Source organism: Tardiphaga robiniae (genome assembly GCF_001618955.1).
Taxonomy (GTDB): Bacteria; Pseudomonadota; Alphaproteobacteria; order Rhizobiales; family Xanthobacteraceae; genus Tardiphaga; species Tardiphaga robiniae_A.
Genome location: NZ_LVYV01000045.1, coordinates 284,442 through 337,644 on the forward strand (window position 1 = coordinate 284,442; position 53,203 = coordinate 337,644).

Annotated in this window: 57 protein-coding genes and 1 pseudogene (1 of these 58 running past the window's edge); 25 read left to right on the top strand and 33 right to left on the bottom strand. The window is 62.5% G+C overall.

The window, feature by feature from the left end; all coding sequences use genetic code 11:
* Window positions 1-1,220: the 3' portion of an L-lactate permease gene (locus A4A58_RS23790; RefSeq protein WP_068736769.1), read on the top strand. Its footprint begins 244 nt before the window's first position; only the last 1,220 of its 1,464 coding nucleotides appear in the window; its start codon lies off the left edge, out of view; its stop codon occupies window positions 1,218-1,220.
* 75 nt (window positions 1,221-1,295) lie between these two features.
* Window positions 1,296-1,523, top strand: a complete 228-nt coding sequence (locus A4A58_RS23795) for a hypothetical protein (protein ID WP_068736771.1) — start codon at window positions 1,296-1,298, stop codon at window positions 1,521-1,523.
* A 111-nt stretch (window positions 1,524-1,634) separates the two neighbouring features.
* Here A4A58_RS23795 and A4A58_RS23800 read toward each other — a convergent pair whose 3' ends face one another.
* The 5 genes from A4A58_RS23800 to A4A58_RS23820 all read right to left on the bottom strand — a co-directional run bounded on the left by A4A58_RS23800 (window position 1,635) and on the right by A4A58_RS23820 (window position 6,004).
* Window positions 1,635-3,107, bottom strand: a complete 1,473-nt coding sequence (locus A4A58_RS23800) for an amidase (RefSeq protein WP_068736773.1) — start codon at window positions 3,105-3,107, stop codon at window positions 1,635-1,637.
* Window positions 3,108-3,356: 249 nt separating this feature from the next.
* The gene (locus tag A4A58_RS23805; protein ID WP_068736937.1) at window positions 3,357-3,713 is read right to left on the bottom strand and encodes a hypothetical protein; all 357 of its coding nucleotides are present in this window, start codon (window positions 3,711-3,713) and stop codon (window positions 3,357-3,359) included.
* Window positions 3,714-3,938: 225 nt separating this feature from the next.
* On the bottom strand, window positions 3,939-4,439 hold the full coding sequence (locus A4A58_RS23810; RefSeq protein WP_244499844.1) for a hypothetical protein: 501 nt from the start codon (window positions 4,437-4,439) through the stop codon (window positions 3,939-3,941).
* Window positions 4,440-4,493: 54 nt separating this feature from the next.
* On the bottom strand, window positions 4,494-5,705 hold the full coding sequence (locus tag A4A58_RS23815) for a patatin-like phospholipase family protein (RefSeq protein ID WP_068736778.1): 1,212 nt from the start codon (window positions 5,703-5,705) through the stop codon (window positions 4,494-4,496).
* 23 nt (window positions 5,706-5,728) lie between these two features.
* The gene (locus A4A58_RS23820; RefSeq protein ID WP_244499845.1) at window positions 5,729-6,004 is read right to left on the bottom strand and encodes a hypothetical protein; all 276 of its coding nucleotides are present in this window, start codon (window positions 6,002-6,004) and stop codon (window positions 5,729-5,731) included.
* Between the two features lie 239 nt (window positions 6,005-6,243).
* On the opposite strand from A4A58_RS23820, the gene A4A58_RS23825 reads away from it, so the two are divergent.
* The gene (locus A4A58_RS23825) at window positions 6,244-6,870 is read left to right on the top strand and encodes a TetR/AcrR family transcriptional regulator (RefSeq protein WP_068736781.1); all 627 of its coding nucleotides are present in this window, start codon (window positions 6,244-6,246) and stop codon (window positions 6,868-6,870) included.
* A gap of 21 nt (window positions 6,871-6,891) precedes the next feature.
* On the opposite strand, the gene A4A58_RS23830 is transcribed toward A4A58_RS23825, so the two are convergent.
* Window positions 6,892-7,440: a cupin domain-containing protein gene (locus A4A58_RS23830; protein WP_068736939.1), complete on the bottom strand. Its 549-nt coding sequence runs from the start codon at window positions 7,438-7,440 to the stop codon at window positions 6,892-6,894.
* A 147-nt stretch (window positions 7,441-7,587) separates the two neighbouring features.
* Here A4A58_RS23830 and A4A58_RS23835 point away from each other — a divergent pair, with 147 nt between their 5' ends.
* Window positions 7,588-8,919: an aspartate aminotransferase family protein gene (locus tag A4A58_RS23835; protein ID WP_068736783.1), complete on the top strand. Its 1,332-nt coding sequence runs from the start codon at window positions 7,588-7,590 to the stop codon at window positions 8,917-8,919.
* Window positions 8,920-9,003: 84 nt separating this feature from the next.
* Here A4A58_RS23835 and A4A58_RS23840 read toward each other — a convergent pair whose 3' ends face one another.
* Entirely contained in the window at window positions 9,004-9,294 is a 291-nt protein-coding gene (locus tag A4A58_RS23840) for a hypothetical protein (RefSeq protein WP_068736785.1), read from the bottom strand.
* Window positions 9,295-9,491: 197 nt separating this feature from the next.
* On the bottom strand, window positions 9,492-10,445 hold the full coding sequence (locus tag A4A58_RS23845; RefSeq protein ID WP_068736787.1) for a DMT family transporter: 954 nt from the start codon (window positions 10,443-10,445) through the stop codon (window positions 9,492-9,494).
* Between the two features lie 100 nt (window positions 10,446-10,545).
* Here A4A58_RS23845 and A4A58_RS23850 point away from each other — a divergent pair, with 100 nt between their 5' ends.
* Entirely contained in the window at window positions 10,546-11,031 is a 486-nt protein-coding gene (locus A4A58_RS23850) for an Lrp/AsnC family transcriptional regulator (RefSeq protein ID WP_068736789.1), read from the top strand.
* Window positions 11,032-11,088: 57 nt separating this feature from the next.
* On the opposite strand, the gene A4A58_RS23855 is transcribed toward A4A58_RS23850, so the two are convergent.
* On the bottom strand, window positions 11,089-11,481 hold the full coding sequence (locus A4A58_RS23855; RefSeq protein ID WP_068736791.1) for a MerR family transcriptional regulator: 393 nt from the start codon (window positions 11,479-11,481) through the stop codon (window positions 11,089-11,091).
* A 62-nt stretch (window positions 11,482-11,543) separates the two neighbouring features.
* Between A4A58_RS23855 and A4A58_RS23860 the strand changes: the two genes are divergently transcribed.
* Both A4A58_RS23860 and A4A58_RS23865 read left to right on the top strand, forming a co-directional pair.
* Window positions 11,544-12,293: a cation transporter gene (locus A4A58_RS23860; protein WP_068736793.1), complete on the top strand. Its 750-nt coding sequence runs from the start codon at window positions 11,544-11,546 to the stop codon at window positions 12,291-12,293.
* An 841-nt stretch (window positions 12,294-13,134) separates the two neighbouring features.
* On the top strand, window positions 13,135-14,115 hold the full coding sequence (locus A4A58_RS23865) for a Bug family tripartite tricarboxylate transporter substrate binding protein (protein WP_068736941.1): 981 nt from the start codon (window positions 13,135-13,137) through the stop codon (window positions 14,113-14,115).
* Between the two features lie 203 nt (window positions 14,116-14,318).
* On the opposite strand, the gene A4A58_RS23870 is transcribed toward A4A58_RS23865, so the two are convergent.
* On the bottom strand, window positions 14,319-15,302 hold the full coding sequence (locus A4A58_RS23870; protein ID WP_068736795.1) for a zinc-binding metallopeptidase family protein: 984 nt from the start codon (window positions 15,300-15,302) through the stop codon (window positions 14,319-14,321).
* 174 nt (window positions 15,303-15,476) lie between these two features.
* On the opposite strand from A4A58_RS23870, the gene blaBJP reads away from it, so the two are divergent.
* Window positions 15,477-16,364, top strand: coding sequence for a BJP family subclass B3 metallo-beta-lactamase (blaBJP, locus tag A4A58_RS23875; protein WP_068736797.1), 888 nt, complete (start codon window positions 15,477-15,479; stop codon window positions 16,362-16,364).
* 96 nt (window positions 16,365-16,460) lie between these two features.
* Complete coding sequence (locus A4A58_RS23880) at window positions 16,461-16,865, top strand: GFA family protein (protein ID WP_068736799.1); 405 nt, start codon at window positions 16,461-16,463, stop codon at window positions 16,863-16,865.
* A 21-nt stretch (window positions 16,866-16,886) separates the two neighbouring features.
* On the opposite strand, the gene A4A58_RS23885 is transcribed toward A4A58_RS23880, so the two are convergent.
* The gene (locus A4A58_RS23885) at window positions 16,887-18,134 is read right to left on the bottom strand and encodes an MFS transporter (protein ID WP_068736801.1); all 1,248 of its coding nucleotides are present in this window, start codon (window positions 18,132-18,134) and stop codon (window positions 16,887-16,889) included.
* Between the two features lie 197 nt (window positions 18,135-18,331).
* Between A4A58_RS23885 and yghU the strand changes: the two genes are divergently transcribed.
* Window positions 18,332-19,204 (top strand): glutathione-dependent disulfide-bond oxidoreductase, encoded by an 873-nt coding sequence (yghU, locus tag A4A58_RS23890; RefSeq protein WP_068736803.1) that lies wholly within the window; start codon window positions 18,332-18,334, stop codon window positions 19,202-19,204.
* 94 nt (window positions 19,205-19,298) lie between these two features.
* Here yghU and A4A58_RS23895 read toward each other — a convergent pair whose 3' ends face one another.
* The 8 genes from A4A58_RS23895 to A4A58_RS23930 all read right to left on the bottom strand — a co-directional run bounded on the left by A4A58_RS23895 (window position 19,299) and on the right by A4A58_RS23930 (window position 27,003).
* On the bottom strand, window positions 19,299-19,520 hold the full coding sequence (locus A4A58_RS23895; protein WP_068736804.1) for a hypothetical protein: 222 nt from the start codon (window positions 19,518-19,520) through the stop codon (window positions 19,299-19,301).
* 85 nt (window positions 19,521-19,605) lie between these two features.
* Window positions 19,606-20,028 carry a group III truncated hemoglobin gene (locus tag A4A58_RS23900; protein ID WP_068736806.1) on the bottom strand — a complete coding sequence of 141 codons (423 nt, stop codon included), beginning with the start codon at window positions 20,026-20,028 and terminating at the stop codon, window positions 19,606-19,608.
* Window positions 20,029-20,108: 80 nt separating this feature from the next.
* Window positions 20,109-20,903: a class II aldolase/adducin family protein gene (locus tag A4A58_RS23905; protein WP_068736808.1), complete on the bottom strand. Its 795-nt coding sequence runs from the start codon at window positions 20,901-20,903 to the stop codon at window positions 20,109-20,111.
* A gap of 30 nt (window positions 20,904-20,933) precedes the next feature.
* Window positions 20,934-21,917 carry a Bug family tripartite tricarboxylate transporter substrate binding protein gene (locus A4A58_RS23910; protein ID WP_204378203.1) on the bottom strand — a complete coding sequence of 328 codons (984 nt, stop codon included), beginning with the start codon at window positions 21,915-21,917 and terminating at the stop codon, window positions 20,934-20,936.
* Window positions 21,918-22,079: 162 nt separating this feature from the next.
* Window positions 22,080-22,409, bottom strand: a complete 330-nt coding sequence (locus tag A4A58_RS23915) for a DMT family transporter (RefSeq protein WP_068736812.1) — start codon at window positions 22,407-22,409, stop codon at window positions 22,080-22,082.
* The gene (locus A4A58_RS23920; RefSeq protein WP_068736814.1) at window positions 22,406-22,660 is read right to left on the bottom strand and encodes a hypothetical protein; all 255 of its coding nucleotides are present in this window, start codon (window positions 22,658-22,660) and stop codon (window positions 22,406-22,408) included. The genes A4A58_RS23915 and A4A58_RS23920 overlap by 4 nt, the downstream gene beginning before the upstream one ends.
* A gap of 9 nt (window positions 22,661-22,669) precedes the next feature.
* On the bottom strand, window positions 22,670-25,831 hold the full coding sequence (locus A4A58_RS23925) for an efflux RND transporter permease subunit (RefSeq protein ID WP_068736816.1): 3,162 nt from the start codon (window positions 25,829-25,831) through the stop codon (window positions 22,670-22,672).
* Window positions 25,832-25,842: 11 nt separating this feature from the next.
* Window positions 25,843-27,003, bottom strand: a complete 1,161-nt coding sequence (locus tag A4A58_RS23930; protein ID WP_081422034.1) for an efflux RND transporter periplasmic adaptor subunit — start codon at window positions 27,001-27,003, stop codon at window positions 25,843-25,845.
* A gap of 211 nt (window positions 27,004-27,214) precedes the next feature.
* Between A4A58_RS23930 and A4A58_RS23935 the strand changes: the two genes are divergently transcribed.
* A complete protein-coding gene (locus tag A4A58_RS23935) occupies window positions 27,215-27,769 on the top strand; it encodes a TetR/AcrR family transcriptional regulator (RefSeq protein ID WP_068736820.1) in 555 nt (184 codons plus the stop codon).
* Between the two features lie 35 nt (window positions 27,770-27,804).
* Here A4A58_RS23935 and A4A58_RS23940 read toward each other — a convergent pair whose 3' ends face one another.
* Window positions 27,805-28,323: a DUF1697 domain-containing protein gene (locus A4A58_RS23940; protein ID WP_068736822.1), complete on the bottom strand. Its 519-nt coding sequence runs from the start codon at window positions 28,321-28,323 to the stop codon at window positions 27,805-27,807.
* 166 nt (window positions 28,324-28,489) lie between these two features.
* On the opposite strand from A4A58_RS23940, the gene A4A58_RS23945 reads away from it, so the two are divergent.
* Window positions 28,490-28,960: an MEKHLA domain-containing protein gene (locus A4A58_RS23945; RefSeq protein WP_068736824.1), complete on the top strand. Its 471-nt coding sequence runs from the start codon at window positions 28,490-28,492 to the stop codon at window positions 28,958-28,960.
* A gap of 35 nt (window positions 28,961-28,995) precedes the next feature.
* Here A4A58_RS23945 and A4A58_RS23950 read toward each other — a convergent pair whose 3' ends face one another.
* Window positions 28,996-29,493, bottom strand: a complete 498-nt coding sequence (locus tag A4A58_RS23950) for an MOSC domain-containing protein (protein ID WP_244499846.1) — start codon at window positions 29,491-29,493, stop codon at window positions 28,996-28,998.
* A 100-nt stretch (window positions 29,494-29,593) separates the two neighbouring features.
* On the opposite strand from A4A58_RS23950, the gene A4A58_RS23955 reads away from it, so the two are divergent.
* Window positions 29,594-30,211 carry a CPBP family intramembrane glutamic endopeptidase gene (locus tag A4A58_RS23955; protein ID WP_068736826.1) on the top strand — a complete coding sequence of 206 codons (618 nt, stop codon included), beginning with the start codon at window positions 29,594-29,596 and terminating at the stop codon, window positions 30,209-30,211.
* A 17-nt stretch (window positions 30,212-30,228) separates the two neighbouring features.
* On the opposite strand, the gene A4A58_RS23960 is transcribed toward A4A58_RS23955, so the two are convergent.
* Window positions 30,229-30,510 (bottom strand): hypothetical protein, encoded by a 282-nt coding sequence (locus A4A58_RS23960; RefSeq protein ID WP_068736946.1) that lies wholly within the window; start codon window positions 30,508-30,510, stop codon window positions 30,229-30,231.
* Between the two features lie 136 nt (window positions 30,511-30,646).
* Here A4A58_RS23960 and A4A58_RS23965 point away from each other — a divergent pair, with 136 nt between their 5' ends.
* Both A4A58_RS23965 and A4A58_RS23970 read left to right on the top strand, forming a co-directional pair.
* A complete protein-coding gene (locus A4A58_RS23965; RefSeq protein WP_139069929.1) occupies window positions 30,647-30,892 on the top strand; it encodes a hypothetical protein in 246 nt (81 codons plus the stop codon).
* A 12-nt stretch (window positions 30,893-30,904) separates the two neighbouring features.
* Window positions 30,905-31,120 (top strand): annotated as a pseudogene (locus A4A58_RS23970) (ClpXP protease specificity-enhancing factor SspB); the annotation flags it as partial.
* A gap of 5 nt (window positions 31,121-31,125) precedes the next feature.
* Here A4A58_RS23970 and A4A58_RS23975 read toward each other — a convergent pair.
* The 5 genes from A4A58_RS23975 to A4A58_RS23995 all read right to left on the bottom strand — a co-directional run bounded on the left by A4A58_RS23975 (window position 31,126) and on the right by A4A58_RS23995 (window position 38,495).
* Window positions 31,126-31,977: a tetratricopeptide repeat protein gene (locus tag A4A58_RS23975; RefSeq protein WP_068736833.1), complete on the bottom strand. Its 852-nt coding sequence runs from the start codon at window positions 31,975-31,977 to the stop codon at window positions 31,126-31,128.
* Between the two features lie 81 nt (window positions 31,978-32,058).
* Complete coding sequence (locus A4A58_RS23980; RefSeq protein WP_086937138.1) at window positions 32,059-32,766, bottom strand: GrlR family regulatory protein; 708 nt, start codon at window positions 32,764-32,766, stop codon at window positions 32,059-32,061.
* 68 nt (window positions 32,767-32,834) lie between these two features.
* Complete coding sequence (locus A4A58_RS23985) at window positions 32,835-33,824, bottom strand: Bug family tripartite tricarboxylate transporter substrate binding protein (protein WP_068736835.1); 990 nt, start codon at window positions 33,822-33,824, stop codon at window positions 32,835-32,837.
* Window positions 33,825-33,923: 99 nt separating this feature from the next.
* Window positions 33,924-37,160, bottom strand: coding sequence for an efflux RND transporter permease subunit (locus A4A58_RS23990; protein WP_068736837.1), 3,237 nt, complete (start codon window positions 37,158-37,160; stop codon window positions 33,924-33,926).
* A gap of 126 nt (window positions 37,161-37,286) precedes the next feature.
* Entirely contained in the window at window positions 37,287-38,495 is a 1,209-nt protein-coding gene (locus A4A58_RS23995; protein ID WP_081422035.1) for an efflux RND transporter periplasmic adaptor subunit, read from the bottom strand.
* A 198-nt stretch (window positions 38,496-38,693) separates the two neighbouring features.
* On the opposite strand from A4A58_RS23995, the gene A4A58_RS24000 reads away from it, so the two are divergent.
* From A4A58_RS24000 to fabG, 4 genes are all read left to right on the top strand, one after another.
* The gene (locus A4A58_RS24000) at window positions 38,694-39,281 is read left to right on the top strand and encodes a TetR/AcrR family transcriptional regulator (protein WP_068736841.1); all 588 of its coding nucleotides are present in this window, start codon (window positions 38,694-38,696) and stop codon (window positions 39,279-39,281) included.
* A 224-nt stretch (window positions 39,282-39,505) separates the two neighbouring features.
* Window positions 39,506-40,654: an MFS transporter gene (locus A4A58_RS24005; protein WP_283804906.1), complete on the top strand. Its 1,149-nt coding sequence runs from the start codon at window positions 39,506-39,508 to the stop codon at window positions 40,652-40,654.
* 45 nt (window positions 40,655-40,699) lie between these two features.
* Window positions 40,700-41,917 carry a multidrug effflux MFS transporter gene (locus A4A58_RS24010; RefSeq protein ID WP_068736845.1) on the top strand — a complete coding sequence of 406 codons (1,218 nt, stop codon included), beginning with the start codon at window positions 40,700-40,702 and terminating at the stop codon, window positions 41,915-41,917.
* Window positions 41,918-41,929: 12 nt separating this feature from the next.
* A complete protein-coding gene (gene fabG, locus A4A58_RS24015; protein ID WP_068736847.1) occupies window positions 41,930-42,610 on the top strand; it encodes a 3-oxoacyl-ACP reductase FabG in 681 nt (226 codons plus the stop codon).
* A gap of 1 nt (window position 42,611) precedes the next feature.
* Here fabG and A4A58_RS24020 read toward each other — a convergent pair whose 3' ends face one another.
* A complete protein-coding gene (locus A4A58_RS24020) occupies window positions 42,612-44,708 on the bottom strand; it encodes a DEAD/DEAH box helicase (protein ID WP_068736849.1) in 2,097 nt (698 codons plus the stop codon).
* Window positions 44,709-44,972: 264 nt separating this feature from the next.
* Complete coding sequence (locus A4A58_RS24025) at window positions 44,973-45,452, bottom strand: MgtC/SapB family protein (protein ID WP_081422026.1); 480 nt, start codon at window positions 45,450-45,452, stop codon at window positions 44,973-44,975.
* Between the two features lie 129 nt (window positions 45,453-45,581).
* Between A4A58_RS24025 and A4A58_RS24030 the strand changes: the two genes are divergently transcribed.
* Window positions 45,582-46,265 carry a DUF2161 domain-containing phosphodiesterase gene (locus tag A4A58_RS24030; protein ID WP_068736854.1) on the top strand — a complete coding sequence of 228 codons (684 nt, stop codon included), beginning with the start codon at window positions 45,582-45,584 and terminating at the stop codon, window positions 46,263-46,265.
* 126 nt (window positions 46,266-46,391) lie between these two features.
* Window positions 46,392-46,691, top strand: a complete 300-nt coding sequence (locus A4A58_RS24035) for a hypothetical protein (RefSeq protein ID WP_068736856.1) — start codon at window positions 46,392-46,394, stop codon at window positions 46,689-46,691.
* 80 nt (window positions 46,692-46,771) lie between these two features.
* Here A4A58_RS24035 and A4A58_RS24040 read toward each other — a convergent pair whose 3' ends face one another.
* Complete coding sequence (locus A4A58_RS24040; protein ID WP_068736858.1) at window positions 46,772-47,404, bottom strand: GNAT family N-acetyltransferase; 633 nt, start codon at window positions 47,402-47,404, stop codon at window positions 46,772-46,774.
* Between the two features lie 171 nt (window positions 47,405-47,575).
* The gene (locus tag A4A58_RS24045; protein ID WP_068736860.1) at window positions 47,576-47,974 is read right to left on the bottom strand and encodes a PaaI family thioesterase; all 399 of its coding nucleotides are present in this window, start codon (window positions 47,972-47,974) and stop codon (window positions 47,576-47,578) included.
* 113 nt (window positions 47,975-48,087) lie between these two features.
* On the opposite strand from A4A58_RS24045, the gene A4A58_RS24050 reads away from it, so the two are divergent.
* Complete coding sequence (locus A4A58_RS24050; protein WP_068736950.1) at window positions 48,088-48,882, top strand: cobalamin-binding protein; 795 nt, start codon at window positions 48,088-48,090, stop codon at window positions 48,880-48,882.
* A gap of 3 nt (window positions 48,883-48,885) precedes the next feature.
* On the opposite strand, the gene A4A58_RS24055 is transcribed toward A4A58_RS24050, so the two are convergent.
* The gene (locus A4A58_RS24055) at window positions 48,886-50,166 is read right to left on the bottom strand and encodes an ArgE/DapE family deacylase (RefSeq protein WP_068736862.1); all 1,281 of its coding nucleotides are present in this window, start codon (window positions 50,164-50,166) and stop codon (window positions 48,886-48,888) included.
* A 56-nt stretch (window positions 50,167-50,222) separates the two neighbouring features.
* A complete protein-coding gene (locus A4A58_RS24060) occupies window positions 50,223-50,975 on the bottom strand; it encodes a pyridoxamine 5'-phosphate oxidase family protein (protein WP_244499847.1) in 753 nt (250 codons plus the stop codon).
* A 73-nt stretch (window positions 50,976-51,048) separates the two neighbouring features.
* Between A4A58_RS24060 and A4A58_RS24065 the strand changes: the two genes are divergently transcribed.
* From A4A58_RS24065 to A4A58_RS24070, 3 genes are all read left to right on the top strand, one after another.
* On the top strand, window positions 51,049-52,542 hold the full coding sequence (locus A4A58_RS24065; RefSeq protein ID WP_068736864.1) for a PLP-dependent aminotransferase family protein: 1,494 nt from the start codon (window positions 51,049-51,051) through the stop codon (window positions 52,540-52,542).
* A 121-nt stretch (window positions 52,543-52,663) separates the two neighbouring features.
* Complete coding sequence (locus A4A58_RS31190) at window positions 52,664-52,816, top strand: hypothetical protein (protein ID WP_165826841.1); 153 nt, start codon at window positions 52,664-52,666, stop codon at window positions 52,814-52,816.
* 13 nt (window positions 52,817-52,829) lie between these two features.
* Complete coding sequence (locus A4A58_RS24070) at window positions 52,830-53,075, top strand: DUF6719 family protein (RefSeq protein WP_068736867.1); 246 nt, start codon at window positions 52,830-52,832, stop codon at window positions 53,073-53,075.
* Window positions 53,076-53,203: the final 128 nt, after the last annotated feature.

Consider the following 53,203-nt stretch of genomic DNA (forward strand, 5'->3'; position numbering starts at 1 on the left):
GCCCCGGCGACGCGGCGATGCCGGTCGAGACGTCGCTGCCAGATGCGCGAGCGCGGCGTCGTCTGCTGTTCACCGCCTGCTATCTGATCGGGCCGTTCGCGGAATCCGCCACCGGCTTCGGCATCGGCATCATGGGGACGATGGTGCTGATCCGTCGCCTCGGCCTGAAGCCGATCGAGCTCCTCGCCTTCTCGCTGATCAGCCAGACCATGATCGTGTGGGGTGCCATGGGCAGCGGCGCGGTGGTCGGCGCCGCCTTTGCGCGCACCGATCCCACGGCACTCGCGCTGCGCACCAGCCTCATCTATCTCGTGTTCAACATTCTGTGGCTGCCGATCTACTGGCGCATGGCGGAGCGCGCCGGCATCCATGCCGACTGGCGCGAGCGAGCCAGCGAAGCGCTCTGGCTGCTCGGCAGTCTCGGCCTCGCCATCGTTGCGACGGCGTTTCTCGGACCGGAGCCCGCGATGCTGGCGGCGTTCGGGCCGGCCATCGTGCTGCGTTATCTGATCGACGAAAAGCCGGACCGCGCGGCGATTGCCGCTGCGGCACGGCGCATGCTGCCATTCACACTGCTGATCGGCTGGCTCGCGCTGACACGCCTCGTGCCGCCGCTCAACCAGGTTCTACAGACCGCATGGAGCATGCAACCCTTCGCCGGCGCGCCGGTCTGGGCGCCGTTGTTTCACGCCGGCACCTGGCTGGTCGCGGCGGCCGTGCTGACCGCCCTGCTGCACGGCCATCAGCGAGCCTTCCCTGCGGAGATCGCAGCCGCCTGGAAGACCGGACGGCTCGCCGTCCTCACGGTGGTCGTGTTCTCGATGATGGCCGAACTGCTGTCGCGCTCGGGCATCGCCGGCGGCCTCGCCCGCGGCATGTACGACACGTTCGGGGTCTGGTCGGTGACGGTGACGCCGATGATCTCGGCCGTGTTCGGCGCGCTGGCCAATAGCGGCAATGCGGCCAACGGGTTGTTCATGCCGTCGCAGCTCAGCCTTGCGACCGAGGCCGGCCTCGACGTCGCCGCCGTCGTCGCGCTTCAGCATGCCGCCGCGCTGTCGCTCAACATGGTCTCGCCGGTGCGGATGTCGATCGTCTGCAATCTCGCCGGCACCCCCGGCCACGAGCGGGACGCCTATCGCGCGATGCTCCCCTTCGTCGTGGTCATCGTCGCGGTTCTGCTCGTGATCTCCGTCCTCATCGCCACCCGGCTCATCTGATCGTCCCGGATTTTTTTGGCGTGGCATGGAACGAACCGGCATCGGCGCGATTGAGTGCCGTCACAGGAGGCCCCCATGCAGCGCCCCGACGCCTCGCCGGACCATTCCAGCGCCCTCGCCTTCATCGCCTTCGCCGCAGCTGCTGCGGTCTGGATTGGCGTCATGGCCGTTCAGCCGAAGCCCCATGGGATTTTCGACGGGAATCCCCAAAGCTTGCAGGCGTCCGTGATCGTCATGACGAAGGACATCGCGCTGGCGCGGCCGCAGCCACACGTGACGGAACTGGCTGACCTGCAGCACTGACGCAGCAAGCGCAACGCGGATCGGCGCAGCGTCCTCCACCGCCTTGCCAACTTGCGGCACAATACGCTTCGCACTTGCGCCCTACTCGCCGTTGAAGATTTTCCGTGCCACCTACTGCCGGCTGACGTGCTCAACGGGCACCCTGCCACCATTCCACTGGCCCTCGATCGCCCGCTCTATCTGCGCGGCCAGTTGCAGCAGCAGGCCGTCATTGGCCTGACGCGTTTGCGCCTGGATGCCGAGCGGCAGCCCGTTCTCCTGCGCCGCCAGCGGCAGCGAGATGCCGGGGATGCCGCACAGATTGGCGAGCGGCGTATAGGCAAAATTCTTCCACAGGTTGGCGAACCAGTCATGCACCGACGGATTGGTGCTGGTGGTGAGATATTCTGATGTGCCGACCTTCGGCGTCGGCTTGGCGGTGATCGGCGTCAGGATGATGTCGTAACGCTCGAAGAACGCGCCGAAAGCGCGCGACGTGGTGTTGAACACGGCCTGCATCGCGTTGCGCTCGGTATAGGACGTGTTCAGCCCGCTCTCCCAGATCTTGATGTTGATCGGCTCCAGCAGATCGGTGGCCGGTTTATCCAAACCGAGCCGCGCCAGATGACCGGCGATCACCTGCGCGAAATTGCTGATGTAGCAGGTCGTCTGCGCGGCGAACGCCTTGCGGAAATCCACCTCCGGCAGCGCCCATTCCACGTGATGGCCGAGCCCTTCGAGCATTTTGCCGACACGCTCCAGCTCCCCAACGAAATGCGGCGGCGATTTGTAGTCGCCCCACTCATGCGACAGTGCGATGCGCAATTTGGCGGGATCGCGCTTGATCAGGTCGCTAGTGGGTTCGGCCGACGACCAGAACGGCATGAATTCGCCGGGCGCTCCGCCGCGGCAATTATCGACGAAGGTTGCGGTGTCGCGCACGCTGCGGCTGACGCAGCCCTGGATCGAGACCAACCCGGAGAGATCCGACAGCGCGGGCGCCAGCGAATAGACGCCCCGCGAGACCTTCAGGCCGATCAGGCCGTTCACACCCGCGGGAATGCGGATCGAACCACCGCCATCCGTGGCATGGGAGATCGGCAGCACGCCGGCCGCGACCATTGCCGCAGAGCCGGCGGAGGAGCCACAGGTGGTGTAGTCGGTGTCCCAGGGATTGCGGGTGACATAGAGCTTGTTCTCGGCAGAACTGCAGACGCCGAATTCCGGCGTGGTGCTGCGGCCCATGATGTTGAGCCCGGCGCCCCGGATCTTGCCGGTCAGGAAGCTGTCCTGCGTGGGGCGATGCCCCTGCATGATCATGGAGCCGAATTCCTGCAGCCGTCCCTTCAGGGTCGGGCCGAGGTCCTTCATCAGGTAAGGAACGCCAGCGAACGCGCCCTCGGCATTCATACCGTCCTTGGCAGGATCGGCGACGACGTCGTCGAACACTTCGACGACGGCATCGAGCGCGGGATTGGTCCTGGCGATGCCGGCGGCGGCCTGCGCCGCCAGATCGGCCGGCATCAGGTCGCCCTTGCGCACGCGCGCGGCCAGCGCCACTGCGTCGTGTTTGGCCCATTCGTCCCAGCTCATCGCCAATGTCATATCGCACGTCCAGTTCGAGATTCGGTTGGTGCGAGCCTAGACCGGATAGCGGTTTTTTCGGAAGCCGTGGCAGGTGTCTTGAGCGCGCGGCAGACGCAGGGCAGATCAGCGTGTCGAAGGGCCATCGCCGTCACCCGCTGCCCGCATCAGTTGGATTGACACTGTGCTAATCCGCGATCCCAACACCAGGTGGAGATAATCATCAACCGCGCGGCTTGCACGCTGTCGGCGCGTGCGAGCAAGCCTCGCCTAGCCGCAATTCCAGATCGGTCCGATCGGGGTTCGCGTCCAGCATGGGCCCATGCTGCCGCCATTGTATTGGCCGCGATAGAAGCCGGGTCGGCCGAAATAATACTTCTCGCCGTCGGACCAGCGGTAATAGACCGGCGTGCGGTCGATATACCAATGGCGCCGGTCGCGTTTGGCCATGCGCAGGTCCGCGCGCTTCTGCATGAACAGCGGAACGCTGTTGTTCAGCGGCTGGTGATAGCCCGGCAGGAAACCGTAGCCCTTCCACTGCTGCTTCTTTTTCGCCGGCGCCGCCAGCGCAACGGCGGAAGTGAGCGACAGGACGAGAGCAATCAATAGACACATGAATCGCGACATGCCCACAGCATAGAGATTTGGCTGCGGGAAGGCCATTCAAATCAAGGCGAGACCGGCGCAGATGAGCGCATTGTCCGCCATAGCTCAACGAGCGAAGGCGGAAGCGTCATCCACCGCCTTCGCATCGGCGCGATACGCCGCGTCAATCATCGAGCGCACGTCCCGCGAGCCATCGGCACTTGCACCCTGCCCGAAGCACCTGCGATCGCTGAGCAACGATCCCGATCAGTTTCTGCTCATGTTGATGGTGACGTTCCGGATGTCGCCTTCGGACGATATCGAGAAAGACTGCTTATTGCCGCGCGTCGAGAGCGACAGGCTGGCCGAGAAGCCCGGCGCGTCGATGACGGCTGAGATGAGACCGCCGGACTCCCTGCCCGCGATGCTGCCGCTGATTCCGCGACTGGTTTCGCTCCATGATCCGGCGATGGTCCCATCCTGGCTGACCACGTCGCTGTTGAGATCGAAGCGGTAGCTGTCGCTCGCACAACGCAAGCTCTGCAGAAGCCGCCTTTCGCCATTGCTGACCTGGTATGTCGCCTTGCAGCGAAGCCGTTCCTTCGATCCGTCGGACAGCGAGATCGCTCCTGCGCCTGCCCAGGATCCGGTAAGGCCTGTGAACGGCAGCGACTGCGCCGCCGCCGACCCCGAGGCGGCGACGAGCAGGATCGACACCAGCGCAATCCGGCGGGACGAAACGATCTTGCGAAGCATGGAACGTCTCATGAGGTCACTCCTGTTTCAGCACGCATGTGCCGGGTTTGAACGTCGCATCGCGCATCAGTTGCCGCTTGCGACTTGCCGCGTGATTGCTGTGTGTGACGCCGCCACGGAATCCTGATCGTCGGAGGGCGGGGATTTCGACCACAGACGATTGCCCCGCGCCCTCTCATAACCGTACTGGAACAGCGCGCGCATATAGGCGGTATCGAAGCCGGACATCGGCGATGGCGGTCGATCGCCCTCGATATAGGTCAGATTGAATCCGAACTTGTTGCGGCGGGCGAAGGCATAGGTGTTGTAAAGGATGGAGCGTGTCTGAATCTTCGTCACAGTCGATGACGCCCGCGCAGCGATTTCGATGGTGGAATTGGGAATGACCTGAAATTCCCGTTCGATCTTGTTGTTGATCAGGACGTAGAGTTGCAGCTTCCCTGCGCTGGCGAATGTGGCGTCGCGCAGCAGGAAAGCCTCCGGCAATGTCAGGACAGGCGCGGTGACGCCGCCATCGACATGCATCTCCTCGAAGCGCTTGCCGTTCGCCTCCGCGGTCACCAGCATCGGCGGAAACACCACGGGCAGGCTCGCCGATGCCGCGACAACATCCCGGAACAGGTTCAGTGCTTCAGGCGTACGGAGCGAGGCGATCCGTCCCATGTCCCAGATGGCGGTCCGCTGGGAGTCCAGATTGGTCGTGACGACGAACAGCATCCGCCCCTTCGCGTGTTCGGCTGCGACAGCCGCGACGAAGGTCTCGTCGATATATTTCGCTACCAACTCGCGCAGCCGCGTATTGCCGAACAGGCCCGAACCAAAGATCGCATTGAACGGATTGGGTGCATCGAGCAGGCTCGCAGCGACGCCGCTGGTGTAGACGTCGCGCAAGGTCGCGTCATAGTCGGGACCGAGAAACGCGAAGGGTGCGATCAGTGCGCCGGTGCTCACACCGGAGACCATCGAGAACGTCGGGCGCGTCCCCGCCTCGGTCCAGCCGTTGAGCACGCCGGCGCCATAAGCGCCGTCCGCCCCGCCTCCCGACAGCGCCAGATAGGTTCGAGGCCCTCGCAACGCGACCTGGTTCTGACCGCTTCGGAACGTCGAGGCCGGTTCGTCCGCATAACGGCGCAGGTCCGTGAGATCGAGGACGCGCGCACTGGATGCATCCGTGACGCTATACGGCGTCCGTGGCAGCGACGAACATCCGGCGACCAGAAGGCTCAGCGCCGCAGCGACAAGCAACGAGACCGACGGCCGCCACGGGTGGCCATGCATGACATGTTCTGTAAGGAGAGCGCTCACGGGTTCGACGCCCCGCCCATAGAACTGCGTCGCTGGGCGACCTGAAGGGATGCCGCCGCGGGTTGAGCGACGAGTTCGAGGTAGTCCCGGTGGATCGCCTGGACGGTCGTGCGCTCGTCGAACTTCACCCGCCAACTGCTCGGCGAGCCGCGGCCCACGATGACTCCCTGGCGATCGCCGTATTTGGGATGCCGCTCACGACCGAGAACGCTCATCCGGACACGGGCACCGCGGAACAGTCGCGGCGGCGATGCGTCACTATCCGCATTCATCATGCAGCCCTCGCCCGGTCGGGCGCCTGATGGGCAATCAGTTTCGCTTTCGCTATGGCCACGGTTTCGATCAGCTTGCGTCGCCGATCTGCGGTGCCGGCCGCATCGGCTGGCAACGGAGACATCATTTTGAAAGCACTATGCATTTGACCGCGCGTGTTAAGTGAGCAATCACTCACTATTATTGACTGACTCAAAAGTCAATAGCACCCCTGCCGGGGATCGATTATCCTGCCCCCATGAATGCTGAGCTGAAGAAGCGCGCCCGACGAAAAGCGGAACGACCGATCGAGATCCTCGACGCGGCCTTCGAGGAATTCGCCAGGAACGGCTATGCCGCGACCCGGCTGGAGGATGTCGCCGCACGCGCGTCCGTCACCAAGGGCACGATCTATTTCTATTTCGAAACCAAGGAGCGCGTGTTCGACGAGATGATCCGATACAAGTCCCAGGCGTTCTTTCCCGAACTGGAAAGCTATGCCGGGACACTGGAAGGATCATACAGCGCGCGCCTGCGCGCACTCATGGTCTTCGTGTATCGCAAGATTGCCGAGGACAGACCTTTCCGCGAAACACTCCGCTTCCTGATCGCCGACGGCTCCCGCTTCCCCGACCTTGTCGACCGGCATTATGACGAGTTCATGCGACCGGTCATCGACCAGTTCCGAATGGTGATCGAAGCGGGAGTCGCGGCCGGCGAATTCCGCCCGTCGCAGGCAAGCACATTCACCGAAATCGTGATGAGCCCGGCGCTGCTGTTGACCGTGTGGTCACTGTTGTTTGGAACGCGAAGGCAGATCGACGTCGCAGTCTTCACCGATGCCAGTATCGACCTGCTGATGAGAGGGATCGATACCTCCCGTTAGCCCGGGCGTGAGCTTAGGTCCTCAAAACGTCGGCGGCGTGCACGCACTGATCACTTCGCAGGGTTTCGCGCCGACGCAGCGGAAGCGATGCGGACGGCGGCTTTCGAAATAATAGGCATCGCCGGGATCGAGGACGCGCCGCTCTTCGTCGACGGTCACTTCCAGCCGGCCCGAGACCACGATGCCGCCCTCCTCGCCGTCATGCACCAGCGGCACCCGGCCGGTGTCGCTGCCCGGCTCGTAGCGCTCCTTCAGGATCTGCAAGCTACGGCCGAACAGATTGTCGCCGACCTGGCGATAGGAGATTGGCGTCTTGCCGATCTCGGTCAGCTCATCCGAGCGGTAGAATGCCTTGCGCGGCCGGTCCGGTTCGATGGCGAAGAATTCGGCGAGCCCCATCGGAATGCCGTCCAGAATCCTCTTGAGCGCGCCGACGGACGGGTTCATCTGGTTGGACTCGATCAGCGAGATCGTCGAATTGGTCACGCCCGCGCGCTTGGCCAGTTCACGCTGCGACAGCTTGTGACGCCCGCGCACGAAGCGCAGCCGTTCGCCCAGATCGATGGTCACGCCAAATCCCTGTTGCGAGTGTTTCGGATCGAACAAATATGACCCGCCCCATTCAATAAAATCAACAGGTTAATCAGATCGAGAAAAGGACTTGTTGCATTCGGGCGAACATGATCCAGATGCTGAATCAGCCAAGGGAGCCGCGCCGTGACCGTTCATCAGATTCCGAACACGTTACAACTCGAGTCGTTCTGGATGCCGTTCACGGCCAACCGCCAGTTCAAGGCGGCGCCGCGCATGTTCGCATCCGCGCAGGGCATGTATTACACCACTGAAGACGGCCGCAAGGTGATCGACGGATCGGCTGGCCTCTGGTGCACCAATGCCGGCCACGGCCGCCGCGAGATCGCCAGCGCTGTCGAGAAGCAGCTGACGACACTCGACTTCGCCCCGGCGTTCCAGATGGGCCACCCGCTTGCCTTCGAATTCGCCAATCGCCTCGCCGAGATCGCCCCCGCCGGCCTCGATCGCATCTTCTTCACCAATTCCGGTTCGGAGTCGGGCGATACCGCGCTGAAGATCGCGCTGGCCTATCATCGCGCCAACGGCCAGGCCTCGCGCACGCGCCTGATCGGCAGGGAGCGCGGCTATCACGGCGTCGGCTTCGGCGGCACCTCGGTCGGCGGCATGGTCAACAACCGCCGCGCCTTCACGTCAGCCCAACTGCCCGGCACCGACCACATCCGCCACACCCACGATCTCGCGCGCAACGCGTTCTCGAAGGACCTCCCGGAGCACGGCGCCGAACTCGCTGACGACATCGAGCGTCTGGTCGCGCTGCATGGCGCCGACACCATTGCCGCCGTCATCGTCGAGCCGGTGCCCGGTTCGACCGGCGTGCTGCCGCCGCCAAAGGGCTACCTGCAGCGCCTGCGCGAACTCTGCACCAAGCACGGCATCCTGTTGATCTTCGACGAAGTCATCACCGGCTTCGGCCGCCTCGGCACGCCGTTCGCCGCAAATTATTTCGGCGTGACACCAGACTTGATGACCACCGCGAAAGGCATCACCAACGGCACCGTGCCCTGCGGCGCCGTGTTCGCCAGCCGCACGATCTACGACGGGCTGATGACCGGGCCGGAAAGCCAGATCGAACTGTTCCATGGCTACACCTATTCGGCGCATCCGGTCGCCTGCGCTGCGGGCATCGCAACGCTGGACATCTACAAGAACGAAGGATTGCTGACGCGCGGCGCCTCGCTGTCCGATTACTGGCGCGATGCCCTGCACGCGCTCAAGGACCTGCCCAATGTGATCGACATCCGCAATTGCGGCTTGATGGGTGCCGTCGAATTGGCACCGCGCAAGGATGCACCGGCTGCGCGCGGCTATGACGTCATGGTCGACTGCTTCAACCGCGGCCTCTATCTGCGCCAGAGCGGCGACGCCTTCGCGATGTCGCCGCCGCTCATCGTCGAGAAGAACCAGATCGACGAGATCGTCTCGATCCTGAGCGACGCCATCAAGCGCGTCGCCTGAGTCCACACACCATCTGATCCAACACGGCCCGGATGAAGCGCCTGCTTCATCCGGGCCGTGTTGTTTAAGAGATCCGGCTGTCGATCAACTTGCGCTGCCATGCGCCCGCGCGCACATCCGTGTCACATGATTCACGCTCATCACCGGCGTCGGCGCAACGGTGTCGCTCGAACCTGTGCTGGTCGTCCATGAGAGACCGCCAAGCGACGCCATGACAGGCGCTATGGCAAAGCGCGACATCATCGCGACATTGACCATCGCCGGCACGTCGACGCGGGGGTGGCTGACAATCGCGTCCACGATCAGGCCAAACGCGGCCAATCCCAATGTTCGCTTGCGAGATCTGATCGACGTCTTGCGGAATTGCATCGGCATCACGGGCTCATGGGCTTGAGGATGCGCACGCACCGGAGCAGGAGCGCGCCGACGGGTCTACGTCGCGCGCAATTCTACAGCTCGACTGTGACTATCCGGTCGGGCACCGCGAACAACAAAGTTCGCAAGCGATCACGTCACGACGAGCGGTGCGACAATTCTCATCACATTCTCACGAGGCGCTAACGCCCCGAGAGCTACACCGCCGCCATTGCCCGCTTTGGAGCACGGTGCGCAGCGATACAGGACAAGACACTGAACACCACCAGCGCGAAGGCTGCGATTTCAAGCGGCGCCGGCATGCGCTGTTCCCACACAAAGCCGTAGATCAATGCAAACAGGGTTTCGAACAGGATCATCTGCCCGACCAGCGTCAGCGGCAGCAACCGGCTCATGCGATTCCATAACGCATTGCCGAGGATGGATGCGAACACGGCGACGCCGATCGACACCGCCGCGAACTGCGCCCAGGCAAGCCCGCTATGTGTTGCCGTGCCCATGGCGAGCGCCGCCGGAATGAGGATCAGGCTCTGCGCCCCCGTCACGACCCCTGTCAGAAGATTCCATTCATGAGCGGAGATATTATCGAGCCGGGCCAGCGCCCGGCTGTTGCCGATCGCGAAAACCGTCCAGGAAATCAGCGCACCGATTGCGCAAAGAAGGCCGATGACCTGTTCGCGGAGAGAACCTGACGATGGCATCGCCAGCGCTTGCCATCCAATGCAGATCGCCCCGGCCGAGCACAGCATCAGCGATGGCATCAGCCGGCTCAGCGGAACGGCGCCGCTGTCCCTGCTCCCGACAATCGTCACCGCAACCGGAAGAAAGCCGATGACCAGCGACGTCATCGCAATGCCGCCTATCTGCACGGCGCTCGTCAGAAGAACGTAATAAAGCGTGTTCCCCGCAAGCGAGAGCCAGGCCAGAGCAAGCCACTCGCGTCGTCCGAGCCTCGCCAGCAGCGAACGCCAGCGCGGCGCAATCAAGACCGCGGAAGTCACGCCGTAAACGAAGTAGCGCGCAGCTGCCAATTGGAGCGGGCTGAATGCGTGGGCCAGTTCGGGCGCCAGAAACACCAGCCCCCACAAGGCGCCGGCGCAGGCGCCAAACAGAATACCGATCGATGTCGAATTGGCCGGAGAGCCGCTCATGTGACGATGCCGACTGAAAATTGCTTCGGCCGGGGAATATCATCGTGACGGCGATTAAGGCGCCCTTGATTGCGGCCCAAAATGCAACAAATACTCGCGCATGGACACCAAATCGCATGCAGCCCGCGCACTCGATCCATTCGATCGGGCAATCCTTCGCATCATTCAGCGTGACAACAAGACGCCTCAGCGCGCCATCGCCGAGGCCGTTAATTTGTCGGCCGCGGCGGTGCAGCGGCGGATCGCCGCGATGGAGATCGCAGGCGTTATCGTGTCCAACGTTGCCATTGTCGATCCCGCTTCCGTGTCACTGACAATCACTTCCATCGTGGAAGTGTTTCTGCGCGACGAGCGCTCCACCACGGTCGATGTCGCCAAGGCGCTATTCCGCAGCGCTCCCGAAGTTCAGCAGTGTTACTACGTCACGGGCGGAACAAGTTTCGTGCTGATCGTCGTCACCAGGGATATGCGGACCTATGAGGCCGTGACCCGTCGTTTGTTTTCGGAGAATGATCTCGTCAAGAGCTTCCGGACCCTGGTCGCGCTCGACCGCGTCAAGACCGAGACCTCAGTCGTCATCGAATAATGAAAACCACAATGGTTTTCGCGCCGGCGCATTCACCCACTTGTGGATCAGGTGCGTTCATCCGGACAGCGTCTCGATGACACGACAGTCACAGACCCTGCCGTGACTGCACTCTTCCACCATGCGAACGAGTTCTCCGCGCAAAGCGGTGAGTTGCGCAATCCGGCGTTCCACTTCCGACAGGTGCCGACGCGTGATCAGATCGACCTCTTCGCAAGATTGATCAGGCCCCTCGCTCAGAGTCAGCAATTCGGAGATGTCGGCGATCTCGAAGCCGAGATCACGTGCGTGCCGGATGAAGTTCAGGCGGGCAACATCCTCCGGCCGATAGCGACGCTGCTTTCCCTCCGTCCTCGTGGGCGCGGCCAGGAGGCCAATCCCCTCGTAGTAACGGATCGTCGGCACCTTGATGCCCGTCAGACGCGACGCTTCTCCGATTGCGTAATCCATTTTTCTCTTGAACCTCTAGTCGCTAGAGGTTGTACGCTTGTCTCACGCTGAGAGGAAGCACGATGTCCGACAAGACCTGTTGCACCACTGACACCTGCTGCGAGCCGCCGCCCATCGATTTTTCGAAGGCGAACGCGACGCCTGTCTCGCAGGCGGCTTGCGGCACCGAGGCATGCGGTTGCTCCGGCGGCGTTCCGGTCTTTGATGGCGTTGATCCCCGCTACAAGCGCGTGCTGTGGACGGTCATTGCCATCAACGGCATCATGTTTCTTGTCGAGATGATCGCGGGACAGATCGCGGGATCGCAGGCGCTGAAAGCGGATGCGCTCGACTTCCTCGGCGATACGGTCACTTACGGGCTGAGCCTCGCGGTCATCGGCACCGGCATCAGGACGCGGGCAACGGCGGCTTTGTTCAAGGGCCTTTCGCTCAGCGTCATGGCTCTGTGGGTGTTCGGTTCGACCGTCTACCACACGCTGATCCTGGGCGTTCCAAGCGCCGAGGTCATGGGCGCCATCGGCTTCCTGGCGCTGGCAGCCAACCTCGCCTCGGTGCTGCTGCTGATGCGTTACAAGGACGGCGACGCCAATGTGCGCTCTGTCTGGCTGTGTTCCCGCAACGACGCCATTGGCAACGTCATTGTCATGTTCGCAGCCCTGGGAGTCTGGGGCTCGTCGAGTGCGTGGCCGGATCTGGCGGTGGCCGCCGTGATGGCCTTCATCTTTCTCTCCTCCTCGGTGCAGATACTCCGTCAGGCCTGGGCTGAATATTCCGAACAGCCCGCGCCCGCCGGCATGTCCCAGCGTTCCTGAGCCTGACATGCTGCCCCTCCATTGCCGGCGTGCCTGCCCGCGGCAGTAGTCCTGAAAATAATCCTTGACGTCTTTTCTCTCCAGCATATATTCCTTTCCATCCCGCTCCACTTGAGGGAGCGTTACCGGGACGCCGACTGGCGCGGGGCGGGATGTGGCGCCTGCGGGCGGGAGGGAGACGTTCCCTTTCGCACTCGGGAGGCCTTGGGTCACCGTCCGGCCCCACTACGGGGGTCTGCCACTCATGCTGGCTGGACGTGGCATTGGTGAACGGCGGGAAACCGTCGGGATAAGCGGACTGCGGAGGTCTGCGCCTTTGCCCGGAAGAACGGTCCCGGGGACAGAAATCGCCACGATGGAGCGTCGAAAGGCGTTTCCGCGGCCTCTGCGGTTCGGCGATCCGGACAGCACGCTGCGGCACTGTTACCAAGTCGCGCCTTTCGGCGCTTCATCTCCCTCATTCTTGAGGGAGGCCACCGGGACGGCCACTCACGCGCACAGGCGCGGGCAAGGATGGCGCACGCTCGTCCCTCACCTGCATCACAGTGATCAACAACGTCATCACGGGAGGTCACATGCTCCTTGGTCACAAGCATCCTGGTCACATGGATCCGCGTCTCACATCGACAAATTCCACGCTGCGGCAGCAGACGTTAGCGGCCTTTCGTCTACTTTCCCCGTTACCATGCGATGCGGTAGCCTGCATCCGGGACTCTGCATTCCGCGACATCCGTCACGGCGCAGAACGGGCAGACAACAAGAAGAACGGTCTGCGATCCAGAGCGAGCGCTACGGCGCTCCCGCCGCTCTGGAGCGCGCCGGCAGTCGAGGAAATGAAATGATGAAGAGCTTCGTCCGCGCCGTGAGCGTGATCGCCGTGATGGCCGCCTGCACCGGCAGCGCCGAGACTGCCTTTGCGCAGAGCTGGCCGAACCGGCCGATCCGCATGGTCGTGCCCTATACGCCGGGCGGCTATACCGACCTGATGGCGCGCCTCGTTTCCGAAAAGATGTCGGCGGCGCTGGGCCAGCCGATTGTCATCGAGAACAAGCCGGGCGCGAATGCCGCCATCGGCACCGACGCCGTCGCCAAGGCAGCCCCCGACGGCTACACCTTCGGCACCGTGATCGCAGCGCATTCGGTGAATCCGACGCTCAATCCGAAGCTGCCCTATGATGCGATGAAGGACTTCACTTACGTGTCGCTGACCTCGGTCGCGCCGCTGATTTTGATTGCGACGCCGTCCCTGCCCGCCAAGGACATGAAGGAGTTCATCGCACTCGCCAAGGCGAAGCCCGGCTCGCTCAATTTTGCCTCCAGCGGCATCGGCTCGGCGGCGCATCTGACCATGGAAATGCTGAAGAGCCGCGAAGGCATCAATCTGCAGCACATTCCTTACAAGGGTACGTCCGGCGCGCTGCAGGATACGGTCGGTGGCCAGATCAATGTGATGTTCGACGTCATCGGGCCGCTGATGTCGCAGGTGAAGTCCGGCAATGCCAAGGCGCTCGCCGTGGCCGCCAAGGAGCGCGTACCGGCGGCCGGCGACGTGCCGACCATGGCGGAAGCCGGCGTGCCGGATTTCGTCTCCGGCACCTGGTCCGGCATCATCGCGCCCGCAGGCACGCCGAAGGAGATTGTCGATCGCGTGGCCGCGGAGGCAAAGAAGGCGCTCACCGATCCCGACCTGAAGAAGAAGCTCGACGATCAGGGCATCGTCCCCATGGGCACCACCCCGGATGAATTCCGCGCCTTCGTCACCGACGAGATCGCGCGCTGGAAGAAGGTGATCACGGACGCCGGGATCAAGATGGAGCAGTAAGAAACTAGCTCGTCATTCCGGGACGCGAGCGCCACTTGGCGGTCGCGGACCCGGAATCTCAAGATGAGAGTTCCTCCTTCCGCCGCGCTGGATCAAGAGGTGATGAACACATCAAGATTCCCCGCCACTCCAATTGGAGTGGCTGAGGTTCGCGCCGAACCGATTCGCGTTTCGGCCCCCCCGGAATGACAGCGTGAGGCCTTTCAGCTTTCGCTGCGCGTTTTCAGAATCGCCAGATGCACGAAATGCAGCTTTCCCCTCACCGCTTGCGTCAGGTGAAACGGATAGGCGTCGCTCATACCCATCGAACGATTGAGTTCGTTCATGCTGTAGGACACAGCATCCCACAGCGACAGCAGCGCTTCGAAGTCACGCTCGAGATAGGGATCGTCCAGCGTATGGCGCGAGCGCTCGTCCAGTGACAGCGGCAGCGATGATGCCGTGTCCAGCGTCGAGACGATGTGCAGGAAATGCGCAAAGGTCTCGGCCCAGTCTTCCCACGGATGCGAGGTCGCATACTCGCTGATGAAGGCGTCGCTATTCCAGGAGCGATCGGCGCGATTGTGATAGGCCGCGAGTGCTTCTCCGTAGTCGCGGGTTTCATCGCCGAAGATCAGACGGAACGGGCTGATGAGCTGCGACTGATCGACCAGCGCTTCCCAGTAAAAATGCCCGACCTCGTGGCGGAAATGGCCGAGCAGCGTCCGATACGGTTCGCGAAACGCCGCGCGGCGCGCCTCGCGCTCGGCATCGTCCGCTTCCGAGAGGTTCATCGTGATCAGCCCCGACAAATGCCCGGTCATGATCGGATGTCCGGCGGTCTCATCCGAGAGAATGTCGAATGCGATATGCGCGCCGCTCGAAACGGCAAGGGGCAGTCTGAGCCGCATCAGGTCGTAGGTCAGACGTCGCTTGGCTTGCTCAACCCGCTTCCAGAGCGCGACATTGCGATCGGATACCAGATTGGGGATCGTCCGCGTCAGGCGGCAGGAGGGACAGAACGGATCGCTCTCATCCGTGGCCCAGTTGCACGCGATCAGATCGCGATTGGCACAGGACATGGCCGACGCAGCGCTGACGACATTGGACTGCGCGGTGTCGAATATCAGCGCCTCGCCGCATTGCACGCAATCGCTTTGCTCGAAGAAAACGCGCGTCTGGCAGCTGGGGCAGATCAGTTGTTTCATGGGTGAAGTCTAACCCGAAATGGCCGGGATGGTTCAACGCGCTCGCAACATTCGCCGCCGGACCGTGTCTGTCATGCGCGATGCCGGCAGGAATGCCGCTTGAGCGATCTGCCCAAATCGCGCTTCAATCCGGGCGTTCAAAAGAACCAATAAAAATCAGACCGGGAGGCCATCATGAAGACGCTCGCAGGCGCTATCTGCGCTCTGGCGCTATTTGCAGGTAGCGCGCAGGCACAGACCGTCAAGGATTTCCTCGCACAGGTCATGGTCAAGTGGACCGCGCCGTTCGAGCCGTTTCAGCTGATCGACAACATCTATTACGTCGGCACCGACGGGATCGCGGTCTATATCATCAAGACATCCGACGGGCTGATCCTGATGGATACGGGCGTCCCGCAATCGACCGGGATGATCAAGGACCACATCGCGAAACTCGGTTTCAAGGTCAGCGACATCAAGATCATCCTCAACAGCCACGCGCATTTCGATCACACCGGCGGTTTTGCGGAGATCAAGAAGGACACCGGCGCGCAACTGATCGCAGGCCTACGGGACAAGCCGCTGCTTGAAAGCGGCACCTATCCCGGCGACGAAACAAACACCGATATCGGCTTCCCGCCGGTCAAGGTGGATCGCACCGTCACCGAAGGCGACAAGGTCACGCTCGGCGCCACCACGCTGACGGCGCATGCAACGCCCGGCCATTCGCCGGGCTGCACGAGCTGGGAAATGACCGTGAAGGACGGTAACGAGAACCGTGAGGTCCTGTTCTTCTGCAGCGGCACCGTGGCGCTGAACCGGCTGGTTGGAAATCCGACCCATGCCGGCATCGTCGACGATTATCGGTCGACCTATGCCAAGGCCAAGGCCATGAAAATCGACGTGCTGCTCGGGCCGCATCCGGAAGTCTATGGCATGCAGGCCAAGCGCGCGGCGATGAAGGACGGCGCGCCAAACCCCTTCGTGAAACCGGGCGAGCTTGCCGCTTACGCTGCAACGCTCGAACAGGATTTCGACAAGCAGCTCGCCAGGCAAACGGCTGCGCTGCAAAGCGGCAAATAGCGACTGCCAGCCGCGGCGAGCGATTTGTCGCAAGCCGCGGCAGTTGTCGGCGATTGCGGTCGGCTGGTAGTTTTGCGCATCAGATGAGGTGTGCCCATGGAACTCGCTTGCCCCTGCAACGCTGTCAAACTCCGGATCAGTGCCGACCCCGTCGCGCATTTTTGGTGCCACTGTGCCGACTGCCAGACAGTCCACGGCGCGGCCTATGTGGCCGAGGCCGTCTATCCGGCTGACGGTGTCGAAGTCATTGAGGGCGATACAACGTCGTTCGCGCTGAAGACGACCCCGCGTCTCAGTTGCGCGAAATGTGCCACGCGGCTGATTATCGAACTTGACGGGATCGGCATGCGCAGCATCAACGGCTATCTGCTCGGAGACGCGTTCAAGCCGAGCCTGCATATCAATTGCAGCGAGGCGATCGCTCCGGTCCGCGACGGCCTGCCGCATTACGCCGCCATGCCGGCAGCATTCGGCGGCGACGACCGGTTCGTCGACTGGTAGGACGCCGAGTTTTTTGCCTGGCTAAGGCAACGCCAGCAAACCCGCTGCGACAACCATGGTCGCCAGCGCCGACAGCGCCAGTGACCAGTGGATCCCGATCATGCTGCCGATGACGCCGACCGAGATGCCGCTGAAGGCGCGCAAACCCAGGCTCGCCATGTTGAACAGTCCAATGACACGGCCGCGCTTGTCCAGGGGGGCATCGAGCTGTACGAGGCTCTGCGCCATCGCGTTGAACGACAATTCGAGGAAACCGGCCGCAAACAGGAACACCAGCGCGATGGCGTAGTGACCGGTCAGCGCGAAGATCGCCAGCGCGCCACACCAGAGCAGCGCCAGCAAGATCGCGGTACGCGGCTTTGGCGCGAGCAACTGTCTGCCCTCCAGCGCCAAACCGGCGAGCAGCCCGCCGGCTGCGTCAGCCGCCAGCAGCATGCTATAGGACATGCCGGGATCGCCATGACCGAGATCACTGGCGAAGCCCGGCATCTGCGAACTATAGGCATTGCCGACAAAGAACGAGGCCGCGCCGGCCAGTGCAATCATGGACACGATCACCGGCCGGTGGCGAACATCGCGCATGGTCTGGACGATGTCAGCGAAGCCACGCACGGCGCGCTGAGGCACCGGCGCGCCGGTGCGAAAGCGCGGACCATAGGGCGCATTGATCAACCACAGCACCAGCGGCAGATAGAAGATGGTGTTGAGCATGATGCCATAGGCCGGACCCAGCGCGAGCAGGATCACGCCGCCGACCGCAGGGCCGACCATGACGCCGAGATAGCGCGCCATGGCGTTCAGACGCACCGCGCTCGGCAGGTCGGCGGAGCCGACGACGTCGTAGAGCAGCATCTGGTTCGGCGTCTGCCACAGCACGCCGGCACAGCCATGGATCACCAGCAGCACCATCGCCTGCCACATCTGCAGGGTATCGGTGACAAAGAAATAGCCCCAGCCCAGCGATGCCAGAATGAACAGCGCCATGCCGCACTGGATCACGCGCCGCGGGTCGAACCGCTCCGCCAGCGCGCCAGATGTGACCGAGAACAGCAGGAACGGCAGCCAGTGCGAGACGATGGCAAACCCACCGAGCGCGGGCGACTGGAATTTCTGAAACACCACCCAGTAGCTAATCACATGCTCAATATTGTCGGCCATCATGGCCAGCACATAGGTGATGAATTGGGCGCGGAATCCCGGGTGATGGAGCGCCGCGAAGGATCGTTTGGTGGGCGATGCGCCGACGGTCTGCGCTGGGGTGTCGCTCATCGGGAGGGGAATCTTCGGACGGAGGGAAACGCCGCCATCGGCAATGACGGCGGTTCGGACTCGTTACATCGCATGTCTTCGCCCGGCACAAGGCGGCTTCCGGCATAGGACGCCTCGCCATCTTGCATGCAATTGCATTCATCCCTACCTGTCCCCGGCAACCATCAACCCTGCCCCTTTTCCGGAGCCAGCCTGACATGACCGACGCCCCCTACACGCCTCCCAAAGTCTGGACCTGGGACAAGGAAAACGGCGGCAAATTTGCCTCGACCAACCGACCCATCGCCGGCCCCACCCATGACAAGGAGCTGCCGGTCGGCAAGCATCCGCTGCAGCTCTATTCGCTGGCGACGCCGAACGGCCAGAAGGTCACGATCATGCTGGAAGAGCTGCTCGCAGCCGGCCACACAGGTGCGGAATATGATGCGTGGCTGATCCGGATCGACGGCAACCAGTTTGGCTCCGGTTTCGTCGAAGTGAACCCTAATTCCAAGATCCCGGCCTTGATGGATCGCAGCGGCGACAAGCCGATCCGCGTCTTCGAGTCCGGCGCGATCCTGCTGCATCTCGCCGAGAAATTCGGCGCCTTCATTCCAAAGGGCGGCCCGGAACGCGCCGAGTGCCTGTCCTGGCTGTTCTGGCAGATGGGCAGCGCCCCCTTCCTCGGCGGCGGCTTCGGCCATTTCTATGCCTATGCACCGACCAAGATCGAATACGCCATCGATCGTTACGCCATGGAGACGAAACGTCAGCTCGACGTGCTGGACCGTCGCCTCGCCGATAACGAGTATCTTGCCGGCAAGGATTATACGATCGCCGATATGGCGGTGTTCCCCTGGTATGGCGGCCTCGCAGAGAATGCGATCTATGGCGATGCCGGCACTTTCCTCGATGTGCAGAGCTACAAGAACCTGCAGCGCTGGACCAAGACCATCGCGGCACGACCTGCCGTGAAGCGCGGTCGCATGGTCAATCGCACCTCGGGCGACCCGGCCGGCCAGTTGCGCGAACGCCATGACGCCAGCGACTTCGACACGAAGACTCAGGACAAGCTCGAAGCGAAGAGCTGAGGCGAAGGCCTGGCTTTGATGTCGCTTCGGCCCGAAATCGAAAAGCCCCGGATGAGCGGGGCTTTTGCACGTCTGGATGCGTGGGGCTGCAGCCTCAGCCCTTCATGCACTTGTTGACCGATGAAGTCTTGGCGGCGCCGGCCAGTGGCTTGCCCTCGGCGCTCTTGGCGTTGTCCTCGCAGCACTTCTTCATGAAGCTGTTCTTGGCAGCGCCCGCGAGCGGCTTGCCGTCGCCGCTGACGGCGTTGCAGGATTGCGCCATTGCGGGCGCAGCACTGAACAGGCTCAAGAGGACGAGAACAGACAGACGTTTCATGGACCGACTCCCGGTTTGTTGGAGCCGCAGCCTAGCGCAACCACCGGCTCTCGCAAGACCGGCTATGCATCACATACTTACCGCTTCAAACGCTGTGCCGCGGCTTGACGATCTCGCCGCGTACCGAGGCTACACCCATCTCGAAACTGTCAGCGATACGGCGCGCGCGGGTCATGAAGGCCTCGGTGACCTCAGCCGGAAATATCTCGCGTGCGGTCTGTTCGAACAGCAAAAGCCAGCGATCGAAATGTTCGCCCGTCAGCGGTAGCACGAGATGTGGACGCATCGGCCGGCCATTGTAGCGGCCGGTCTTCAGCATCATCGACGACCAGAAATCGCTGATCTGCGCGATGTGATGATCCCAGTCGGTCACCGCACCGTTGAAGACCGGCCCCAGCAAATCATCCTCGCGGGCGCGGCCGTAAAAGGTCTGCACCAGAAGCGCGATATTTTCCTCACTCAGGGAAGGCTGGAAGCTGGTGAAGCCGATTTCGGAGGTCTGCGTCATGCGCCCTGATGTAGGCGACGGCGGTGAGCTCGGCAACCGCCATCGCCCGAAATCCGCTTTGCAATTGATCCAGCGCAAGCTCAGTTGCGATAGGACGGATCGACCCGGTCAAGCTTGCGGAGTAGTGCCGGCCAGGCGAGTTCGCCGCTGAGGCCCGGAACATTGTCGCGCGGCTTCATGCGGTCATAGGTATCCTGCAGGACCTTCTGCGGCGGCGTGATCAGCTTGGTGTTGCACGACAGTGCTGCAACCTGAACCTGGCAGGCCCGCTCCATCCGGAACAGCACGTTGAAAGCCGCGGCGATGGTCTTGCCGACCACCAGCAGGCCGTGATTACGCAGCACCATCGCCTCGTGATTGCCGAGATGTGCGATCAGCCGTTCGCGCTCCTCGGGATTGTCGGCGATGCCCTCAAAATCGTGATAGGCGACATGAAGGAAGCGCATGCAGGTCTGTGCCACCGGCAGCAACCCGCATTCCATCGCCGATACGGCCATGCCAGCCACCGTATGGGTATGCGCGACGCAATCGACATCGTGACGCGCCATGTGGATGGCACTATGGATCACAAAGCCCGCGGCATTCACGGCGTAGTCGGACGCGTTGAACAGCGTGTTGCCGTCGAGGTCGATCTTGACGAGGCTCGACGCATCGATCTCTTCATAGAGCATTCCATAGGGATTGATCAGGAACTGGTCTTCCGTTCCCGGCACGCGGCAGGAGATGTGGTTGGCGATCATTTCGGTCATGCCGTACATCGCCGTGAGACGATAACAGGCAGCGAGATTGACGCGCGACTGCCACTCCTCGGGGCTGACCTGATCCTGCACCGAACGGACGACCTTCACGGCGGGTGAGCTGACGGCTGCATTCATTGATGTTCTCCCTTGATCTTGTTCTCGCGGTCAGTCGACCGTGATGTTGGCTTCGCGAATGAGCTTGCCCAGGCGGTAGCGCTCGCTCTTCACATGAGTTTCGAGTTCAGCCGGCGTCATCGGCCAGGGCTGATTGCCGATCGGCTCCATCTTCTTTGCAAATTCCGGCGTCTTGACGATGCGGGTGATGGCGGCGCTGAGCCTGTTCAGCACCGGCTGCGGCGTGCCCGCCGGGGCGAAGACCGCGAACCATGTCGCGCCGACGATGCTCGGGAAGCCGAGCTCCTTGAAGGTTGGCACATCGGGCAATTGCGGCAAGCGCTCCTCGGACAGGACCGCCAGCGCGCAATACATGCCGGCATTGTGGTTCGGCACGGTATTGGTCAGCGCCTCCACATTACTGTCAACGATGCCCGCGAGCATGTCGTTCATCGCCGGCGCAGCACCGCGATAGTGAACATGCTGCAGCTTCACGCCGAGTCCGCGGGCCACAATCTCACCCATGAGGTGCACGGTGCTGCCCGGTCCGTTGGTGGCGTTGTTGACCTTGCTCGGATTGGCCAGCGCATAGGCACGAAACGCCGCGACGTCGGCGGCCGGAAAGTCCTTCTTCACGACAAAGGCAAACGGCACCTTCACTACCATCGCAACGGGCGCGAAATCCTCCAGCTTGTATTTGATGGAGGCCAGCAGATGCGGGTTGGTCGTAAAGGTCGTCGCGCTGGCGAATAGCAGCGTGTAACCATCCTTGTCGGCACCGGCCACGACTTGCGCACCGATAGATGTGCTGGCGCCGCCGCGGTTCTCGATCACCACCTGTTTGCCGAGTTCGGCGCTAAGCTGTTCGGTGAGGATGCGCGCGACGATGTCGGTCGTTCCGCCGGGCGGAAATGGCACGACCATCGTGATGTTGCGATCGGGATATTGCTGCGCCTGCCCCGGCACTGCGGCGAATAGCGATGAGGCAAGGACCGCGGCGACGGCAAACCATCGCCCCTTCTTGTTGTTGCTCACGTTTTCTCCCTTTGCGCCGGTCCATTGGGCTTCCGCCTGGAACGACATTTTCGGGAGAGGCTAAAACAAGAGCCCAGCCGATGCGACGACTAAATAAGCCGGGCAGCTATCGGATTACACGGGATACGCAATCGACTGACGGGACGTTGCCGTCTCGGTGAATCAATGCACCGTGGCGTTCGAGAACAAGTTGATCACGATCACGCCGGAGACAATCAGGCCGAGACCGCACAGCGCTGCCGGATCGAGCTTCTGCCCCTGAAAAGCCCAGGCGATGCCGGTCACCAGCACGATGCCAACGCCCGACCAGATTGCGTAGGCCACGCCGGTCGGGATGTCGCGCAAGGCGATGGACAGAAAATAGAATGACACGGCATAGCCCGCCACCGTCACCAGCGACGGCACCGGTTTGCTGAAGCCGTCGGAGAGCTTGAGGAAGCTGGTGGCAACTACTTCACACAGGATGGCGATCGTGAGGTAGGCATAGGTCATGACGCACACCCGGTGCTGGCCGCTCTAGATTTACCGGACACGCGTTCGAGATAGTCGCGATGAATCGCCTGGACGGTGACGCGGTCGTCGAATTTCACGCGCACGCTGCTTGGCGTGCCCATGCGGACGATGACGCCCTCGCGGCTGCCATAGGTCGGGTGCCGCTCCTGCCCGAACGCGTTCATGCGCGCGCGATCGCCGTAGTTGAGCCAGGCCAGATCGAGATCCCGTTCGTAAGCCACGCGGCGCATGTTCAACTCCTACATTGTGGTCGGACGCGGCGTGCCGTCATGGGGCGTCGCCGCCTCTTCATCGTCAGAACCACGCCGGACCGATTTCGCGGGCATGCGCTTCAGCACGAACACGTAGAACAGCGGCACGAACAGCACCGCGAGCACGGTGGCCGAGATCATTCCTCCAAGCACGCCCGTGCCGATGGCGTTCTGGCTACCGGCGCTGGCCCCGGTGGCGATCGCCAGCGGCGTCACGCCCAGAATGAAGGCCAGCGACGTCATCAGGATCGGCCGGAAGCGGATGAACGCTGCCTCGATGGCCGCCTCGCGCAATGACTTGCCCTCGGCATGCAGATCCTTGGCGAATTCGACGATCAGGATCGCATTCTTCGCTGACAGGCCGATAATGGCAATCAGACCGACCTTGAAGTAGATGTCGTTCGGCATGTCGCGCAGCATCACCGCGAGCAGCGATCCGATGACGCCGAGCGGTACCACCAGCATCACCGACAGCGGGATCGACCAGCTCTCATACAGCGCTGCCAGCAGCAGGAACACGAACAGCACGCTGAGCCCGAGCAGGAACGGCGCCTGATTGCCGGACTCGATCTCCTGCTGCGATTGCCCGGCCCATTGGAAGCCAAAGCCATCGGGCAGTTGTCCCACCAGCCGCTCCATCTCCTCGATCGCATCGCCGGATGAATAGCCCGGCGCCGCGTCGCCCGCGATGCGGATCGACGGATAGCCGTTGAAGCCAACCACCTGCACCGGTCCCTTCGCCCATTCGGTGCGCGCGAAGGCCGCCAGCGGCACCATCCCGCCGCTGGCATTGCGGACATTCAGCCGCAGCAGATCGTCAGCCTGCATCCGCTTGCCGTCTTCTGCCTGCACGGTGACGCGCTGCATGCGACCGGCATTGGGGAAGTCGTTGATATAGGACGAGCCGAGACTGGCTGAAATTGTAGAGTTGATGTCCGCAAAGGACACGCCGAACGTGTTCGCCTTCTCGCGGTCAATTACGAGATTGAGTTGCGCCGAATTCGATAGCCCTTCAATGCGCAACCCCGTAAGCACCGGGCTCTTGGCACCGGCAGCCATCAACTGACTTGCAGCAGCGGACAACGCCGCCGAACCGCGGCTGCTGCGATCCTGCAGACGGAAGGTGAAGCCGGTGGAATTACCCAGGCCTTCAATCGGAGGCGGCGACAGCGCAAAGGCCATGGCGTCGCCGATCTTGGCGAATTCACCGTTGACGCGATTGACTATGGCCGGGGCGGAATCCTTCGATCCACGCTCACTCCAGTCCTTCAGCGTCGGGAATGCGATGCCCGAGCTCAGTCCATTGCCAGAGAAGCTGAAGCCCAGCACCGTGAACATGCTGGCGACGCCCGGCTCCTTCGCAAAGACGCTCTCGACCGTCTGCACCGATTGCAGCGTGCGGGTCTGGCTCGCCTCCGGCGGCGCCTGGATGTCGGTGATTACATAGCCCTGATCCTCGGTCGGCAGGAAGCTCGACGGCAGCCGCATATAGGCCCAGCCGAGACCGACCAGCAGCGCCAGATAGACCACCATGACTCGGCCGGTGCGGCCGGTTGCCCAGCTAACGCTGGAACGATAGCGTTCCGCCAACGCGTCGAACTTGCGGTTGAACCAGCCGAAGAAGCCGCCCCTCGCGTGATAGCCCTTGGCGATCGGCTTCAGGAATGTCGCGCACAGTGCCGGCGTCAGCGTCAATGCAAGGAAACCCGAGAACAGGATCGACACCACCATGGTGAGGCTGAACTGACGGTAGATGATACCGACCGCGCCGGGGAAGAACGCCATCGGCACGAACACCGCGGTCAGCACCAACGTGATGCCGATGATGGCGCCGCTAATCTGTTGCATCGCCTTGATCGTGGCGGCGCGTGGAGACAGCCCTTCCTGCGCCATCAGGCGCTCGACATTTTCCACCACCACGATGGCGTCATCGACAAGGATGCCGATCGCCAGCACCATGGCGAACATGGTCAATACATTGATCGAGAAACCGGTCGCGAACATCACCGCGCAAGTACCGAGCAGAGCGATCGGCACCACGATGGTCGGGATCAGCGTGTAGCGGATGTTCTGCAGAAACAGGAACATCACGATGAAGACCAGCGCCATCGCTTCGAGCAGCGTATGCAGTACCTTCTTGATCGATGCCTTCACGAACGGCGTCGTGTCATAAGGAATTTCGTAGGTCAGCCCCTTCGGGAAGAACTTTGACAGCTCCTTCATCTTGGCGTTAACAGCATCGGAGGTCGCCAGCGCATTTCCCGTGGCCGACATCTGCACGCCGATGGCAGCTGCCGGCTTGCCGTTCAGGCGGCTGGCGAAATTATAGTCCTCGCCGCCGACCTCGACACGCGCGACGTCGCGCAACCGCACCGACGAGCCATCGCGATTGGCGCGCAGCACGATGGCACCGAACTCATCGGGCGTGCCGAGCTGTCCCTTGACCAGAACCGGTGCGGAGACTTCCTGCGACACCGGATTGGGTGTCGCGCCGATGCGTCCGGCCGCGACCTGCGCATTCTGTGCGGTGATCGCTGCGGTGATGTCCGCCGCGGTCAGGCCGAGCCCGAGCATCTTGTCGGGATCGATCCACACCCGCATCGAGCGCTGGGTGCCGAACAACTGCCCCTTGCCGACGCCGGGCACGCGGCGGATTTCGCTCAACACATTGCGCGTGATGTAGTCGCCAAGCGCGATACTATCCATACTGCCGTCGGTGGTCTGCATCGAGATGAACAGCAGGAAGGCGATCGAGCCTTCCTCGACGATGATGCCCTGCTGCGTCACCGCACGTGGCAGCCGCGATTCCACACGGCGGATGCGATTCTGCACATCCACCGTCGCCTGCGCGATCGTGGTGCCGGGCTGGAACGTGACGTCGATCTGGATTGCGCCGGTCGCATCCGCCGTGGATTCGAAATACATCAGCCCAGGAATGCCGTTGAGCTGATCCTCGATCAGTCGCGTAACGCCCTGATAGATTTCCTCAGACGACGCGCCGGGATAGTTGGTGGAGATCGCGATGCGCGGCGGTGCGATGTTCGGATATTGCGCGACCGGCAAATTCGGAATCGCCAGCGCACCAGCGATCATGATGAAGATGGCGATCACCCATGCGAAAATCGGGCGCGCGATGAAGAAACTGGACATCTGAATGAGCCTTACTTCGCCGGACCGGCGGCATCCGCCGACTGATTGCGCCAGGGTTTCGGATCGACGGTGGCGCCAGGCGCCAGCGTCTGGAAGCCCTCAACGACAACGCTGTCGCCGGCATTGAGCCCGTTCCCGATGATCCAGCGACCATTGACGAGACGCGACGGCGTCACGCTGCGCAATTCCGCCTTGCGCTCGGCATTGACGACATAGAGCTGCGCCTGACCGCCGGGATCGCGCTGCAGCGCGCGTTCGGGGACTGAAAGCGCATCCCTCTGCTCGCCCTGCACGATCTGTACGCGCACATACATGCCGGGCAACAGATCGCCATCGGGATTGGGAAACTCGCCGCGCAGGGTGATCTGGCCGGTGGTGGCATCCACGGCCGCCTCCGAGAACAGTAACCGCCCGTCGTGCGCATATTCAGAACCGTCATCGAATTTGAGACGCACTTCCGCGGCATCGCGCCCTTGCTCCTTCGCATTCGCCTGCGCGGCGCGCTTCAGCGTCAGGAGTTCGTTCGCGGACTGCGTGAAGTCGGCATAGACGGGTTCGAGCTGCTGGATAGTAGCGAGGCTCTCGCTGCCGCCGACGCTGACCAGTGCGCCTTCGGTGATCAACGCACGTCCGATGCGGCCGGTGATCGGCGCGCGCACGTCGGTGTATTGCAGATCGAGCTGTGCGGCTTCGAGGCCCGCTCGTGCTGAGGCTTCATCGGCCTCGGCCTGTGCGAGTTCGGCAACGGCGCGGTCGTAGAGCTGCCCGGTGGTGACGTCTCGTTCTTTCAATTGGGTCTGGCGATCCGCCTGCTGCTTGGCCAGCACGCGCGTGGCGTCCGCACGCTGCAGCGCCGCTTTGGCGCTGTTGACGCGTACGCGGAACGGCGCGGGATCGATGCGGTACAGCACGTCCCCCTCGCGAACGATGGTGCCCTGCTTGAACACGCGCTCGACAAGGATGCCGGCAACCCGCGGCCGCACCTCGGCGATCCGCGTCGGCGCGATCCGGCCGGGAAGATCGTTGATGATCCGTAGCGTCTCCGGCGCTACTGTCACCACGCTGACCGCCGTAGCTGGCGGCGCCTGCTCGGCTCCCGCCTGTTTACCATCACCGCACCCGGCGAGCGTCAGCGCAATTGCCAGCACGCCGGCGGCCCGGACATAAAACATCGACGTATCAAACACTTGTATCACCATGGATTGGATGGGCTGGAACCGCCGATGGCGTTCAGGCACAGGGAACAAATCCGACTCGGGAGTCAGACATTAAACATACCGCGCGGTCGGTTTGTTAACAATATCTTCTTTCGCATCGCAGCAATACGGGCGGTCAAAGCTGATTGCGCTTGCCAGTACGAATGACGCTCGGCCAGATGCCCCGATGAACGAAGGCTATGAACGCAAGAAGCAGCCCGAGCTGGTGCGGCGAACCCTGATCGACTGCGCGGCACGCCTCGCCACCGAACGTGGCCTGCAGGCCGTCACCGTGCAGGCGGTGGCGGATGCCGCGGGTGTCACCAAAGGCGGGCTGTTTCACCACTTTCCGAACAAGGAGAAGTTGATCGACGCGGTCCTCAAAGACCAGATCGACAAGTTCGACGCCGCTATCGAAGCGACGCTCGCGCATGATGGCGAACGCTATGGCTGCTTTACGCGTGCCTACGTCATTGCGACGTTCTCGATGGCCGAATTCGCTCCTGCCCTCGAATCGACCTGCGTCGCGCTGCTCACCGATCCGGTCGCACGCACGCATTGGTCGGATTGGCTGCGCGCCCGCCTGCAGCGCCATCACGCCACCGATGCAGCGCCCGAGCTTGAGATCGTCCGCTATGCCGCCGACGGCGTCTGGCTCGCAGATCTGCAACAACTGCCGGCAGATCTGCGCATGGATCGTGATCAGCTGCGCACGCGATTGATCGGACTGGCGACCGAGTAAATCGCACCTTGTTGGCGATCCGGACGCAGCGAAGCCTAACCTGGCAGTGCCGCCGCCATCTCGGCTAGCTTTTCAATCGTGTTCATGTTGCGCGCTGTACCGGCGCTCGCAGCCTTGATCTTCAGCTTCGACGTGCCCATGCCTTGGCCGTAATGGACATAGATCTCGCGCTTGCCGAGCGCCATCTCTTCATCCTTCTGCCCGCTCACGCCATCGAGCACATCCTTCGGCAGTGCTCTGTCGAGAAAGATTGCCACCATGCGGTTCGGCGCGGCTTTCGGAAATGGATTGCCCTTCAGCACGGCTGCCATCTCGGCCGCCGTCCGCACCAGCACGCCGACCGGCTTGCCCGCATAGGCCAGCAGCCGTTTGTCGAGCGCGGCTTTCACGGCATTCTCCGACGCCTTGCTGGTGAACACAACATTACCGCTGGCGATATAGGTCTTCACGTCAGCGAAGCCGGCATCCTCGCACATGGCTTTCAGTTCGGTCATCGGCAGCTTGCCGGTGCCGCCCACATTCACAGCACGCAGCAGCGCCACATAGGCCGTCATCACTTGACCTCACCCGTCACAGCGCATCGCTCGCCCCAAAATGACGCGACGATGGCTACGAATTCGCTGTATCATGCACACTCGGTAAGTCAGCACCGCTTTTGCCGGTGATGTCGTAGCGCGCATCTTGCCCTATCTCCAAGTCATCAATGACGTGAGACGCCCGATGACCGACGCGACGATATCTGCAGTTCCGCCGGCTGCACTGGACGACAACTTCTTCATCCTTCTGATCAGTAGCTATGCGCGCACCGTGGGCAAGCCGCTCCTCAGCGGCAATCAGGATGCGGCTTGGCTCTATGGCGAGGCACCGTTCGCCGTCCTCGCGCACAGCACCGCGGCCGATCCCATTTTCGTCTATGCCAATCGCACCGCGCAATCTTGCTTCGAATATAAGTGGGACGAATTCGTCACCATCCCGTCGCGCCTGTCGGCGGAAGCGCCGAACCGCGACGAACGCCAGCGCCTGCTCGACGCGGTCGCGCGCAACGGCTTCATCGACAATTATCGCGGGTTGCGGATCGCGAAGTCCGGCCGGCGCTTCTGGATCGAAGGTGGCATCGTCTGGGAACTGAGAGACGAGAATGGCGAGCGACACGGTCAGGCGGCGCTGTTCACGTCATGGACGGATGTGTGAGCGCGGCAGCTACGACGTCGTCAGCGCACCGCTCTCTACCTGACGCGCTCGACAGCGTCGCCAATCGCCACTTCACCGCCCTCTATGATCCGCGCCGTGATGCCGCCATGGCCGCGCACGGCGTTGTAACCGCCGGGGCCGAGCACGTGCTCCATGCGGCTGCACGGTGCGCAATCGCCGGAGATTTCGAGCAGCGCCGCGCCGAGACGAACCCGACGATCTTTCAGCGCCAGCAGATTGATCCCTGACGTCACGATATTCCGACGCAATAGCTCAGGCGCGATCACGCTCCGGCCGAGAAACGCCGCGATGGCCGCGAGATCCTCCGCTGCGATCAACGTGACCTGCCGCGGCCCGTCATGCGTCGTGTCATACCGATCGCCGGCGATGCCGCGCTGCGCGACCAACCCCACCGACCACGGCGTGAGCATTGTGGCCCGGCGCGCAGGTCGCAGGCCGAGCCACGTCACCCACCCCGGGCGCATCGGAGCGGCCAGCAATCGACCGAGCGGACTGTCAGATGGGAATGTCACAATTTACTCCCGACATATCGACGATCACGCTTTCGTCGCTCGCGGCCTTGCGTCGCCACTCCGCCCTTAAACCACCACATGATTTCAGCTATAGAACATCATGACGGTTTTACGACAGCAACGATTCCAATGGCGATTGATCGCTCCGCTTCCGGCATTTGCCGCGCTGCTGCTCGCACCTGGCCTCGCCATTCATTGGGGTTTTCTGCCGTTCGAATATCGCATCCCCGCCTTGCTGCTCGTCTCTGTGCTGTGTATCGCGCTGTGCCGGCTGGCCGGCTTCTCTGTCGCGGAACTCGGCCTCAGCCGTCCCTCTGACATCAGGCACTGGCTGTTCTGTGCCGCGATCACGGCAGGCATTGCGGCGATCATGGTCGCGCAAACGCGGTTCCTGACCTTCGACCACAAGCCACCGGTCTGGCTCAGCTTTGCGCCATTCTATGTCCTGGTCTCGAGTCCTTGCCAGGAAGTCGTGTGCCGATCGATTCCGAAACTGATGATCGACCGGTTGCAGGTCAAACCGTGGACCTACGTGATCTATTCCTCGGCGGTGTTCTCGCTGATCCATGTCGCCTATGGCGACAGCATCCTGATGCTCAACACGTTTCTGGTCGGCATCGTCTGGGGCGTTGCCTATCTGCGGATGCGGAACATCTGGCCGGTGATCCTGTCGCATGCCGCGATCGGCACGCTGGCCTTCTCGCTCGGGCTGGCCTGATTCAGATTTGCCTGAGCCTAGCGATCGTATCCGCCGCCGAAGCTGCTCTTGATCTGATGCAGCAGCGTCAGCACCCAGCATAGCGCGAAGGCTCCCGCGAGCCCGTAGGCCGTGCGGCGATCGATCACCGACAGGCCGGTCCAGAGATAGATGCGATAGAGCCAGAGGCCGGCAAGACCGACGCCCAATAAGCACACCAGCAGTTTGACGAAGCGCGCATTGGCCACACCTACCGCGGCAAACAGGACGGTCAGCGGCACCAGAAACAACTGGCAGATGGCGATCAGGCTCTCGTTCACAGGCAACTCCACGGCGACTCAGAGCCGGAAGTTTAGGCGGCCAATTTCAAACAAATGGTTGCGGAAGCATGCGGCAGAAAATCGCTGTCATGGTCGAGCGTCATGAACCCGCTCACTCCCGCCGCGACAAAGGATCATGACCCCGTCCTTGCCTCGCGACCTCCGCACCCTCACCGCATCACTCACCGCTGCCATGATGATGTTGGCCGCGCTCACATTACACGCAGCAGCACAACAGCCCTGCACCACCGACCCGCTCGCCCAATATGCCGAGGTGCGATCCACGCTTGCCGACGTCGCCAGACGCGATCTGCGGGGCCGTCATTATTACGAAATCACTTTCAAAACGGCGTTCGACGGCGTCATCGTGCCGGATTCCTAACGCGCCAGATATCCCGAAGACATGACGTTCGTGCTGCAACACCAGTTCGAGCGACTGAACGTCACCGCGGATCGCTTCAGCGTCAACCTGTGGTTCAAGGGGATCAAGTCGCGCGTCACGGTGCCGTTCAACGCCGTCACCTATTTCGTTGACCCGTCGGTGAATGACCGGCGCGAATTCAACGTGGGTACGCCGGCGCGCACCTGCAACAGACCGCAGTCAGGCTAGGCTGATCAGAAGCACATATTGGTAACAACGTTGCCGCGCTTGTCCTTGAGCACATAAGGGCACTTGATCCGTTCCAGCGCCTTCTTCGCATCGTCGTCGCCGAGCGCCGCGGCCTTCTCGTAATAGGCTTTCGCGGCATCCTTATCCGACGGGCCACCGCGGCCGCTTTGCGCGAATGCACCCACGCGCTCCAATGCGCCCGCATGGTTCTGCGCCGCCGCCTTTTCAAACAGTCCCCGCGCCGCGACATCGTCCTTGGCACCGCCGATGCCTTCCGACAGCATCATGCCGAGCTGATACTGCGCCTCGGCATTGGTCTCCGCGGATTTCGCCAGCAATTGTCGCGCACGCACCGGGTCTGATCCTGCGCCTGCACCACCGGACAGCGCTGCCAGATTACTGACGCCACGCGGATTGCCGGCTTCGGCCGCGCGCTCGAACAGCTTGCGCGCTTGCGCCTCGTCGCGCGCCACGCCCGTCCCGTTGCCATAGGCAACGCCGAGCTCGACCATGGCCGAGGTGCTGCCTTTGTCTGCCGCCTTGCGCCATGCCGCGAGCGCCTCCTCAAGCTGTGCATTGGCCGCGTAAGCGCGTCCAAGCTGGAACATCGCACGGCGCGAGCTGCTGGATGCGGTCCGGCAGAACTTGATGGCGGTGGCGATGTCGGCTTTCGCTATGTCAGCGACGCCCTTCACATCGGCAGGCTTGTCGGGATCGGCAGGATCGGCCGCGAGGCGATCGCACAGGACCAGATCGGCGGATTGGGCCTGCACGCGCACCGGCGCGGACAGCACAGCCAGTCCGACGGCGATGCCGAGCAAACAGATCAGAGGCGTCGCGCCGATACGCTGGGTCATGGATTTGTCGCCACCTGTGTCATTCGCCGGTGACATTAGGGACAGGCGCGCACCCCATCAAGCCGTGCGCCAGTCTGGAACTTACACTGCCTTCCGGATCAGCTTCAGCACGGCCTGCAACCGCAGGCTCCGCTTCCCCGCCAGCGCCGTGGCTTCCAGTTCGGCGCCGGTTTCGTCGCAAGTACCGGAAAAGCCGATACCGATTTCTTGGCCGCCGAAGACCGGGTTCTCGCCTTTTGCCGGCGTGTGCTCCTGATTGAGCATCTCGCCCTTCCAGCGGCCATCCGCGGAGGAATAGGCGCCGAGATAGTAGAAGAACGCATCGCCGCCGAGGATGCGGCCGTCATGCAGCAGCATCACGCCGTTGAGCCCGCCATCAATACCGTCGAGTGTGCGCAGATGGATCGAATACAGCCCGTTGGCGATGCCACCCGCACCGATCGGTCCGGCCGGAGGCATCTCGCCGTCATCGATTGTCGTCATGACCGACTGGAATTTCGCACCCGGCATCTGCGGCGACGAACCCTGAAAACGATAGGAGTCGCCATAAGGCCGGCCGGTAACGCTGATGGTCGCCACGTCCTGGCCGAGCAGCGAGGGATAGTTGGGATCGTTCATGTGGCGGCGGCTCTCGATCTCCGCCACCACCTCGTCACCCCGGAGCTCATAGCTGCCGATATGGGCAAAGGCCGAATTGCCCCCGAGCATGCTGCCATGCTCGACAAACATCACGCTGCGACCGACCGCCTCATCAACCCGGTATTCGCATTTGTAGAAACCCGTCCGCAATCCATCATTCCCCTGCAGCGCCTTTCGCACTGTAGCGGAAGATATGCAATGGAGGAAAGCGCACCTGATCAACTCGGAACGATCCCAGCGGCCTTGATCACAGGCAAGAGCCGCGCTTCTTCCTTGTCGCGGAACGCCGTGATCTCCGCGCTCGAGGTCGGGAACGGCTGCGCGCCAAGTTCGGCGAATTTCGCGCCGACGGTTGGGTCCTTCAGCGCCTGCACAGCCAGCGTATTGATCCGCGCCACGAGATCGGGCGCCATGCCGGCCGGACCGCAGAGCGCAGTCCACGAGGTCAGCTCGTAGCCGGGCAGAACCTCGCCGATGGCCGGCACGTCCGGCACCGCGGGGCTGCGGCCCGCCGTGGTCACGGCAATGGCGCGTACCCCGCCGTCGCGGATCTGCTGCAGCGAGCCCGGCAGATTGTCGAACAGCGTATCGATGCGCCCGGCCAGGAGGTCGACCATCGCCGGGCTGCCGCCCTTGTAAGTGATGTGCTGCAGATCGATGCCAGCCGCGCTCTTCATCATCTCGCCGGACAGATGCAGCGTGGTGCCGATGCCCGGCGACGCGTAGCTGTATTTGCCGGGGCTTGCTTTGGCTAGTGCAATGAACTCCTTGAGATCTTTCACCGGCAGGTCCTTCTTGACGACCAGCACATTCGGCAACTGCCACAGCCCGCTGATGAAGGTGAAATCCTTGCCGGCCTGATAAGGCAGCTTGGCGTAAGTCCCGACCGCGATAGCATTGGTCGCGATACTGCCCATGCCGAGCACGTAACCATCGGGCTGCGCCTTCGCGATGGCATCGGCGCCGAGCACACCGCCTGCTCCGCCGCGATTTTCGACCACGAATTGCTGCCCAGTGAGGTCGCTCATCTTCTGACAGAAGATCCGCGACAGCGTATCCGTCGCGCCGCCAGCCGCGAAGCCAAGGGAATATCTCACGCTGCGGGTCGGCCAGGCGCCCTGCGCAGTTGCCACACGCGGTGCTGCGATAGAGGCGCCCAGCAGCGCAAGCGCGCTGCGACGAGACATGAGGCTGCGATCGGTCGACATGTTTCTCTCCCCTGATCCGCGCGCCGTGATGCCGCAGAAATTGCGGCCTCCGGAATTTGAGTGCGCGTGATTTGACTTAGGTGAGACTCAGTCTGGGCATCACGAGTGGGGTGTCAACGTGGCATGCGGGCGCGATTCTGCTTCGTGCGATCCCGGGGCCAGCGGCGCTGCCTGATCGACCGTCGCTTCGCCATGCTGGGTCAGCGGACGGTTGCCTGCCATGGCACGCAGCAGCACATAGAACATCGGCGTGAAGAAGATGCCGAAGGCCGTGACGCCGATCATGCCGGCGAACACCGCGACACCCATGGCATGACGCATCTCCGAGCCCGCGCCGGTGGACGTCACCAGCGGCACGACGCCCATGATGAAGGCCAACGACGTCATCAGGATCGGCCGCAACCGCAAACGGCTGGCCTCGATCGCGGCCTGGATCGGTGTCCGCCCGGCAAATTCCAGCTCGCGGGCAAACTCCACGATCAGGATGGCGTTCTTCGCCGACAGACCGACCAAGACGATCAGACCAATCTGGGTGAAGACGTTGTTGTCGCCCTTGGTCAACCAGACACCGAACATCGCCGCCAGCAAACCCATCGGCACGATCATGATGATCGACAATGGCAGCGTCAGGCTTTCGTATTGTGCGGCGAGCACCAGGAACACCAGCAGCATCGCCACCGGGAACACGATCAGTGACGAGTTGCCGGCGATGATTTCCTGATAGGTCAGTTCGGTCCATTCGAAGTCGATGCCCTTGGGCAGCGTCTCCTTGGCGACGCGCGCCACAGCGTCCTGCGCCTGGCCGGTGGAATAGCCGGGCGCCGCGCCGCCATTGATGTCGGCCGACAGGAAACCGTTGTAGCGCATGGCGCGCTCCGGTCCTGCACTTTCCTTGACGCGCAGCAGCGTCGAGAGCGGGATCATCTCGTTGCTGTCGGAGCGAACTTTCAACTGGCCGATATCATCGGCCCGCGCCCGGAATTTGGCGTCAGCCTGGACGCGCACCGAATAGGTACGACCGAATTTGTTGAAGTCGTTCACATAGAGCGAGCCGAGATAGATCTGCATCGTGTCGAACACCGAGGTAACCGGCACGTTGAGCTGTCGCGCCTTGGTGCGATCGACATCCGCATAGAGCTGCGGCACGTTGATCTGATAGCTCGAGAACAGGCCGGCCAGCTCCTTCTGCTGCATCGCCTTACCGATGAAAGCCTTGGTGGCGTCGTTCAGCGCCTCATAGCCGAGACCGGCGCGATCCTCGATCTGCAGCTTGAAGCCGCCGATCGTACCAAGACCCGACACCGGCGGCGGCGGGAACATGGCAATGAAGGCGTCCTGAATGCCGGCAAACTTCTTGTTCAGCGACAACGCAATGGCATTTCCGCTCAGGCTCGGATCCTTGCGTTTGTCAAACGCATCCAGGCCGATGAAGACGATGCCGGAGTTGGACGAATTGGTGAAGCCGTTGATCGACAGGCCCGGAAACTGAATTGAATTCTCGACGCCGGGCTCTTTCTGCGCAATCTCGCCCATGCGACGGATCACCTCTTCGGTACGATCCAGCGTAGCGCCGTCGGGGAGCTGCGCAAACCCGACCAGATACTGCTTGTCCTGACCGGGCACGAAACCGCCCGGGACTGCGTGGAACAGATAACCGGTGACGCCAATCAGCAGAACGTAGATTCCCATCACCGCCGCACGGCGCGAGACGACACGCTTCACGCCACCACTATAGGCGTCGGAGCTTCTGGCAAAGAAGCGGTTGAAACGCACGAAAAACCAGCCGAGCGTCTTGTCCATGAACTTGGTCAACGCATCCTTCGGCGCGTCATGGCCCTTCAGAAGCAGAGCGGCCAACGCCGGCGACAGCGTCAGCGAATTGAAGGCCGAAATCACCGTCGAGATTGCCACCGTCAGCGCGAACTGCTTGTAGAACTGCCCGGTCAGGCCGGTGATGAAGGCGAGCGGCACGAACACAGCGACCAGCACCAGCGCGATCGCGATGATCGGGCCGGTCACTTCGCGCATGGCCTGATAGGCCGCGCTCTTCGGATCGAGCCCGCGCTCGATATTGCGCTCGACGTTTTCCACCACGACGATGGCGTCGTCGACGACGATGCCAATGGCCAGCACGAGGCCAAACAGCGTCAGCGCATTCACCGAAAAACCGAACACATGCATCACGGCGAAAGTGCCGACCACCGATACCGGCACGGCGATCAGCGGGATGATCGAGGCGCGCCATGTCTGCAGGAACAGGATGACGACGAGCACCACCAGTGCGATAGCTTCAAGCAGCGTATGGATCACCGCCTCGATCGAGGCGCGAACGAATTGCGTGGGGTCGTAGACGATGTCGTAGGTGACACCGTCCGGCATGTTTTCCTTCAGCTCCTTCATCGTCTTGCGGACATTGTCGGAAATCTGAATCGCGTTGGAGCCGGGCGACTGGAAGATCGGAACCGCCACTGCGGACTTATTGTTCAGCAGCGAGCGTAGTGCATAGTCGGCAGCGCCGAGCTCGATGCGCGCGATGTCGCGCAGCCGCACCACTTCGCCGTTGTCGCCGTTCTTGACGATGATCTCGCCGAACTCTTCTTCGGTCTGCAGGCGTCCCTGTGCATTGATGGAGAGCTGTAGATCGAGGCCTGGCTCATTGGGCGAACCGCCCACCTGCCCTGCTGCCGCCTGCACGTTCTGCGCACGGATCTCACGCACCACGTCGCCGGGCGACAGACCGCGCTCGGCGACCTTCTGCGGATCGAGCCAGACGCGCATGGAGTAGTCGCCCGAGCCGAACAGCTGCACCTGACCGACGCCTTCGATGCGCGCGAGGCGGTCCTTCACGTTGAGCACCGCGTAGTTGCGCAGGTAGGTCATGTCATAGCGGTCATTCGGCGACAGCAGATGTACGACCATGGTGAGGTCTGGCGCGCTCTTGATCGTCGTCACGCCCAGCGCGCGCACTTCCGCCGGCAAGCGCGGCTCGGCCTGCGAGACGCGGTTCTGCACCAGTTGCTGCGCCTTGTCGGGATCGGTGCCAAGGCGGAAGGTGACGTTGAGCGTCATCCTGCCGTCGGTGGTCGCCTGGCTGCTCATATAAAGCATGTTCTCGACGCCATTGATCTGCTCTTCGATAGGCGTCGAGACCGTTTCCGCAATCACCTTTGGATTGGCGCCGGGATAATTCGCTGTCACCACCACGGTCGGCGGCGCGACTTCCGGATATTCGGAGATCGGCAGCACCGGCATCGACAACAGGCCGGCAAGAAAAATCACCGTCGACAACACGCCGGCAAAGATCGGACGATCAATAAAGAATTTTGAAAAGTTCATGGCGCTATTCCGTGATGATCCAGACCTGCGGGGTACAAGGGCCCCGCGCGGCCGATCGCTCGACCTCGATGACGTGCTGTGTATTAGGAAGAACGCCCTGCCCGCCTGCGGACAGGGCGGTCGTTATCAGTTCTGCGCGACGGCCTTGATCGAGACGAGAGACGCGGCGTTCATCGCCACCATCTCCGGCTTGATGGTCACACCCGGCCGCACGCGCTGAAGTCCGTTGACCACGATCCGTTCACCGGCTTTGAGGCCGTTGAGGATCACGCGCATGCCATCAACCGAGGGCCCAAGGATCACTTCACGATATTGCGCCTTGTCCTTGGCATCGACCACCATGACGAACTTCTTGTTCTGGTCGGTGCCAACTGCCCGCTCGCTAATCAGCAGCGTCTGTTCTGCCTTCGGCTGACCCATTGTGAGCCGCGCGAACTGGCCGGGCATCAACCGGCCATCGGCATTGTCGAACATCGCACGCACCCGCACCGTGCCGCTGCGCGGATCGACCTGATTATCGATGAACTGCATGCGGCCCTTCACCGGTGCGCTATCAGTGACGGTGGTCATGTGAACCGGGATGCGGTCGATATCGCCCGGCGTCTTCTCGTCTGCCAGCGTCTTCAGCGCGCGCGACACCACCTGTTCGTCGGCATTGAAACTTGCATAGATCGGATTGACCGAGACCAGCGTCGTCAGCAGCGGCGCGGACGGGCCAGCCGAAATCAGGTTGCCGACGGTGATCTCCACCTTGCCGACCCGGCCCGCGACCGGCGCGCGCACTTCAGTGTAGCTGAGATTGAGCTCGGCGGTCTTGAGCGCGGCTTCTGCAGCCTTGAGGTTGGCTTCGGCCTCACGATACGCATTGATACGATTGTCGAGGTCGCGCTGGGTGATGCTGGAGCTGGTCAGTTGCTGACCGCGGTCGAAATCGGCCTTGGTGAGGATCAGGCGTGCCCGCGACGCGGACACCTGCCCTTGGGCGCGATCGACGTCGGCGGCATAGAGCGCCGGATCGATCAGCACCAGAAGGTCGTCCTTCTTGACCAGCGCGCCCTCGCGAAAGTGGATCTCCTGGACGGCGCCAGCAACGCGGGAGCGGATCTCGACCCGCTCGATGGCCTCGAGGCGGCCCGAAAACTCGTCCGAAGGCGCCGTGGCCTTGGCTTCCACCACAGCAACCGAAGCCTGAACAGCAGCGGGAACAACCGCGCCAGACTCGGCTTGAGCTGCCACGCTGGACAGATTCATCAGCGCCGCACCGCCGCCAACGGCGACCGCCACCAACGCGATTCCGGCGCCAAAAGCGATCTTGCGAGGGAGATTATGTGCCATCGTGAACCCCATTTAATCTGCGTGGGCCTTGTAAAGCCCTGTCATTTCAGTAGCTAAGCTGTACATTCCGCGTCTGGCCGGTCCCGCCGGCATCTCGCTGCAACGCACACATTCGTAACGTCCGGTATAGATGGACTATCGACATCTACTGTCAAGAGACTTATCTACTGAACGGTAGAAAACTTTGGAGGGCCCGTCGTGGCACTGGGACGTCCTCGTGAATTCGATACCGACACGGCCCTCGACCTCGCGCTGCATGTGTTCTGGCGCAAGGGTTACGAAGGCGCGTCGATGGCCGACCTCACCGAAGCCATGGGCATCACCAAGCCCAGTCTCTATGCAGCGTTTGGCAACAAGGAAGATCTGTTCCGCAAGGCGCTGGATCGCTACGTCGATGGCCCCGGCGGCTATTTCCGCACCGGCCTGGAGAAGGCCACGGCCCGCGAAGCGGTCGAACATATCCTCTACGAATCCGTTGAGGCGGTGACTGATCCCAGGAATCCCGGTTGTCTCGCGGTCCAGGGCGCCCTCTGCTGCGGTGATGCCGCGGAGACGATCAAGCAGGAACTGATGGCGCGTCGCTCGAAGAGCGAGGACGATCTGCGCCTTCGCTTCACACGCGCCCTCGCCGAAGGCGATCTGCCAGCCGATGCGGATGCCGGCGATCTCGCGCGCTACGTGTCTGCCATCTTGCAGGGCATGGCCGTGCAAGCCGCAGGCGGCGCACCGCGCGAGCAGTTGCGAAAACTCGCCGACATGGCCATGCGCAGCTGGCCTCCGGTCTAAGCCGTCCGCCTGCATTCGCGCTGAGATCGCACAGTCAGCGTATTGTCCGCTGACAGCCACTCCATCGAAACGCCTCCCGACAGTTTGATGACCGAGGCGCGCAATGCTGCCTCCCCCGCGAGGCGGTCGCCAAATCGCTGAGGTCGTGGCACATCTCCTGATATTGCATCGCAATATTTCCGCTCAGGAGAATACCCATCCGACTTTCCCTTCCTATTCTCGCATTGGCTGCGGCATCTTTCGGCATCGGCACGACCGAATTCGTCATCATGGGTCTGCTGCCCGACGTCGCGCGCAGCCTGTCCGTGACCATTCCGCAGGCCGGCTATCTCGTCTCGGGTTACGCCATGGGCGTCGTGATAGGGGCGCCTATCGTGGCGATGGCCACCGCAAGTATCCCGCGCAAGACTGCCCTCTTGGCTCTGATGGCGCTGTTCACGATCGGCAATCTCGGCTGTGCGCTTGCACCGGATTACTGGCTGCTGATGACCGCGCGCGTGGTCACTGCGTTTGCCCATGGCGCGTTCTTCGGAATTGGCGCCGTCGTTGCCAGCAATCTGGTGCCGCGTGAGCAGCGCACGCAAGCGGTGTCATTGATGTTCGCCGGCCTCACGCTGGCCAATGTGCTCGGTGTGCCATTCGGCACAGCTCTGGGACAGGCCGCCGGATGGCGCGCTGCGTTCTGGGCGGTCGTGGTGATCGGTATCGTTGCGTTCCTCGCAATCACGCGTTTCGTTCCGTCGGGCATGCCGGGCACGCGCGGCGGACTGGCGAAAGAGTTTCGTGCACTCGGCCGCTGGCCCGTGCTGCTGCCGATGCTGATCTCGACCATGGCTTCGGTCAGCATGTTCAGCCTGTTCACCTACATCACGCCGCTGCTCGAAGAGGTCACCGGCCTCACGCCGCATGGCGTCACCGGCGCGCTGCTGGCGATCGGCGTCGGTCTCACCATCGGCAATCTGATCGGCGGTCGCCTCGCCGACCGCAATCTGCTCTCGACCATCGTCGGCGCATTCATCTGTCTCGTCATTGTGCTCGGCGCACTTGCGCTTGTGGTGCACATGACGCTTCCGACGCTGGTGCTGCTGATCCTGTGGGGCGGCATCGCCTTCGCGCTGGTCTCGCCGCTGCAGATCTGGGTGGTCGATGCTGCCACCGATGCGCCGAACCTCGCCTCGACCCTGAACCAGGGCGCGTTCAATCTCGGCAACGCCACCGGCGCATGGATCGGCGGCGCGGCGCTGAATGCCGGCATGCATTATGCGCAGCTCCCGCTGCTCGCAGCACTCGTCGCCATGGCCGGACTTGGGCTCACGCTGAGCAGTTTCATTGACCGCCGGATCTTGCCGGCGCAGATCAGTCCGGCAGAATAGCGCCGCGACCGCCTAAGCATTTTTCGCATATTCAAGGAATCGATTTTGGCCCTCAGGCGCGACAGTTTCGCCTTCACCGCCTTTCTGGGCACATTGACCGCATTGCCACCGCTGTCGATCGACATGGGATTGCCGGGCCTTCCGGCGATCGAGGCGGGTTTCGCCGACGCAGCGGGGCGCGGACCGCTGACGCTCAGCCTGTTCCTGGCAGGCTTTGCGATTTCGCCGCTGATCTGTGGCCCCCTTGCGGATCGCTTTGGCCGCCGCGCGACGCTGCTGGATGGACTGCTGCTGTTCTCGATCGCGGCGAGCGCCTGTGCGCTCGCGCCATCCTTCACCGTACTGCTCGCGTTTCGACTGCTGCAGGGCCTCGCAGCCGGCGCCTGCGCCATCCTGCCATTCGCCATCGTGCGCGACCTGTTCGAACACGGCACGGCACGCCACAAGCTGTCACAGATCGCCGCCGTGCTCGGCATCGCGCCGATGATCGCGCCGGTGCTGGGCGGCTGGGTCATGACCGTCAGCAACTGGCGCACCATCTATGCCGCGCAGGCCGCGGTGGGCCTGATCCTGCTGATCGTCGGCGCCATCAGCCTCGACGAATCCCAGCCGGTCGAGAAGCGCCGTTCGCTGAACCCCAAGCAATTGATCGAAAGCTATCGCATGGTGCTGTCCGATCGCATCTTCGTCGGCTTCTCCCTGCTCTACGCCTTCGCCTTTGCCTGCATGTTCGCCTTCATCTCCGGCGCGCCGTCGGTATTGATCGGCAGCCTCGGCCTCTCCACCACGATGTTCGCGCTGCTGTTCGGGCTGACCTCCTGCGGCGTGCTGGTTGCCTCGCTGATCAGCGGGAGCCTGAGCCGCCGCCATGTGGCCTCACGCAAGATCATCATGGCCGGTCTGCTGCTGATGATAGCCAGCGCTGTTGTAGCCGTCGCTTTGGTGCCTGCAGGCGCCGTCACGACGCTGTCGTTGATGCCGCTGATGGCGCTCACGATCTTCGCGTTTGGCCTGCTCGCACCGAGCACCAACCACGAAGCCTTGCAGAACCTGCCGCATGTGGCAGGCGCGGCAGCCGGCGTGATGCGATGTATGCAGATGGTCATGGGCGCCTTCGCCAGCGCCATGATCGCGGTGTTCGAACCGTTCGGACACCCGGCGCTGGTGATGACCGGCCTGATGGCCGGCATGGCGCTCGCCGCCGGCGCGATCTATCTGTGGTTATTACCCAAGGCCAATTCCGGGCAGGATCATCGCGCTTAACAGGAGTCTCCCATGAACGGAAAGATCGTCGTCATCACCGGAGCGTCGGGCGCGCTGGGTCAGGTCATGCTCGAACGCGCCGTTGCGAGCGGAGCAACGGTGGCCGCCATCGACCATTCCGCCAAGACGCCAGCGTCTACGCCGGATCGTTTGCAGATCGGCGGCGTCGACCTCTCCGATGCCGCGCAAGCCGACACCGCCATCGCTGCGGTGGTCAAACAATTCGGCAAGATCGATGTGCTGATCAACATCGCAGGCGCGTTCGCCTTCGAAAATATCGCTGACGGCAACAACAAGAGCTGGGAGACGATGCATCGGCTCAACCTGCTCACCGCCCTCAACGCATCGCGCGCGGCGATCCCGCATCTGACGTCGTCGAAAGCCGGACGGATCATCAATATCGGTGCGATGGGCGCGCTTCAGGCCGGCACCGGCATAGGACCCTATGCAGCCTCCAAGGCTGGCGTACATCGGTTGACGGAATCGCTCGCCGCCGAGCTGAAGGGCAAGGTCACGGTCAATGCCGTGCTGCCCTCGACCATCGATACGCCGGCGAACCGCCGCGACATGGCCAATGCGGATTTTTCAAAATGGGTCACGCCGGACGAACTCGCCAGCGTGATCCTGTTTTTGGCCAGCGACGCCGCCAGCGCCGTCACCGGCGCATTACTGCCGGTGAGCGGGCGCGTCTGACTTACGCCTGGGTCTTTTTCTTCTTGCCGAATGCAGGCTTGGCGAAATTCGCACCGCCATCGCGCTTGGCCTTGGCGACGTAGGGCGGCTTGTCCGCGCGTGGTTTCTTTTCGAACTTCGGCTTGCCTTCGTAACGCGTGTCTTCGCTGCGCGGCTTTGCATAAGCCGGCTTGTCGGCGCGCACCGGATCGTATTTCGGCTTGCCGTCGAACTTGGGCTTGCCTTCATACTTCGGCTTGTCGTCGAACCGCGGTTTGCCCTCGTAGCGCGGCTTGTCGCCCTGATAAGGCTTGTCGCTCTTCGGCTTGTCCTTCCAGGATTTCTCCTTATAGGCACCCTTGTCCTTGAAGTCCGGACGGTCGCCATCGGATCTGAAGCTGGGCTTGCGCGGGCGCTTGTTGGAATAGTCGCGATCTTCCGGCGCCGTGCGGCTCGATGCGACCGCGCCTTCCGGACCGTTGGCCAGCGGCTCGATGTGGATATTGTCTTCCTTGTCCGGACGCTTGATCATGGTCGCGAACTTCTCGGCCGCGGCGGCCGAAATCTCGAATTCCGAATTACCGTCATAGATCTTGATCGCGCCGATATCGGCCTTCTCGATGCCGCCGCGACGGCAGATCATCGGCAGCAGCCAGCGCGCTTCGGCATTCTTCTGCCGGCCGATGGCAACGCGGAACCACTTGGCGCCCTCGCCCATCGGTTCGCTCTTCTTCGGGGTCTTGCGGACCGGAGCGCCATCCTCTTCCCGGCGACGGCTGCCAGGGCGATCCTCGCGACCGCGGAACGTGCCGGGATCCTGTACATCTTCCGGCGACGGCAGACGCGAGCGATACAGCCGCGCCAGTGCCGCTGCGATCTCTTCGGCCGAGCGTTCGGCCAACATCGCGCGCGCCAGGGTCAGATCGTCTTCGGTGGACTCTTCAGTGAACAGCGTGTCCTGCAGCATGCGCTGCTGATCGAGCACGCGGATTTCCTCGACGGTCGGCGCCGAGCCCCAGACCGCATCTGTGCCAGCGAGATTGAGCAGCATCTCGGCGCGGCGACGGCGCGACGGCGGCACCAGCAGGACGCTGACGCCCTTGCGGCCGGCACGACCGGTACGACCGGAGCGATGCTGCATCACTTCCGGATCGTTCGGCAGATCGGAGTGAATGACGAGACCGAGATTCGGAAGATCGATACCGCGCGCAGCAACGTCGGTGGCGACGCAAACCCGTGCGCGACCGTCACGCAGCGCCTGCAGCGCATGGGTGCGTTCGTTCTGCGATAGTTCGCCCGAGAGTGCGACGACCGAGAAGCCGCGCTCCAGCAGCACTGTCTGCAGGTGGTTCACGGCGTTGCGCGTGTTGCAGAACACGATGCTGCTCGGCGATTCAAAATAGCGGAGCACGTTGACGACGGCGTGTTCGACGTCGTTCGGCGAAATCCGGATCGCACGATATTCGATGTCGGAGTGACCGCCTTCGGTGCCGGCGACTTCGACGCGGAAGGCCTGCTGCTGATACTGCTTGGCCAGATTGGCGATGCCGCGCGGCAGCGTTGCCGAGAACAGCAGCGTGCGGCGGGTTGCCGGCGTGGTCTTGAGGATAAACTCCATGTCCTCACGAAAGCCCATGTCGAGCATTTCGTCGGCTTCATCGAGCACCACGGCCTTCAGTTCGGAAATGTCGAGACGGTTACGACGCAGATGATCGCAAAGACGGCCCGGGGTGCCGACGACGATATGTGCGCCTGCAGCCAGTTCGCGCTGTTCCTTGCGCGGATCCATACCGCCGACGCAGGAGACAACGCGCGCGCCGGCATATTGATAAAGCCAGGTCAGTTCGCCATGCACCTGCAGCGCAAGTTCGCGCGTCGGCGCGACAATCAGCGCCAGCGGCGATCCCGCCTTCGGCAGCTTCTCCGCGCCTTCGAGCAGATTGTCGGCAATCGCCAGACCATAAGCGACGGTCTTGCCGGAGCCGGTCTGCGCAGACACGAGAAGATCGCGACCGACAGCATCGTCAGCGAGGACGGCGGCCTGGACGGGGGTGGATTCATTGTAGTTACGCTCAGCCAACGCGCGGGCGAGCGACGGACCAGTCGAGAGAAATGTCACGGATATAAACCTTGGTTGCAGCGGACCGCGTCGCGGTCGGACTCATCAGGATCCTTGGGATCAATAGCTTGGACCAAACGGAAACGAATCTGCCGCCCTTCAATTGGCGGTCACGTCGGGTCCAGGAGTCCGGTGCGTATCGGGATCAACGGAGCTTTACGCTGCTTCGCAGCAAAAGGCCAATCATTGCTGCCATGTGCCAGCGAAATCGGGCGAAATGAGGTTAACCCTCACAGAATTGCGCCGGCATCGGTATTTTGTCGCTCATATTTCGCTGCGAGGCTTGGTGGCGTCCTCTTCCGTCTTCGGCCCCTCCTGCTTGAAAGGCACCAGAAGCCACAGCGTCAGGAACGTGAACAGCGAAATGACGATCGCGACGTCATAGGCACCGAGGCCAACCGCGGCACCAGTCGCGCCAGTGGCCCACAGACTGGCTGCCGTGGCGGTACCGCGCACCGAGCCGTTGTCCTTCAGAATGGCGCCGCCGCCGATGAAGCCCATGCCAGTCATCAGGCCTTCGATAATGCGCGCCGTGCCTTCGGGATGACCGTTCAGAACGCCTTCGGTGGCCTGAACGATGCCGCAGGTGGCAAGCGCCACCAGCGGAAAGGTCCGTAGCCCGGCGCTGCGCTCGGCGCGCTCGCGATTCCAGCCGATGGGCAGCGCCAGAACATAGGCGATCGACATGGCGATCAGGTGCGGCAACAGACGAAAGCTGTCCGACATTTCCAGAAGGGTTTTCACCGCGGGTCTCCGATCGCACAAGGGATAAGGCGCCTCGGGTGTCGCCGCGGGCCAACCCGGATAAACTCGACCGGTGAGTCGCGGTTGCAGCGACGCATCGTCTCATGGACCTCGACTTGGACGCTCGATTTGGAAACTTCGCTCTACCTTCCGGTGAAACACTTCCTTGAAGGCCTTGGCTTTACTGTCAAAGGCGAGATATCAGGCTGCGACCTCGTGGCATTGAATGGCGACGATCCGCCCATCGTGGTGATCGGCGAGCTCAAGCTCAGCTTCAATCTCGAACTGATCCTGCAGGCTGTTGATCGCGCAGGCGCCTGCGATGAGGTCTGGGTCGCCGCCAGGCTCTCGATCCGCGGCAAGGGCCGTGAAAGCGACGCGCGTTACCGCAACCTGTGCCGCAGGCTCGGCTTCGGCATGTTGGGAATTACCGAATCCGGCGGCGTCGAGATTCTCGTCCCGCCTGCCACTGTCGCGCCGCGGCGCAATCCGAAGAAGCGGTCACGCCTGATCACCGAGCACAAGAAGCGCCAGGGCGATCCTGCGCTCGGCGGCAGCACGCGCGCGCCGATCATGACCGCCTATCGCCAGCAGGCGCTGGCCTGCGCAGCGATGCTTGTCGTCGGTCCGCGCAAGGTGCGCGAGCTCTCGCCTGATTATCCCGACGCGCAGAAGATCCTGCATCGCAATGTCTATGGCTGGTTCGAAAGTCCGGCGCGCGGCACCTACGCGCTCACCGATGCAGGTCACGCCGCGCTGAAACGCTGGCCGCAGCCCCAACGGGATACCGCCCCGCCATCCGCTTTGTCATAAAGCTACCAGTCGAACTATTTCTCATTTTCCGGGAACAAGTTTGCATGGCTGCTTTGCCGCGGGAATTCCATATTGCAATGCAACAAGAGCTCCCTTAGGTATCGCAAATCAACACTGAGGCGAGCGATGAGCGAAGACTGGAACACGAAATATGGAACGCGCCGCGTGCGACGCGATCCCCCGACCCTGGAAGAAGCCATCTTCGCCGCGATGGGCATCACCGAGGATCTCGATCAGCAGGCGGAGATCGCCGCATCGCTGATGGGTATGCCGTTCGACGCCGTGCAGGCCGAAGTGAAGAAGGCCAATCGCTCGACCGGCACGCTGCGCGTCACCCGCGTGATAGCGGGCGAGCAAGGTGCTCAGCGTTCGATCGTCGTGGAGCGTCGCGTGACGCGCAAATTCGGCAACGACAAGCGCATCTGAGCGCCAAGCGTACTGCCCCAAGACAAGAAAAAGGCCTCGTTCATCACGAGGCCTTTTTCTTTATTACAACGGTTCGTCGCTCAAGACGATTTGCCCCAGCCGGCCAGCTTGAACCACATTCCCCAATAGGCCCGGTTATAGTCGGCCACCGCGCGCGCCACATCGAGCGCCGAAGTCTTCGGCTGCGCCACGAGCCCCACGCCCATTGGATCGCGCAGGTCTAAAACTCCCGTGGATTCGCCGTGCCGGAATGACAGGTGCGCTCCGAACTTGTTGGCCAGTGCACGCATCGCATCGTTCTGTGCGCCAGTGGTGATACGCAGCTTCGCGTAACCCATCGACCGCGCCTTCGCGATCAGTCTGGTAAACAGGATGCTGCCGACGCCCTTGCGGCGCACGATGGATTCAACGCTGAAGGCAATCTCGGGCAGCGAGTCCGGCGACAGGTCGGCCTGATGCAGTTCGGCGGCGCCGCGCACGATGCCATCCTCGAAGTAAGCAAGAATGACGGTGCCGGTATTGACGGATTTCTCGGCGTAACGCGCGACCCATTCGTCGTCGAGCGAACCGTTGAAACGATCGCGGCGGCTCTCGCGATCCAGTCTCAGAAGATGGTCGCGGAACAGCGGCAGCTCGCGGGCTGCAAGGACACGCACGTGTCCGCGAGCCGGAGCCCGAGTCGAAATGGCGATGGTGGTTGCTGCGTCTAACATGGTTCAAATCCTCAAGTTGCCCTCGAGGAAAGCGTCGATTCCCTAGACACCCTATATTGTGCAACGCACCATGAAATACAAGGGCACTGATGCCGCACTTGCCAGCGCCCGCGCAGGTGAGCCATGCAATTAGCTGAGCGTTAACAAAAAGTTAAGGCGTAGCGCACCGCCTTACAGCACCAGTTGGGTCTGCGTCACGACGCCCACCAGCTTGCCCTCCTCGGTCTCGATCCGGGTCTGCCACACCTGCGTTCTGCGTCCCCGATGAACCGGCGTTGCGATTGCACGCACGGTGCTTCCTGCTTTCGCGCCGCCTGTGAAATTGGTCTTGCTCTCGATGGTCGTCGTTCCCTTGGCGCCCTCCGGCAGATTGATCACGGTCGCCGCCGCACCCACGGCATCGGCGAGCGCCATCACCGCACCGCCATGGATCGTATGGCCGAGCGTGCACAGGTCCTCCCGCACCAGCATGGTCGCAACGACGCGCTCTAGGTCGGCATCCGTGAAGGTCACGCCCATCGAGACGGAAAACGGCATCGCGAGGCTGTGGATCTTGTCGAGTGGCATCATGCTGGCCTCAACTCCCTGCAGTCTGTCTTGCCCATCATCATGCGGGCTTGATGAAATTTCACGACACAACACCATGCCGTGACAAGAGCTTTGTTTCGCGGCATATCGACATCATGCGCCACTTCCCGCCACGCCGGATCGTCTGCCTCACGGAAGAGACCGTGGAGACGCTGTATCTGCTCGGCGAGCAGAATCGCATCGTCGGCGTTTCCGGCTATGCGGTGCGGCCGCCGCAGGTGCGGCGCGAGAAGCCGCGCGTCTCCGCCTTCATCTCGGCCGATGTGCCGAAGATTCTCGCACTCGACGCCGACCTGGTGCTGTGCTTCTCCGATCTGCAGGCGGAAATTGCGGCTGAGCTGACGCGCGCCGGCGTTGCTGTCCATGTGTTCAACCAGCGCGACATCGCCGGCATTCTGGCGATGATCCGAACGCTCGGCGCCATGGTCGGCGCAGGTGAGCGCGCAAATCAGCTTGCAACGCGCTTGGAGCTGCGACTTTCCAGCGTCAAAGCTGCGGCAGACTTGCGGCAGGACAAGCCGCGCGTCTATTTCGAGGAATGGAATGATCCGCTGATTACCGGGATCGGCTGGGTGTCCGAACTGATCGAGATCGCCGGCGGCGAAGACGCTTTTCCGCAGCTTCGACATCAGAAGGCAGCGAAGGATCGCATCGTCATGCCAGCCGACGTGATTGCCGCGGCCCCCGATGTGATCCTCGCCTCGTGGTGCGGCAAGAAAGTCGTGCCCGACAGAATCCGGCAGCGACCGGGCTGGAACGCGATTCCCGCTATCCGCGACAACCGTATCGTCGAAATCAAATCGCCGCTGATCCTGCAACCGGGACCAGCGGCATTGACAGATGGATTGGACGCGATCGTCGCGGCGCTGTGGCCGCACCAACCGCAGTAGTCGTTACAGCGCCTCGACGCCGCACCATTCGGCGATGAACAGTGCCGTGGCCTTCGTCGACTTCCGCAACGACTCCAGATCGACAAATTCGTTGAAGCCGTGCATCGCCTGCCCGTCCGCGCCGAAGCACAGGCTGGGGATACCGTAGTTCAACCCGTAGAAGCGCGTGTCGGTGAGCGCGGTGAAGACGAGATCCGGCGTCGCGCCGCCATAGACGGCGTCATAGCCTTTGGCGAAGGCGGCTTCAGGTGCGGCGGAATCCTTCAGCTCGTAAACTTCCGACAGGAAGCCCGACCACTCCACAACAGGCGGGTTGTTGGACAGGAAGCGATGGCCACGCGAGGCGTTGCTGATGCAGGCGAGAATCTCCGCCTGGCAATCCTTCACCGACCAGCCCGGCAGGATAGCGATGCGGCAATCGACGTCGCACCATGCCGGCACGCTGGATGCCCAATCGCCGCCCTTGATGATGCCCGGGTTGAAATTGATCGGATGGTTCACCGCCTTGAAGTGCGGATCGGCTTCCGCGCGCTTATTCCATTCGATCTCGAGTTGCTCGACCGCATGGATCAGATGATAGGCGGCAGTAATGGCATTAGAGCCGGAGCCAGCTTCGAACACATGCACCGGGAAGCCACGCACCTTCAGACGAAACCAGATCACGCCGACCTGCGAACGCACCATCTTACCCGACGTGGGTTCGGGAATGAAGCACGCATCGGCACGGTAGCCGCGCTGCAAGGTCGAGAGCGCACCGACACCGGTGCTCTCTTCTTCGATCACCGACTGGAAGTGAATGCGCGCGGTCGGCTTGAGGCCAGCGGCCTTGATCGCATCCAGCGCATAGAGCGCGCCGATGGTGCCCGACTTCATGTCGCAGGCGCCGCGGCCATACATCTTGCCGTCCTTGATAACAGGCGAGAACGGCGGATTATCCCACATGTCCAATGGTCCGACCGGCACCACATCGCAGTGGCCCTGCAGGATCAGCGATTTGCCGGCATTGGTCGTCGGCCGATAGGTGCCGACGACCGAGCGCGCCTTCGAGAAGTCATGCTCGATCATGCCGACGCCGCGCAGATCCTTCAGCTCATCCATATTGATGTGCCAGTCGTCGACCTCATAGCCGCGCTCACGCAGGAGGTCGCCGATCATGTCCTGGCACGGGCCTTCGGCGCCGCGGGTCGAGGGTATCGCAACGAAATCCCGGGTGGTGGCGAGTTGCGCGTCGAAAGCAGCATCGACGGCGTCCAGGATCTTGCGTTGCGTATCGGCGGCAGTCATTCGGCAGGATCCAGTTGAGACTAAGAGGTCGTGAATGCCGCCACCCTAGCCCGATCTCAACTTGCCGGGTATTGCAGAAAATAGGCATCTGTCAGTGCATCTTCGAGCAGCCGCCCTTCCGAATATGCTTGCAAGGATGCAGGCCGCTCGACACCGGGCAACAGCCGCGGACACGGCTCCGGCGCACCGATCACCGTCTTCACCGGAATGCGTTCGGCATAGATCGGCAGTTCGTAATCCTCGTCGTCATCGGCGACGCCCTTGGCGCGGATCTTTGCCGATGCCTCCTCGATCTCCATGGCGATAAAGGATGTCGCCTTCATTTCCTGCGCCGTGGTCTCGCGCAAACTGGCGGTGCGATCCGGGAAGAAGCGGTCGACCATCGCAATGCCCGCCCGCTCCTTCTCCTCGGGATCGGTGACCAGATAGGCGTTTCCGAACGCCATCACCGCACGGTAGTCCGCCGAATGATTGAAGCCGCAGCGCGCCAGCACGAGGCTGTCGAGAAAGGCTACCGTGAGACAGACGCGCTGCTGCGCGGTCTGGTTCTTCAGCATGCGGCTGGCACTGCTCCCGTGCCAGTACAACTTGGTACCTTCGCGCCAGAAGAATGTCGGCGTGCAGTAGGGCTGGCCGTCGATGACGTAGGAGACGTGGCACATCATCGATGCGTCCAGAATTTTATGCACGGTCTCGTGGTCGTAGAAGCCGCGGTCATGTCGTCGCTTCACGCGATTGCGCGCCGTGAGCGGATATGACGCGGTGTCTGCATTCGTCGGCTCAGCGGTCTTCAGTTCGGCTGTGGTCACGGCAATTCCCCGTCAATTGGAAGCGTTCGAATGTGTTGTACCCGTCCATTTGGCCTGCGATAGTGCCAATTCAATGCGAAAAATTCCGACCAATTCGGCGAAGCCAATTCCGAAGAGCGAGCTGCCGCTCGATCTTACTGGCGCGCATATCACTGAGGGAGCCTCCTCACAGGACCGGCTCTATCAGGCGCTGTGCCACGCCATCACCGGCGGCGTCGCCAAGCCCGGCGCAGCGCTGCCGCCGTCACGTATTCTCGCAAAACAAACCGGCTTTCAGCGCAATGCCGTCACCAATGCCTATGAGCGTCTGATCGCCGATGGCTTTGCCGTCGCACGCGTCGGCTCCGGCACCTTCGTCGCCGCGCGAATCCCAACGCGGGTCGGCAGCAAGCCGACTAAGGCCATCACCATCGACGCGCCGCAGCGGGGCACGCTCGCTCTTGGTTGCACGCATATCGACGAACAGGCGCTGCGCCGGTTTCGCGTTTTCGCCGGCCGCCGCTTGCGCGCCTTCGGCAGCGAGCATCTGCATTACGGCGATCCCCGCGGCAGCTATGAACTACGCACCGCGATTGCCAATCACCTTCTGTCGGCGCGCGGGCTGCGCTGCGATCCCGATCAGATCATGCTGACATCGGGCACACAGCATGGGCTGCGCATCGTGCTGTCAGCCATCCTCAAACCGGGTGAGCAGATCTGGTGCGAGGACCCTGGCTACCCCGCCGCACGAAAATCGATCGAACATTGCGGCGCGCGGCCGGTGTCCGTGCCGGTCGATGACTTCGGCCTGATCGTCGCCAGGGGGCGCACGGCCGCACCTAATGCGCGCGCGGCCTATGTCACGCCGTCGCACCAGTTTCCGCTTGGGGTACAAATGGCGATGCCGCGGCGTCTAGAACTGCTGGACTGGGCGAAAGACGCCGGCGCCTGGGTCTTCGAGGACGATTACGACAGTGAGTTTCGCTATGATGGCGCGCCGCTGCTCTCGCTCGCCGGCATCGATCACCTGCAACGCGTGATCTATATGGGCACGTTTGCCAAGACCCTGTTTCCCGGTCTGCGCATTGGCTACTGCGCCCTGCCCGAGCGCCTGATTGGCCCGGTCACGATGGCGCGCGCGGCGATGGACCGCTTTCCCGGCACATTGATGGAAGGCGCCGTCGCCGACATGTTGAACTCCGGCGCCTTCGCAGCCAACCTGCGCAAGATGCGGAACATCTATCGCGAGGCGCGCGACGCTCTGGCGACGACGTTGACGGATGCGTCAGACGGGCAACTGACGGTCCCGGTGCCATCACAGGGCCTGCATCTGGTGGCGAAGTTCGCACCCGCGACGTCGCTCGAGATCGCTTCGCAAGCCAAGGCCGCAGCCGGCGTCGAGGGCTGGTTGCTTGCCGACACCTATCTGCGCGCCCGCCCTGCCCCGGGATTTGTGCTCGGCTTCGCTGGCCATCCCATTCGTGAGCTTGTCACATCGGCGGAAAGACTGGCGAAAGCCTCAACAGCGAGTTTGCGCGCGCACCGCAAGACCGCGGCAAAGACGCGTGGAACCCGCACAGGGGGCTAGAACTTGAGGCTGGCTGGCACTCAATGCCGGTGACCGCTGCGCTTCTAGAATCGGATGCGCATCCCTACAATCCGGGCAGACAAAATGCCCGGCAGGCAGATCTGCCCCCAACGGAGACCTCATGTCCGGCAATCGCAACGTGCTCTATCTGATCATCGGCGCGCTGATCGTCGGCATCGGCGTGCTCGGCTACAATCTCTACCAGACCAAGAAAGAACCCAGCGGGCTGCAGATCAATGTCGGCCCCGACGGCCTCAAGATTCAGAACAAGTAACAAAGGTCGCACAATGCGCTCGGCAATCTGGCTATCAGGAATTCTGGCTTCGCTTGCGCTGGCAACGCCGGCGCTGGCGATCGATCAGGTCAACCGCGAACAGGACATCGTTGATGTTCGCCTCGGCCAGCGCATTCTGGTCGACGACGGCTCTTGCCCCACCGGCCAGATCAAGGAAGTGTCCGGCACGACGCTGAGCACGTCCGGTGTGACGCGTGTTCGCAAATGCGTTCCCCGCGCGGGCACCAAGACGCGCTAGGGCCAATCGACATTGAGGATTCCCAAGAGGTCTAATCGCTGATTCATAGGGTTCCGTGATTTGGACGGAGCATGTGATGGCGACGAAGCGCTACGAATTGAACGAGGCGCAGTGGTTGAAGATTTCGC

Excerpts from the sequence above, each read along its gene's own strand:
- A4A58_RS23895 (WP_068736804.1), bottom strand. The coding sequence starts at position 19,520 with ATGAAACGTCTGTCTGTTCTCGTCCTCTTGAGCCTGTTCAGTGCTGCG.
- A4A58_RS23935 (WP_068736820.1), top strand. The coding sequence starts at position 27,215 with ATGAACGAAGGCTATGAACGCAAGAAGCAGCCCGAGCTGGTGCGGCGA.
- A4A58_RS24055 (WP_068736862.1), bottom strand. The coding sequence starts at position 50,166 with ATGACTGCCGCCGATACGCAACGCAAGATCCTGGACGCCGTCGATGCT.
- A4A58_RS23840 (WP_068736785.1), bottom strand. The coding sequence starts at position 9,294 with ATGCCGATGCAATTCCGCAAGACGTCGATCAGATCTCGCAAGCGAACA.
- A4A58_RS23810 (WP_244499844.1), bottom strand. The coding sequence starts at position 4,439 with ATGAGACGTTCCATGCTTCGCAAGATCGTTTCGTCCCGCCGGATTGCG.
- A4A58_RS23850 (WP_068736789.1), top strand. The coding sequence starts at position 10,546 with ATGGACACCAAATCGCATGCAGCCCGCGCACTCGATCCATTCGATCGG.
- A4A58_RS23815 (WP_068736778.1), bottom strand. The coding sequence starts at position 5,705 with ATGCATGGCCACCCGTGGCGGCCGTCGGTCTCGTTGCTTGTCGCTGCG.
- A4A58_RS23860 (WP_068736793.1), top strand. The coding sequence starts at position 11,544 with ATGTCCGACAAGACCTGTTGCACCACTGACACCTGCTGCGAGCCGCCG.
- A4A58_RS24035 (WP_068736856.1), top strand. The coding sequence starts at position 46,392 with ATGAGCGAAGACTGGAACACGAAATATGGAACGCGCCGCGTGCGACGC.
- A4A58_RS23940 (WP_068736822.1), bottom strand. The coding sequence starts at position 28,323 with ATGACGGCCTATGTGGCGCTGCTGCGTGCTGTGAATGTGGGCGGCACC.
- A4A58_RS23915 (WP_068736812.1), bottom strand. The coding sequence starts at position 22,409 with ATGACCTATGCCTACCTCACGATCGCCATCCTGTGTGAAGTAGTTGCC.
- A4A58_RS24065 (WP_068736864.1), top strand. The coding sequence starts at position 51,049 with ATGCGAAAAATTCCGACCAATTCGGCGAAGCCAATTCCGAAGAGCGAG.
- A4A58_RS23820 (WP_244499845.1), bottom strand. The coding sequence starts at position 6,004 with ATGAATGCGGATAGTGACGCATCGCCGCCGCGACTGTTCCGCGGTGCC.
- A4A58_RS23800 (WP_068736773.1), bottom strand. The coding sequence starts at position 3,107 with ATGACATTGGCGATGAGCTGGGACGAATGGGCCAAACACGACGCAGTG.
- A4A58_RS23885 (WP_068736801.1), bottom strand. The coding sequence starts at position 18,134 with ATGAGCGACACCCCAGCGCAGACCGTCGGCGCATCGCCCACCAAACGA.
- A4A58_RS23825 (WP_068736781.1), top strand. The coding sequence starts at position 6,244 with ATGAATGCTGAGCTGAAGAAGCGCGCCCGACGAAAAGCGGAACGACCG.
- A4A58_RS23805 (WP_068736937.1), bottom strand. The coding sequence starts at position 3,713 with ATGTCGCGATTCATGTGTCTATTGATTGCTCTCGTCCTGTCGCTCACT.
- blaBJP (WP_068736797.1), top strand. The coding sequence starts at position 15,477 with ATGAAGACGCTCGCAGGCGCTATCTGCGCTCTGGCGCTATTTGCAGGT.
- A4A58_RS23930 (WP_081422034.1), bottom strand. The coding sequence starts at position 27,003 with ATGTTTTATGTCCGGGCCGCCGGCGTGCTGGCAATTGCGCTGACGCTC.
- fabG (WP_068736847.1), top strand. The coding sequence starts at position 41,930 with ATGAACGGAAAGATCGTCGTCATCACCGGAGCGTCGGGCGCGCTGGGT.
- A4A58_RS24045 (WP_068736860.1), bottom strand. The coding sequence starts at position 47,974 with ATGATGCCACTCGACAAGATCCACAGCCTCGCGATGCCGTTTTCCGTC.
- A4A58_RS24050 (WP_068736950.1), top strand. The coding sequence starts at position 48,088 with ATGCGCCACTTCCCGCCACGCCGGATCGTCTGCCTCACGGAAGAGACC.
- A4A58_RS23925 (WP_068736816.1), bottom strand. The coding sequence starts at position 25,831 with ATGTCCAGTTTCTTCATCGCGCGCCCGATTTTCGCATGGGTGATCGCC.
- A4A58_RS23900 (WP_068736806.1), bottom strand. The coding sequence starts at position 20,028 with ATGACGCAGACCTCCGAAATCGGCTTCACCAGCTTCCAGCCTTCCCTG.
- A4A58_RS23920 (WP_068736814.1), bottom strand. The coding sequence starts at position 22,660 with ATGCGCCGCGTGGCTTACGAACGGGATCTCGATCTGGCCTGGCTCAAC.
- A4A58_RS23855 (WP_068736791.1), bottom strand. The coding sequence starts at position 11,481 with ATGGATTACGCAATCGGAGAAGCGTCGCGTCTGACGGGCATCAAGGTG.
- A4A58_RS23845 (WP_068736787.1), bottom strand. The coding sequence starts at position 10,445 with ATGAGCGGCTCTCCGGCCAATTCGACATCGATCGGTATTCTGTTTGGC.
- A4A58_RS23975 (WP_068736833.1), bottom strand. The coding sequence starts at position 31,977 with ATGACCCAGCGTATCGGCGCGACGCCTCTGATCTGTTTGCTCGGCATC.
- A4A58_RS24070 (WP_068736867.1), top strand. The coding sequence starts at position 52,830 with ATGCGCTCGGCAATCTGGCTATCAGGAATTCTGGCTTCGCTTGCGCTG.
- A4A58_RS23865 (WP_068736941.1), top strand. The coding sequence starts at position 13,135 with ATGAAGAGCTTCGTCCGCGCCGTGAGCGTGATCGCCGTGATGGCCGCC.
- A4A58_RS23995 (WP_081422035.1), bottom strand. The coding sequence starts at position 38,495 with ATGGCACATAATCTCCCTCGCAAGATCGCTTTTGGCGCCGGAATCGCG.
- A4A58_RS23965 (WP_139069929.1), top strand. The coding sequence starts at position 30,647 with ATGACCCCGTCCTTGCCTCGCGACCTCCGCACCCTCACCGCATCACTC.
- A4A58_RS23955 (WP_068736826.1), top strand. The coding sequence starts at position 29,594 with ATGACGGTTTTACGACAGCAACGATTCCAATGGCGATTGATCGCTCCG.
- A4A58_RS23945 (WP_068736824.1), top strand. The coding sequence starts at position 28,490 with ATGACCGACGCGACGATATCTGCAGTTCCGCCGGCTGCACTGGACGAC.
- A4A58_RS23870 (WP_068736795.1), bottom strand. The coding sequence starts at position 15,302 with ATGAAACAACTGATCTGCCCCAGCTGCCAGACGCGCGTTTTCTTCGAG.
- A4A58_RS23880 (WP_068736799.1), top strand. The coding sequence starts at position 16,461 with ATGGAACTCGCTTGCCCCTGCAACGCTGTCAAACTCCGGATCAGTGCC.
- A4A58_RS23795 (WP_068736771.1), top strand. The coding sequence starts at position 1,296 with ATGCAGCGCCCCGACGCCTCGCCGGACCATTCCAGCGCCCTCGCCTTC.
- A4A58_RS31190 (WP_165826841.1), top strand. The coding sequence starts at position 52,664 with ATGTCCGGCAATCGCAACGTGCTCTATCTGATCATCGGCGCGCTGATC.
- A4A58_RS23985 (WP_068736835.1), bottom strand. The coding sequence starts at position 33,824 with ATGTCGACCGATCGCAGCCTCATGTCTCGTCGCAGCGCGCTTGCGCTG.
- A4A58_RS24040 (WP_068736858.1), bottom strand. The coding sequence starts at position 47,404 with ATGTTAGACGCAGCAACCACCATCGCCATTTCGACTCGGGCTCCGGCT.
- yghU (WP_068736803.1), top strand. The coding sequence starts at position 18,332 with ATGACCGACGCCCCCTACACGCCTCCCAAAGTCTGGACCTGGGACAAG.
- A4A58_RS23990 (WP_068736837.1), bottom strand. The coding sequence starts at position 37,160 with ATGAACTTTTCAAAATTCTTTATTGATCGTCCGATCTTTGCCGGCGTG.
- A4A58_RS23905 (WP_068736808.1), bottom strand. The coding sequence starts at position 20,903 with ATGAATGCAGCCGTCAGCTCACCCGCCGTGAAGGTCGTCCGTTCGGTG.